This is a genomic window from Ruegeria sp. AG1 (genome assembly GCF_056541705.1).
In genome coordinates this window covers 1-57671 of the sequence record NZ_JBQFYU010000009.1, presented here as the reverse complement: position 1 = coordinate 57671, position 57671 = coordinate 1, and the positions used below count along the sequence as shown (strand labels likewise).

At 55.3% G+C, this 57671-nt stretch carries 57 protein-coding genes and 2 pseudogenes (1 of these 59 running past the window's edge); 41 read left to right on the top strand and 18 right to left on the bottom strand.

Annotation, left to right across the window (positions count from 1 at the left end; all coding sequences use genetic code 11):
• From ACR0B5_RS14790 to ACR0B5_RS14765, 6 genes are all read left to right on the top strand, one after another.
• Window positions 1-277, top strand: partial view of an RraA family protein gene (locus ACR0B5_RS14790; RefSeq protein WP_425085520.1) — the 3' portion only. It extends 374 nt beyond the left edge of the window; the window shows 277 of its 651 coding nt (coding positions 375-651); the start codon falls outside the window, past its left edge; it ends in the stop codon at window positions 275-277.
• Window positions 278-347: 70 nt separating this feature from the next.
• Window positions 348-1538: an L-dopachrome tautomerase-related protein gene (locus tag ACR0B5_RS14785; protein ID WP_480541389.1), complete on the top strand. Its 1191-nt coding sequence runs from the start codon at window positions 348-350 to the stop codon at window positions 1536-1538.
• Between the two features lie 62 nt (window positions 1539-1600).
• A complete protein-coding gene (locus ACR0B5_RS14780) occupies window positions 1601-2518 on the top strand; it encodes a sugar kinase (RefSeq protein WP_480541387.1) in 918 nt (305 codons plus the stop codon).
• A 3-nt stretch (window positions 2519-2521) separates the two neighbouring features.
• Window positions 2522-3226: an SDR family NAD(P)-dependent oxidoreductase gene (locus tag ACR0B5_RS14775; RefSeq protein WP_480541385.1), complete on the top strand. Its 705-nt coding sequence runs from the start codon at window positions 2522-2524 to the stop codon at window positions 3224-3226.
• Window positions 3227-3238: 12 nt separating this feature from the next.
• The gene (locus ACR0B5_RS14770; RefSeq protein ID WP_480541383.1) at window positions 3239-3766 is read left to right on the top strand and encodes a 2,4'-dihydroxyacetophenone dioxygenase family protein; all 528 of its coding nucleotides are present in this window, start codon (window positions 3239-3241) and stop codon (window positions 3764-3766) included.
• Entirely contained in the window at window positions 3744-4145 is a 402-nt protein-coding gene (locus tag ACR0B5_RS14765) for a methylglyoxal synthase (protein WP_480541381.1), read from the top strand. The genes ACR0B5_RS14770 and ACR0B5_RS14765 overlap by 23 nt, the downstream gene beginning before the upstream one ends.
• A gap of 192 nt (window positions 4146-4337) precedes the next feature.
• On the opposite strand, the gene ACR0B5_RS14760 is transcribed toward ACR0B5_RS14765, so the two are convergent.
• Complete coding sequence (locus ACR0B5_RS14760) at window positions 4338-5285, bottom strand: LysR family transcriptional regulator (RefSeq protein WP_480541379.1); 948 nt, start codon at window positions 5283-5285, stop codon at window positions 4338-4340.
• A 237-nt stretch (window positions 5286-5522) separates the two neighbouring features.
• Between ACR0B5_RS14760 and ACR0B5_RS14755 the strand changes: the two genes are divergently transcribed.
• Together ACR0B5_RS14755 and ACR0B5_RS14750 are read left to right on the top strand one after the other, a co-directional pair.
• The gene (locus tag ACR0B5_RS14755) at window positions 5523-6263 is read left to right on the top strand and encodes an SDR family oxidoreductase (RefSeq protein WP_480541378.1); all 741 of its coding nucleotides are present in this window, start codon (window positions 5523-5525) and stop codon (window positions 6261-6263) included.
• A 1086-nt stretch (window positions 6264-7349) separates the two neighbouring features.
• Entirely contained in the window at window positions 7350-7637 is a 288-nt protein-coding gene (locus ACR0B5_RS14750) for a hypothetical protein (protein ID WP_480541376.1), read from the top strand.
• A 44-nt stretch (window positions 7638-7681) separates the two neighbouring features.
• On the opposite strand, the gene ACR0B5_RS14745 is transcribed toward ACR0B5_RS14750, so the two are convergent.
• On the bottom strand, window positions 7682-8377 hold the full coding sequence (locus tag ACR0B5_RS14745; protein ID WP_480541579.1) for a substrate binding domain-containing protein: 696 nt from the start codon (window positions 8375-8377) through the stop codon (window positions 7682-7684).
• A gap of 42 nt (window positions 8378-8419) precedes the next feature.
• Window positions 8420-8593 (bottom strand): annotated as a pseudogene (locus tag ACR0B5_RS14740) (helix-turn-helix domain-containing protein); the annotation flags it as partial.
• A gap of 113 nt (window positions 8594-8706) precedes the next feature.
• Here ACR0B5_RS14740 and ACR0B5_RS14735 point away from each other — a divergent pair.
• Together ACR0B5_RS14735 and ACR0B5_RS14730 are read left to right on the top strand one after the other, a co-directional pair.
• A complete protein-coding gene (locus tag ACR0B5_RS14735; RefSeq protein WP_480541374.1) occupies window positions 8707-9642 on the top strand; it encodes a VOC family protein in 936 nt (311 codons plus the stop codon).
• Between the two features lie 14 nt (window positions 9643-9656).
• Window positions 9657-10277: an alpha/beta hydrolase gene (locus ACR0B5_RS14730; protein WP_480541372.1), complete on the top strand. Its 621-nt coding sequence runs from the start codon at window positions 9657-9659 to the stop codon at window positions 10275-10277.
• Here ACR0B5_RS14730 and ACR0B5_RS14725 read toward each other — a convergent pair.
• Window positions 10239-11213, bottom strand: coding sequence for a LysR family transcriptional regulator (locus ACR0B5_RS14725; RefSeq protein ID WP_170559777.1), 975 nt, complete (start codon window positions 11211-11213; stop codon window positions 10239-10241). The genes ACR0B5_RS14730 and ACR0B5_RS14725 overlap by 39 nt on opposite strands.
• A gap of 113 nt (window positions 11214-11326) precedes the next feature.
• Between ACR0B5_RS14725 and ACR0B5_RS14720 the strand changes: the two genes are divergently transcribed.
• The 10 genes and pseudogenes from ACR0B5_RS14720 to ACR0B5_RS14675 all read left to right on the top strand — a co-directional run bounded on the left by ACR0B5_RS14720 (window position 11327) and on the right by ACR0B5_RS14675 (window position 21517).
• Window positions 11327-12088 carry a pirin family protein gene (locus ACR0B5_RS14720; RefSeq protein WP_480541370.1) on the top strand — a complete coding sequence of 254 codons (762 nt, stop codon included), beginning with the start codon at window positions 11327-11329 and terminating at the stop codon, window positions 12086-12088.
• Window positions 12085-12339, top strand: a complete 255-nt coding sequence (locus tag ACR0B5_RS14715) for a DUF1427 family protein (RefSeq protein WP_170660612.1) — start codon at window positions 12085-12087, stop codon at window positions 12337-12339. The genes ACR0B5_RS14720 and ACR0B5_RS14715 overlap by 4 nt, the downstream gene beginning before the upstream one ends.
• A gap of 30 nt (window positions 12340-12369) precedes the next feature.
• On the top strand, window positions 12370-13074 hold the full coding sequence (locus tag ACR0B5_RS14710) for a hydrolase (RefSeq protein ID WP_170660611.1): 705 nt from the start codon (window positions 12370-12372) through the stop codon (window positions 13072-13074).
• A gap of 132 nt (window positions 13075-13206) precedes the next feature.
• Window positions 13207-14940, top strand: a complete 1734-nt coding sequence (locus ACR0B5_RS14705) for an amidohydrolase (RefSeq protein WP_480541368.1) — start codon at window positions 13207-13209, stop codon at window positions 14938-14940.
• 24 nt (window positions 14941-14964) lie between these two features.
• On the top strand, window positions 14965-15273 hold the full coding sequence (locus ACR0B5_RS14700) for a GNAT family N-acetyltransferase (RefSeq protein WP_170644293.1): 309 nt from the start codon (window positions 14965-14967) through the stop codon (window positions 15271-15273).
• A complete protein-coding gene (locus tag ACR0B5_RS14695; protein ID WP_480541366.1) occupies window positions 15257-16867 on the top strand; it encodes an MFS transporter in 1611 nt (536 codons plus the stop codon). Before ACR0B5_RS14700 ends, ACR0B5_RS14695 begins: the two co-directional genes overlap by 17 nt.
• Window positions 16864-17766, top strand: coding sequence for an efflux RND transporter periplasmic adaptor subunit (locus tag ACR0B5_RS14690; protein WP_480541364.1), 903 nt, complete (start codon window positions 16864-16866; stop codon window positions 17764-17766). The genes ACR0B5_RS14695 and ACR0B5_RS14690 overlap by 4 nt, the downstream gene beginning before the upstream one ends.
• A 55-nt stretch (window positions 17767-17821) precedes the next feature.
• On the top strand, window positions 17822-18274 hold the full coding sequence (locus ACR0B5_RS14685; protein ID WP_039531882.1) for a (2Fe-2S)-binding protein: 453 nt from the start codon (window positions 17822-17824) through the stop codon (window positions 18272-18274).
• A 1-nt stretch (window position 18275) separates the two neighbouring features.
• Window positions 18276-20456, top strand: a complete 2181-nt coding sequence (locus ACR0B5_RS14680) for a xanthine dehydrogenase family protein molybdopterin-binding subunit (RefSeq protein WP_480541362.1) — start codon at window positions 18276-18278, stop codon at window positions 20454-20456.
• 83 nt (window positions 20457-20539) lie between these two features.
• A pseudogene (locus tag ACR0B5_RS14675) lies at window positions 20540-21517 on the top strand (pirin family protein).
• Between the two features lie 46 nt (window positions 21518-21563).
• Here ACR0B5_RS14675 and ACR0B5_RS14670 read toward each other — a convergent pair.
• The 10 genes from ACR0B5_RS14670 to ACR0B5_RS14625 are packed head-to-tail and all read right to left on the bottom strand — an operon-like array spanning window position 21564 to window position 31449.
• Entirely contained in the window at window positions 21564-22385 is an 822-nt protein-coding gene (locus tag ACR0B5_RS14670; protein ID WP_480541360.1) for a 3-oxoadipate:acetyl-CoA acetyltransferase, read from the bottom strand.
• A 1-nt stretch (window position 22386) separates the two neighbouring features.
• Window positions 22387-23271, bottom strand: coding sequence for an intradiol ring-cleavage dioxygenase (locus ACR0B5_RS14665; RefSeq protein ID WP_480541358.1), 885 nt, complete (start codon window positions 23269-23271; stop codon window positions 22387-22389).
• A 39-nt stretch (window positions 23272-23310) separates the two neighbouring features.
• Complete coding sequence (locus ACR0B5_RS14660) at window positions 23311-25068, bottom strand: FAD-dependent oxidoreductase (RefSeq protein ID WP_480541356.1); 1758 nt, start codon at window positions 25066-25068, stop codon at window positions 23311-23313.
• Window positions 25069-25096: 28 nt separating this feature from the next.
• Window positions 25097-25678: a VOC family protein gene (locus ACR0B5_RS14655; protein ID WP_170377154.1), complete on the bottom strand. Its 582-nt coding sequence runs from the start codon at window positions 25676-25678 to the stop codon at window positions 25097-25099.
• 3 nt (window positions 25679-25681) lie between these two features.
• A complete protein-coding gene (locus ACR0B5_RS14650; protein WP_480541354.1) occupies window positions 25682-26749 on the bottom strand; it encodes a branched-chain amino acid ABC transporter permease in 1068 nt (355 codons plus the stop codon).
• Window positions 26749-27612, bottom strand: coding sequence for a branched-chain amino acid ABC transporter permease (locus tag ACR0B5_RS14645; RefSeq protein WP_170377152.1), 864 nt, complete (start codon window positions 27610-27612; stop codon window positions 26749-26751). Before ACR0B5_RS14645 ends, ACR0B5_RS14650 begins: the two co-directional genes overlap by 1 nt.
• Entirely contained in the window at window positions 27609-28319 is a 711-nt protein-coding gene (locus tag ACR0B5_RS14640) for a branched-chain amino acid ABC transporter ATP-binding protein (RefSeq protein ID WP_170377150.1), read from the bottom strand. The genes ACR0B5_RS14645 and ACR0B5_RS14640 overlap by 4 nt, the downstream gene beginning before the upstream one ends.
• Window positions 28319-29038, bottom strand: a complete 720-nt coding sequence (locus ACR0B5_RS14635) for an ABC transporter ATP-binding protein (protein WP_480541351.1) — start codon at window positions 29036-29038, stop codon at window positions 28319-28321. The genes ACR0B5_RS14640 and ACR0B5_RS14635 overlap by 1 nt, the downstream gene beginning before the upstream one ends.
• 49 nt (window positions 29039-29087) lie before the next feature.
• Entirely contained in the window at window positions 29088-30362 is a 1275-nt protein-coding gene (locus ACR0B5_RS14630; RefSeq protein ID WP_480541349.1) for an ABC transporter substrate-binding protein, read from the bottom strand.
• 25 nt (window positions 30363-30387) lie between these two features.
• On the bottom strand, window positions 30388-31449 hold the full coding sequence (locus ACR0B5_RS14625; protein WP_480541347.1) for a maleylacetate reductase: 1062 nt from the start codon (window positions 31447-31449) through the stop codon (window positions 30388-30390).
• 105 nt (window positions 31450-31554) lie between these two features.
• Between ACR0B5_RS14625 and ACR0B5_RS14620 the strand changes: the two genes are divergently transcribed.
• Together ACR0B5_RS14620 and ACR0B5_RS14615 are read left to right on the top strand one after the other, a co-directional pair.
• Window positions 31555-32484, top strand: coding sequence for a LysR family transcriptional regulator (locus ACR0B5_RS14620; RefSeq protein ID WP_480541345.1), 930 nt, complete (start codon window positions 31555-31557; stop codon window positions 32482-32484).
• A 702-nt stretch (window positions 32485-33186) separates the two neighbouring features.
• Complete coding sequence (locus ACR0B5_RS14615) at window positions 33187-33549, top strand: DDE-type integrase/transposase/recombinase (RefSeq protein WP_480541343.1); 363 nt, start codon at window positions 33187-33189, stop codon at window positions 33547-33549.
• 165 nt (window positions 33550-33714) lie between these two features.
• Here ACR0B5_RS14615 and ACR0B5_RS14610 read toward each other — a convergent pair whose 3' ends face one another.
• Window positions 33715-34812, bottom strand: a complete 1098-nt coding sequence (locus ACR0B5_RS14610; RefSeq protein ID WP_480541341.1) for a Gfo/Idh/MocA family protein — start codon at window positions 34810-34812, stop codon at window positions 33715-33717.
• Between the two features lie 12 nt (window positions 34813-34824).
• The gene (locus ACR0B5_RS14605) at window positions 34825-35535 is read right to left on the bottom strand and encodes a GntR family transcriptional regulator (RefSeq protein ID WP_480541339.1); all 711 of its coding nucleotides are present in this window, start codon (window positions 35533-35535) and stop codon (window positions 34825-34827) included.
• A gap of 105 nt (window positions 35536-35640) precedes the next feature.
• Between ACR0B5_RS14605 and ACR0B5_RS14600 the strand changes: the two genes are divergently transcribed.
• The 6 genes from ACR0B5_RS14600 to ACR0B5_RS14575 are packed head-to-tail and all read left to right on the top strand — an operon-like array spanning window position 35641 to window position 41217.
• Window positions 35641-36795 (top strand): LLM class flavin-dependent oxidoreductase, encoded by a 1155-nt coding sequence (locus ACR0B5_RS14600; protein WP_480541337.1) that lies wholly within the window; start codon window positions 35641-35643, stop codon window positions 36793-36795.
• Window positions 36795-37685, top strand: coding sequence for an aldo/keto reductase (locus ACR0B5_RS14595; RefSeq protein ID WP_480541335.1), 891 nt, complete (start codon window positions 36795-36797; stop codon window positions 37683-37685). Before ACR0B5_RS14600 ends, ACR0B5_RS14595 begins: the two co-directional genes overlap by 1 nt.
• Window positions 37685-38200, top strand: coding sequence for a flavin reductase family protein (locus ACR0B5_RS14590; RefSeq protein ID WP_170691360.1), 516 nt, complete (start codon window positions 37685-37687; stop codon window positions 38198-38200). Before ACR0B5_RS14595 ends, ACR0B5_RS14590 begins: the two co-directional genes overlap by 1 nt.
• A 53-nt stretch (window positions 38201-38253) precedes the next feature.
• Window positions 38254-38841 carry a TRAP transporter small permease subunit gene (locus tag ACR0B5_RS14585; RefSeq protein ID WP_170691358.1) on the top strand — a complete coding sequence of 196 codons (588 nt, stop codon included), beginning with the start codon at window positions 38254-38256 and terminating at the stop codon, window positions 38839-38841.
• Window positions 38842-40131: a TRAP transporter large permease gene (locus ACR0B5_RS14580; protein WP_170378746.1), complete on the top strand. Its 1290-nt coding sequence runs from the start codon at window positions 38842-38844 to the stop codon at window positions 40129-40131.
• A gap of 24 nt (window positions 40132-40155) precedes the next feature.
• Entirely contained in the window at window positions 40156-41217 is a 1062-nt protein-coding gene (locus tag ACR0B5_RS14575) for a TRAP transporter substrate-binding protein (RefSeq protein ID WP_170378744.1), read from the top strand.
• Window positions 41218-41247: 30 nt separating this feature from the next.
• Here ACR0B5_RS14575 and ACR0B5_RS14570 read toward each other — a convergent pair whose 3' ends face one another.
• Window positions 41248-41718 (bottom strand): tetratricopeptide repeat protein, encoded by a 471-nt coding sequence (locus ACR0B5_RS14570; protein ID WP_170666899.1) that lies wholly within the window; start codon window positions 41716-41718, stop codon window positions 41248-41250.
• 45 nt (window positions 41719-41763) lie between these two features.
• On the opposite strand from ACR0B5_RS14570, the gene ACR0B5_RS14565 reads away from it, so the two are divergent.
• The 5 genes from ACR0B5_RS14565 to ACR0B5_RS14545 all read left to right on the top strand — a co-directional run bounded on the left by ACR0B5_RS14565 (window position 41764) and on the right by ACR0B5_RS14545 (window position 47843).
• Window positions 41764-43005 (top strand): cytochrome-c peroxidase, encoded by a 1242-nt coding sequence (locus ACR0B5_RS14565; protein WP_480541332.1) that lies wholly within the window; start codon window positions 41764-41766, stop codon window positions 43003-43005.
• Between the two features lie 901 nt (window positions 43006-43906).
• Window positions 43907-45325, top strand: a complete 1419-nt coding sequence (locus ACR0B5_RS14560; RefSeq protein WP_170638005.1) for a circularly permuted type 2 ATP-grasp protein — start codon at window positions 43907-43909, stop codon at window positions 45323-45325.
• A 2-nt stretch (window positions 45326-45327) separates the two neighbouring features.
• Complete coding sequence (locus tag ACR0B5_RS14555) at window positions 45328-46269, top strand: alpha-E domain-containing protein (RefSeq protein WP_425083685.1); 942 nt, start codon at window positions 45328-45330, stop codon at window positions 46267-46269.
• Window positions 46270-46272: 3 nt separating this feature from the next.
• On the top strand, window positions 46273-47070 hold the full coding sequence (locus tag ACR0B5_RS14550; protein WP_480541329.1) for a transglutaminase family protein: 798 nt from the start codon (window positions 46273-46275) through the stop codon (window positions 47068-47070).
• Between the two features lie 11 nt (window positions 47071-47081).
• On the top strand, window positions 47082-47843 hold the full coding sequence (locus tag ACR0B5_RS14545) for a proteasome-type protease (protein ID WP_170642554.1): 762 nt from the start codon (window positions 47082-47084) through the stop codon (window positions 47841-47843).
• A 112-nt stretch (window positions 47844-47955) separates the two neighbouring features.
• Here the strand turns inward: ACR0B5_RS14545 and ACR0B5_RS14540 are convergent, their stop codons facing one another.
• Window positions 47956-48306 (bottom strand): hypothetical protein, encoded by a 351-nt coding sequence (locus tag ACR0B5_RS14540; protein ID WP_480541577.1) that lies wholly within the window; start codon window positions 48304-48306, stop codon window positions 47956-47958.
• A 299-nt stretch (window positions 48307-48605) separates the two neighbouring features.
• On the opposite strand from ACR0B5_RS14540, the gene ACR0B5_RS14535 reads away from it, so the two are divergent.
• From ACR0B5_RS14535 to ACR0B5_RS14500, 8 genes are all read left to right on the top strand, one after another.
• Complete coding sequence (locus tag ACR0B5_RS14535) at window positions 48606-48923, top strand: DDE-type integrase/transposase/recombinase (protein ID WP_480541575.1); 318 nt, start codon at window positions 48606-48608, stop codon at window positions 48921-48923.
• Between the two features lie 518 nt (window positions 48924-49441).
• The gene (locus tag ACR0B5_RS14530; RefSeq protein ID WP_480541327.1) at window positions 49442-50038 is read left to right on the top strand and encodes a polysaccharide biosynthesis/export family protein; all 597 of its coding nucleotides are present in this window, start codon (window positions 49442-49444) and stop codon (window positions 50036-50038) included.
• A 20-nt stretch (window positions 50039-50058) separates the two neighbouring features.
• Window positions 50059-51471, top strand: coding sequence for a hypothetical protein (locus tag ACR0B5_RS14525; RefSeq protein ID WP_480541325.1), 1413 nt, complete (start codon window positions 50059-50061; stop codon window positions 51469-51471).
• 565 nt (window positions 51472-52036) lie between these two features.
• Window positions 52037-53086: a glycosyltransferase gene (locus ACR0B5_RS14520; RefSeq protein WP_480541323.1), complete on the top strand. Its 1050-nt coding sequence runs from the start codon at window positions 52037-52039 to the stop codon at window positions 53084-53086.
• A gap of 398 nt (window positions 53087-53484) precedes the next feature.
• Entirely contained in the window at window positions 53485-54432 is a 948-nt protein-coding gene (locus ACR0B5_RS14515; RefSeq protein WP_480541321.1) for an NAD-dependent epimerase/dehydratase family protein, read from the top strand.
• A complete protein-coding gene (locus ACR0B5_RS14510; protein WP_480541319.1) occupies window positions 54422-55972 on the top strand; it encodes a hypothetical protein in 1551 nt (516 codons plus the stop codon). Before ACR0B5_RS14515 ends, ACR0B5_RS14510 begins: the two co-directional genes overlap by 11 nt.
• Window positions 55969-56343, top strand: a complete 375-nt coding sequence (locus ACR0B5_RS14505; RefSeq protein ID WP_480541317.1) for a GtrA family protein — start codon at window positions 55969-55971, stop codon at window positions 56341-56343. Before ACR0B5_RS14510 ends, ACR0B5_RS14505 begins: the two co-directional genes overlap by 4 nt.
• Before the next feature lie 518 nt (window positions 56344-56861).
• Window positions 56862-57671: PA14 domain-containing protein (locus tag ACR0B5_RS14500; RefSeq protein ID WP_480541315.1), on the top strand; the 810-nt coding region annotated here is incomplete at its 3' end.

Below are 57671 nucleotides of genomic sequence, written 5' to 3'. Positions count from 1 at the left end.
CTTCCCGGTCTATTCCCGCTGCGTTAACCCGGGCACCACTCTGGGCCGCGTTCGTACGCTGGCTTCGAATGTAGAAGTCGACATGGGCGGTGTGATTGTACACCCCGGCGACATCATCGTTGCAGATATCGACGGTGCGGTTGTGGTCCCCCGTGAACACGCCGAAGCGATCTTGGACATGGCACGCGAAATTGATGAGCGCGAAGCCGAACAGGCGCGTCTGATCATTGAAAGCGGCTCGCTGCGCGAAGGTCTGGCGAAATACGGCCGTATCTAAAACAACAAACCGTCCCGCAGGTTGCTCGCAACAACCTGCGGGACACCAGAACACAACAAGGGAGGAATACATGCTGAAACGAATGCTCAACACGGTGGCCCTTACCGCCGTCCTGGCTACCCCGGCGCTCTCGAACGGGCCCGAGGTGGTCGCGGAATGGAACACTCTGCCCTATGCCGTCAAGGACGCGGCGACAAAATCCGCTTGGGAAGGGAGCGAGATTTACGGCAAAGCGTTGGTTCAAGGCGCCAAGGTCGACAGCCAGGGCAACATCTATGTGTCCACCGCGCGTTGGGGTGGGGCCGAGATCCCCTCAACCGTCTCCAAGCTGGTCAAGAACGGCGACACTTGGGAACTCGAGGCGTTTCCGTCTGAAGACATGAACAGCATGTCGAACCCCGATGGCCTGAAAGCCGTGCTGGGTTTTGAAATCGACCGCAATGACGTGATGTGGATTCTCGATCAGGGCCATGTTGCAGGCCCTCCGTTCAAGGATGGCGACGCGAAGCTGGTTCTGTGGGATCTGAAAGAGAACAAGGAAATTCAGCGTTATGTTTTCACCGCGGAAGAGGCGGATCGCCAGTGCTCTTTCCTGAACGATCTGGCTGTCGATAACGACACCGGCTTTGCCTATATCGCCGACAGCGGCATATTCTGTGACCCGCTGCATGGTGGCTTGATTGTTTATGACAGTAAAACCAATTCGGTGCGCCGCATTCTGGACCAGCACCGGTTCACCAATGACGAGCCGAATTTCTTTTTCAACATTGACGACCGTCCGGTACTGAAGAATGGCGGTATGCGCACCGGTGCCGACGGTATCGCGTTGTCAGGCGACAAGGAAACGCTCTACTGGACCAACCTGACGGGCAATCACCTGTATAGCCTGCCGACCGAAATCCTGCGGGACTTCGAGACCAATGAGACAGTCATCGAAAACGCGGTTGAGGTTGCTGCGGTGCTGCCTTCCAACACCGACGGGTTGACGGCGGACAACGAAGGCAACATCTACATGACCGCGCTGTCGCTGGACGGGATCATGAAGTTCGATGAATCCACCCGTCAGGTCAGCCGTTTTGTCCACCACCCGGAAATGAATTGGCCGGATACGCTGGCCTGGGGTCCAAATGGCGAGATGTATGTGGTCTCGAACCACCTGCATATCTGGGTCGATGGTGACATGAATTTTGAAGACCCCGAGATCCCGAACTTCCGTATCTGGAAGATTCCGGGTGTCGGCCAAAGCTATACGGCCGAATAATCCTCCCAAACCCCTTGGTCAGCCCACCGGGGCTGGCCCTTTTTTGCAAAGATGAGATGACCATGACCCCCGATATTTTGTGCCTTGGCGAACCGATGCTGGAGTTCAACCAGCAGCCTGACGGGAACTACCTGCCAGGACATGGCGGTGACACCTCGAACTGCGCAATCGCCGCCGCGCGGCAGGGTGCGTCCGTTGGCTACGTGACGCATGTCGGCGCGGATACGTTCGGCAATTCCTTCATGGACCTGTGGAAGGCCGAGGGGATCGACACCTCGACTGTGCGTCAGGTCGCGGATGCTCATACCGGGGTCTATTTTGTGACGCATGGCGTGAACGGGCATGAGTTTAGCTATTTCCGCGCAGGCTCGGCCAGTAGTCGGATGGAGCCATACGATCTGCCGGTGGCGGCGTTGCAATCGGCCAAGATCCTGCACGTTTCGGGGATCAGTCAGGCGATTTCGGATGTTGCCGCCGATACTGTGTTTCGGGCCATTGAGATTGTAAAGGACGGCGGAGGCCTCGTGTCCTACGACACCAATCTGCGCCTGAAGCTCTGGCCGATCGAACGCGCCCGTGCTGTGACGCACGCCGCAATGTCAAAATGCGATATTGCCCTTCCTGGTTTGGATGATGCCGAGCAACTGACTGGCCTGTCCGATCCCGATGACATCGCAGATTTCTACCTAAACCTCGGTGCAAAAATTGTCGCCCTGACGCTGGGGGCCGAAGGGACTCTGGTTGCGACACCAGACAAGCGCGAACGTGTCAAAGGCCGCCGGGTCCAAGCGGTGGATGCCACAGCCGCAGGCGACACATTTGACGGTGCTTTCCTGTCTCGTATTGTTGCGGGCGACGACCCATTTCAGGCCGCACGCTATTCCAACGCCGCTGCTGCGCTTTCGACCCAAGGGTACGGTGCGGTTGCCCCGATGCCTCGCAGCGACGCGGTCGAGGCGTTTCTTGCGGAAGGAGACTGATTCATGAAATACGCCGTTGTAATTGGCGGCACCCGCGGAATAGGCGCTGGTATCGCGGGGGAACTTCGCCGAAAGGGATGGCGCATCACTGCGACAGGTGTCGGAGCTGAAGAGGTTGCGGAATATGCCGCGCAGCACCCTGACGACTTCTGTGCGCAGTTGGATGTGCGGGATACTCAGGCTGTAACCGCGTTCTTCGGTGGGATTAAGAAGCTTGACGGGCTGGTCAATTGCGCAGGTATTCTGGCACGTGGCGCGGAGTATGAGATCGACGTTTTTGAGACAGTGATCGATATCAACCTGACCGGTACCATGCGCTGTTGTCTGGCCGCGCAACCCTTGTTGGCCGAGTCAGGTGGCGCCATCGTGAACACCGCGTCGATGCTCAGTTACTTTGGTGGGCCACTTGTTCCTGCTTATTCTGCCAGCAAAGGCGGCGTGGCGCAGTTGACTAAGGCTTTGGCCGGGAAATGGGCTGAAGATGGTGTGCGCGTCAATGCAGTTGCACCCGGATGGATCGAAACCGAAATGACAGAAGCTCTGCGCGCCGATCCGGCTCGCAACCAGCCCATTCTGGGTCGGACGCCGCTGGACCGTTGGGGCAAACCATCCGAGGTTGGCGCACTGGCCGCTTGGCTGTTGTCGGATGAGGCTGCTTTTGTGACCGGCGCTGTCTATCCTGTGGATGGCGGCTATTCTGCAATGTGAGGAGGGCAACCGATGCCAGTACAAGGAAACGACGACGATCCCAGGATGCCTTATCAACTGCCCTTCCCCAAGGATGCGCAGGATGAGATCGTCATCCCTGAAGCCGTCGCCAAAGACGAGAGGGTCTGGGTGCCGCAAACCGAAAACGTCTCGTTCCGACCGCTATGCTTGAACCGGTCCCAAGGGTACTGGATGAACCTGTTGCGGGTGCGGAAATCCGGGGTTCTGTCGAGGCATCGGCATCCGCAGCCCGTTCATGGTTTTGTTCTGAAAGGTCGATGGCACTATCTGGAACATGACTGGGTCGCGGAGGAAGGCGGCTATGTATTCGAACCGCCGGGCGAAACCCACACTCTGATTGTACCCGATGATGTCGACGAAATGATCACCTATTTCCAGGTCAACGGCGTGATGCTTTACGTTGACCCATGGGGCAAAACCATGGGGTATGAGGACGTCTTCACTAAAATCGAGATGTGCCGTAAGCACTATGAGGAAGTTGGATTAGGGGCGGACTATGTCGAGCAATTCATCAGGTAGACCGCTGAAACTGGCCCTGGTTGCCCATGACGCCAAGAAAGATCTGATGGTCGAATGGGCCCATTCCCATGCTGACATCCTAAGTCAGGCGGAATTGTTCGCCACCGGAACCACCGGTGGCCGCCTCAGGGCCGCGTTGCCTGAGCTTAATGTCACCGCGTTGCATAGTGGACCACTAGGCGGCGACCAGCAACTTGGGGCAATGATCTGCGAAGGCCGGCTGGACGGTTTGTTCTTTTTTATCGACCCAATGTCGCCGATGCCGCACGACGTGGATGTCAAAGCCCTGAGCCGTCTAGCGATTGTTTATGATCTACCCTTCGCAAGCAGCCCAAGCACAGCGGATTTCGTTCTGAAAGGGCTGACCGGACCAAAGTAGCTTTAAGGCTTTGGATGATGCTACGTTCAGTCCGACCCGTAAGGTCAGGATGTATTGATTTTCGTTGCGCTGCAGGATTCACGGCCTGGAATTTGGAGCGGTGGCTTTAGCGGTTTTTTTCTGACTGAGCGTCGAGCAGATGGCGTAGCGTCCCCCTTTTTCTCTAGCGTTAGCGCGGCAGGCCACAGTCATCTATTTGTTATGAATACTGACCCCAGGAAACGCGTTTCCCAGATCGAGTTCCGTCGAACGGCTTATTTCAGTGAATGAGTCTACAACGAAGCGCCCCAAGGGTTCATGTGCTGTTTTCTGGGTCCAAACCATTTCGCTTTCCCATTTCGGCAAATCCAGCGGCGTTGGAAAGACGTCACACCCGGCGCGCCGCGCAACCGGTGTCAACGACGTTGGCACAGTTGCAATCAAGTCGGATTGAGCGACGATATCGGGTAGCAGAGCAAATTGGGTGCAGGTCAAAACCACTTGCCGTGCTTTTCCAAGTTTCTTCAGTGCCTTATCTACCAAGCCGATTTTGTCATTGTTCAGTGTCATCAATGCATGACGAGCCTCTAGGAACGACTCAAGTGTCAAACCATCTCCGGTCAAAGGGTGATCGCGACGGGCGATACATACAAAACTATCCGGCATAATCGTCCGTCGATGAAACCGCGCAGGAAGATGTCCAAATGTACCAATGGCCAACGTCACTGTTTCGGCATCCAATTGATGAATCAGATCCGTTTTGTTCATCGGTACGAAGATCAGGCTAAGATTTGGTGCGTGTTCTGCAAAGTAAGTGACCATCGCAGGCGCCAAGCGAAGAATTGCTAAATCCGAAGCTGCAACGGTGATTTGGCCTTGGGCGTGTTTGGGATCAAACTCGGTTTGCTCCAGCATTTCGGAAACGATCGACAGCGCGCTTTTCACTTTTGGTGCCAATTCTTCCGCGCGGCTGGTTGGCACCATTCCGCCCGGCCCCCTTTGAAAGAGTGGATCTTCGAACCTGGCGCGAAGCCGGTTCAGCGCGTTGCTCATGGAGGGCTGAGCAAGACCTATAGACGCCCCAGCGCGGCCGACATGTCGTTCCCGGTACATCGCATCGAAGGCTTTGAGGAGGTTAAGGTCGAGAGAATTGATATTCATAGGATAAATTTATTGCATTCTATTTATCCATTTCAACAACTTCGTGCTGCGCATTAGATATCCGATCAGAAACAACAAACGCTCAGATTGCGGCGGGTCGATAGCTTCAAGGGACACAATGGTTGCCTGGAGCATCTAACACCGGAGTTGGGCTTGGAAGAGTGATCCTCAACCAGCAGAACCAACCCCGAGCTGCGATCCGGTGCGAACGCCACTGAAAGAAAGAGGAGTTGAACTGTGACAAACGTTATTGAAGCCGCACTAAAAGGCAAACATGTCGTCATCGTTGGCGGCGCTAGCGGTATGGGCAAGGCAACAGCTGAACTTGCAGCCAGTTTGGGCGCCAAGGTTACAATCGCAAGCCGCAACGAAGAGAAACTGTCGGCCGTTGCGTCTGAAATTGAAGGCGACATTTCGGTCGCTTCCGTCGACACCACTGACGAAGCAGCTGTCAAAGCATGGGCTGCCAGCCTCGGCGAGGTCGATCATCTCGTCATCTCGGCATCCAGCGCTGCGCACGGCGCGTTTGCTGAACTGCCAACTGACGACCTGCGCGGCATGATTGAGGCCAAATTCATTGGCCCCTACGTGACCGCTCGCGAGGTGCTGCCGTATCTGGCCGACGGCGCATCAATCACGCTGTTTTCCGGCGTGCTGAGCCGCCGCCCATCGGCCGGCGCGACCGGTCTAGGAGCGGTGAACGCGGCTGTTGAGGCTTTGACCATGGGGCTCGCGCAAGAACTGGCGGGTAAGTCCCGCGTCAACTGCGTCAGCCCCGGGATGGTTGCGACCGAAGCCTATGCAGGCATGCCAGAAGAGGCACGTGAAGGCATGTACGCACAGGTTGGTGGATCGCTCCCTGTTGGCCGCGTCGGCAGGGCCAGCGAAATCGCTCAAGCTGTCATCATGGCAATGACCAACGGTTTCCTGACAGGTTCTGTGCTGGATATCGATGGCGGGCATCTGATCAAGGCCTGAAAATCCCTGCGTGGGGGGCCTAGCTGGCCCCCTCTTATTGCGGAGCTACAAATGCCAAACTCCCCGTAATTCGACGCAATTGATCTGAGCAAGCTGGTCATCTTTTCCAGAAAGCCCACCACTTTGGATGATTTCGTCGATCAGCTAGAGGCTGATGCAATTCTGGCTGCGTCAAAATCCCTGCAAGCTGGACCGTGTTGTGTTCAACACCTTCGACGACGAATCCACTTTTGTCTATGTGGACATTCTCCAAAAAAGAGACCCTGACATGGCACTAAACTTTGGACAGGCAGCGAGGCGATCGAACGGCGCGTGTATGACGCCCGGCGTGTTAAATCCCACGCCGATTTTTAGCACGACTAGCTTTTCACCGGATTTCCGGTCTAGCCAGTTGTTCAGCCTGCCCAGTTGATCCTTATAGGGATCGTCGATGTAAAACATGCTACTGTGCACGTTCATATAGACTTCACCACCACAATCCGGGCAGACCGATACGCATTGTCCGATCTGAGATATAGCGTATCGGGGTCGATATGTTTATCGGCTTCGGCCAGAATCTCCAACCCATCTCTAACATTGCGGGTCCATGGGGTTATGCACTGTAATCTGTAACTGTTGCCCTGAGGCGTATAAACACTGCCTTTGTCAAAGCCGTTTTTATGGAACGGCTGATTAAAAACTCGAGGACTTCACGAAGACGCCCTTCGAGAACACAAGCTGTATAAATGCCTGATAGTTTGGGTCGATACCAGGGCGTGCGCTTTTCATAAGACTGGCAGTCAGATAACCACAGCGCGGACGAATGTCGCGATAGGGATAACCTATCAGCTGATTGCCATACTGCATCATTGCGAGAAAATTCCGCGCAGAGGCTTCTTGGTCTTTGAAGTCTATGCCTTCTGGCTCCGGCTCCGATCAGCACGGTTCCTGCTGCATTCAGCACCTTCGCCGTTCAGATTTCGGATTGGACCCTTGTCTGCATCAATCCCTCCGAAGCTTTCGGACCACCCGGCACGATCTCGATCGAGGCAGGTGCCACGGAAGACATCGAAAAACTATGTGAACTGACCAAAAACGGAGGAACTTATGTCTGAAGCACTTGCAGACAACCTTCCCTTTGGCGCGGAAAAATTGCCGGAAGGACGAATCCCTTCCCTCACGAACTATCGCATGCTGGGCAAAACCGGCCTTCGCATTTTCCCTTTGGCCTATAGTGTCGGTACTTTTAGCGGCGCTGTACCGCAGACGTTGACAGACAAGAAGGCAAATCCAAACGCAAATCGTCCAATTTTAGCGAAAGCTGACCGCCACATTGAGCGCTTTATCATAGGCACCCCCATTTCGTTTTCCCGTAAACAGTGTCGTTCAATCTGACTTGCCCTCTAGAGAACCAGAGCTGATTTACAGCCCAAATGGCTTCAAATTTGTGTCTCCAGGTGCGGGTGGTCTTGAACAAATTTCTCAAAGTACTCTGCAAACGTTCCAACGATCGGTGGGAGTTGTTCGTATGGGGGGTAGTACAGCGTCAACCATAACGACGCGATAGACCAGTTTGGCATCACCTGCACAACTTGCCCGCCAGCCAACCCCTTGTCAGCAATGAAATCCGGTAGAACACATATGCCCTCTCCCGCGACCGCAAGAGCGTAGAGGAAGTCTCCATTGTTGGAGATTACCTTTCCTCCTGCTTGAATTGAAACGTTGCCACCTGCATTTGAGAAATCCCAAGTTTCCGAGCGGCCTTGCGCGCTGTAAGACATCAGAAAGTCTGGGTTCAGATCGCGCGGATGATCAGGTCTGGGGATGCGTTCAAACAGAGACGGCGCAGCAATCATATGCCGCGGAACTTCGCACAGTTTGCGCCAAATTGTCGATTTGTCGGTCGGCGGGCCCGATACACGCACAGCGAGGTCGCAGTTTTCTTCGATCACATCAAGCAGGGTATCGGTGAAGTTGATCTCGACTGAAATATTCGGATAGGCGCGACGAAACCCCGAGATCACTTGCGGCAGCAACGTGACGCCTAGTGATACCGGTGCGGTCAGACGCAGATGGCCCTTGTCAGGTTGATTGGCCCTTTGAAGATTTCGTGTGACCTTTTCAAACCCCTCCAAAAGCGGTCTGTACTGCGCAAGGACAGTCGCTCCGGCGCTGGTTAGTGAAACTTGCCTAGTCGTACGCAACAGAAGCTGTGTGCCCAGGTCTCTCTCAAGCTGCGCTATGATGCGTGTTGCTGATGCCGGCGCGATGCCCAGTTCGCGCGCTGCTAGGGAAAAGCTTTTCAGGTCTGATACGGCGCGCAGAACGCGGATGGGCTTGAGCTCGATCATGTCAGCTTAATAATTCCGTTTTCGACAATAATAAAGCCACATACTTATCTATTAACTTTAATAATAGATGCGCCATCTTTGATGCAAGTTGAACACTCGCCCAGGAGCGGAACATGATCAAAGATATCAAAGGGCTGCACCACGTCACATCGATGGCCGCAGACGCCAGCGCCAACAACGCTTTTTTCACCAACACACTTGGCATGCGCCGGGTGAAAAAGACGGTCAATTTCGATGCGCCTGAGGTGTATCACCTCTATTACGGGGATGAGGTTGGAACACCGGGCTCGGTTATGACCTACTTTCCTTTTGGTCAGATGCCAAAAGGGCGCAGAGGTGCCGGCGAGGTAGGTGTGACCGAGTTTGCCATCCCTACAGGCGGTGTCGAATTCTGGAAACAACGTCTTGCATCTGAGGGCGTGACTGGGCTGGCCGATGGCACGGTCTTCGGAGAAAAGCGTCTGTCTTTTGACGGCCCCGATGGCGATAGCTTTGCATTGGTCGAGTCTGATGCGCGAGGCCGGACAGCCTGGACCCAGGGCGGTGTTCCCGATGAGGTCGCGATTCTTGGGTTCCGAGGCGCTCGGTTCGCTCTGAAGGATGTCCATGCGACGGGTGAACTGCTGACCTTCATGGGATACCAGAAAGCTGAAACCGAAGGTGACGTCACTCGTTATGTGATCGAAGGGGGCAATGCTGCGGACACGATCGATCTGCAGCAGCTATCGTCAAGTACCCCGACCGCTGGTCAGGGCGCTGGGTCCGTTCATCATATCGCTTTTGCCGTCGAGGACCGCGCCGCGCAACTGCGAGTTCGGCAGGCCTTGATGGATACAGGCTATCAGGTCACGCCGGTCATCGACCGTGACTATTTCTGGGCGATCTATTTCCGCACGCCGGGTGGTGTGCTGTTCGAAATCGCCACAAACGAGCCCGGTTTTGACCGCGACGAAGACACGGCCCATCTGGGTGAGGCGCTTAAGTTGCCTACCCGCTACGAGCCACATCGCAGCAAGATCGAGAGTCTCCTGCCCCCACTTGCATCATGATTTCAGAGGTTCAAATGTCCAAAGATCTCTATCAGGCGCTTGTGCATGCGCCGCAGCCCGCCCGTCCGCTGGTCTTTGCCTTTCATGGCACCGGAGGGGATGAGCACCAGCTTGTTGAATTGGCTGGCACTCTTGTTGCTGGCGCCGGGATCGTATCACCGCGCGGCGATGTCTCTGAAATGGGGGCCGTGCGGTTCTTCCGCCGCACGGCCGAGGGAGTGTATGACATGGAAGACCTTGCGCGTGCGACGGACAAGATGATTGCGTTCATCGAAGCCCATCGCGCGTCTCATCCGGGTCATCCGGTCTATGGCTTCGGCTACTCGAACGGGGCAAACATCTTGGCGGCGGTCTTTCTCAAACGCCCGGACCTGTTTGAGCGGGTCGGCCTTTTGCATCCGATGGTCACGTGGGAACCGAAAGCGCATCCTAAGCTGGTGGGGCGGAAAGTTCTGGTGACCGCCGGACGACGCGACCCAATCACGCCATGGCCAATGACGGAACGCCTTATCAGTTGGCTTTCTGAACATGGTGCCGAGGTCACTTCCGACGTCCATGAAGGCGGACACGAGCTACGAAACTCTGAACTGACGGCGCTAGCCTCCCACTTCAACGGGGATGTCGGCCCCGGGTGAAGGTTCACGCATTGCATTCAACGTAGATAAGACGGCGGCTTCTTTGCGCGCCCAGGACATGAACTCATGAATATGCTCTTCACGTTCCCGGCCCGGGTGGCAACATATGAAATAGCTGAACCCGGTTTCCACCACCGGGCCGAAGGGGCAAACAAGCCGTCCGTCCGAAAGTGCGGAATAGACCAGCAGCGACCCGCAGAGCGCGACACCCGCGCCTGCGATCGCAGCGTCCACAATCTGGCCGCCCGGAGGTCTTTCGAACCGCATGGCTTTCGAAGGATCGACCGCATTCGGAAGCCCGGCGTGTTGGCTCCAAAGAACCCAACTGGGAACCGACCCGTCCAGCATTGGTGTTGTATCGTAAAGAACATGCGTGGCCTTGATGTCGGCAGGGGACTTTATGTCGAACGTGTCCAGCACGCTAGGGCTGGCGACCACCAGCATCAACTCGCGGTGAAGCAACTCCGTATAGCGGTCCTCAGGCGGTTCGCTAGTGTATCGAATTTCGATATCGGCGGTCGCGTGAGTTTTATGGTCCGAAGGGTTTTCGGATTCAATGTGGACCTGAACGTCGGGGTGGTCCTTGGTGAACTTGTGCAGCCTCGGCAAAAGCCACTTGCTGATCAGCGCATTGCTGGAACTGATGCGCAGTTTTGGCGTCTTCTTGGGTCGGACCTCGTCAACCACCTGACGGATCTGCAAGAACGCTTCGCTGATCGTTGGCTGCAAGCGCTGCCCTTCCGGTGTCAGATGAATCGCGCGGGTCTTTCGCACAAACAAAGCCACCCCAAGGTCGGCCTCCAGCGCCTTAATCTGCTGGCTCACCGCACCCGGCGTCACCGAAAGCTCATAGGCCGCTTCCTTGATCGAGCCGCGCCGCGCTGCGGCCTCAAAGGCGCGCAAACTTAGCAAGGAAGGCAATCGGGACAGCGGCATGGCAATACAGAAAAACAGTTTAGCCTAACTAATGCATACCCGCAGAACTTCTGCTTTGTCGAGTTCAAACTACGCCCCACATCGAAGAGCAACAGAACTTGGAACTGAGTGAAATGATCAAGATCCACGAAAAAGCATCGCGGGGACGTACGCAAAACGGTTGGCTGGACAGCTATCACACGTTTTCGTTCGGCCAGTTCCAAGACCCGACGCGCATGGGGTTCGCCAATCTGCGCGTGATCAACGAAGACGGCCTGATCCCAGGTGGTGGTTTTGCGGCGCATGATCATGCGGATATGGATATCATTACACTGGTTCTGGATGGGCAACTGCGCCACGAGGATGATCAGGGCAATGTCGCCAGTATAAGCGCAGGCGAAGTGCAGGGAATGTCGGCAGGCACTGGCGTGCGTCATTCCGAATACAACGGGTCCACGTCGGAGCCCGCAAAATTCCTGCAAATCTGGCTGATCCCGGATCAGGTAGGTGGTCAACCTGCATACACACAAGCCTCGGTTCCGAGCGAAGGGGATGTCCTGCTCGCTGGACCTGCCTCATTGCACCCCTTGGTCCCGTTGAGATCAGAGGCGCGACTGACGCTTCGTCGGTTCACCGAAGGACAAGAACTTGCGCTTTCTGCAAATGGCGAAAGTGACCGCTTCGTTCATCTGCTGGATGGCCTTGCCTATGCCGAGCACGAACGTCTGAGCGCGGGTGACGGACTACAAGTTCCGCGATCCGAACAGGTCACTATGCAATTGCACACTGACGGGGCTGCGCTGGTTTTCGATATGCCAAGCCCCGTGGCAAGGAAAGAACCTAAAATCCTCAAAGTCAGATCAATCGAACCAGAATTGCAAGGAGACCCGACGTGACTTGGCAACCATATCTCATATCGCTCGCAGCGGGCCTCGGGATTGGGGTCATCTATGGCCTGATCGCAGTCCGCAGTCCCGCCCCGCCAATCATCGCGCTTTTGGGCCTCTTGGGTATGCTCGCAGGAGAAGCTGCAGTGCAATGGATCCGGGGTCATTCCGACGCTGTGTCACAGGCCCTGCATCTGAAATCCTTCGCCGTCACGCAGGCGGAAGAGACGAGCCAATCAACCGAACCCAAAACCCTTTAACCCCATCCAACATGAAACAAGGAATGAAAAATGTCCAAACTTGAAGTCCTTACACCTGAGAATAGCCAGATCATCTTCATCGATCATCAGCCGCAGATGGCGTTCGGCGTACAATCGATTGATCGTCAGACGCTAAAAAACAACACCGTTGCCTTGGCCAAAGCCGCCAAGATCTTTGACGTGCCCACTATCATCACCACGGTCGAAACGGACAGCTTTTCCGGGCACACCTATCCTGAACTTCTGGATGTAAACCCACAGGCGCCTTTGCTGGAACGCACGTCCATGAACTCCTGGGACGACCAGAAAGTCCGCGATGCACTTGCACGCGGGGCAGCGGAAGGCCGCAAGAAAATCGTTGTCTCGGGTCTTTGGACCGAGGTCTGCAATATCACCTTTGCGCTGAGCTGCATGGCCGACACGGACTACGAAATTTACATGGTTGCTGACGCGTCGGGCGGTACGTCGGTTGATGCCCACAAATACGCGATGGATCGGATGGTTCAAGCTGGAGTTGTCCCGGTGACCTGGCAGCAGGTACTTCTGGAATGGCAGCGAGATTGGGCACGGCGCGACACCTATGATGCTGTCATGGACTTGGTGCGTGAACACTCCGGTGCCTACGGCATGGGCGTCGATTACGCATACACGATGGTCCACAAGGCACCCTCGCGCACCCGCCACGCTGGACCAACGCTGGAAGCGGTGCCCGCCGGAAAAGTCGCTGCAGAGTAGTCTGCAGCGCCACGCCCGCTCGGTTCCTTCATCCCTCCCCATGAAACCGAGCGGGAGAATTTCCAAACCTCTCTCAATCTGTGCCCCAGCAGTGGGCACCGACCACTCCCGCTTTGCCAAAGGATGCGCACCATGGCCGCCCCAGACACGATACTCTTCAACGGCAAGATCACGACGATGGATCCCGACAGGCCCGAAGCAAGCGCTGTGGCCGTTTCAGGGGATCAGATCACCGCCGTTGGAACAGACAAGGACATGCTTGGGCTTGCGGGTCCGGAAACTGAGACCATTGATCTGGGCGGTCAGCGTGTAATTCCCGGTCTAATCGACAGCCATACGCATATCATCCGACAAGGCAACAACTTCGCGATGGAGCTGCGCTGGGACCACGTTCCGTCGCTTGCCGACGGTCTCCGCATGCTGAAGGCTCAGGCAGAGCGCACTCCTGCCGGGCAATGGATCCGCGTGGTTGGTGGTTGGTCCGTCGATCAATTCGCCGAAAAGCGGTTGCCGACCATTGATGAGATCAATGCAGTTGCGCCTGATGTGCCTGTCTACGTGTTGCATCTCTATGATCGGGCCTGGTTGAACAAAGCCGCCCTGCGTGCAATCGGCATCGACAAACATTTCTACGAGCCGTTTGTCTCAGGGCGTCTGGAGCGGGATGATCAGGGCAACCCGACTGGTCTCGCGATGGCGCGCCCCAACGCGCAACCGCTTTACGCGTTGTTGGATATGGCCCCCAAGCTGGATTTCGAACAGCAGGTCACCTCGACCAAGCACTACTTCAAGGCGCTGAATGGTCTTGGATTGACCTCGGCTTTGGATTGCGCGGGTGGGTTCCTGAACTATCCAGATGACTACGGCGTCATCACCGAGTTGAACAAACGCGGCGAGCAAACCGTACGCATCGGCTATCAGCTATTTGCTCAGCGTCCGATGTTTGAGTTGGACGATTTCAAACGCTGGAATGACATCGTCAAGCCAGACGAAGGAAACGACTACCTGAAATGCGTGGGCGCGGGCGAAATGCTGGTCGCATCGGCCTATGATTTCGAAGATTTCAGCTACCCGCGCCCCGATCTACCCAAGCGGATGGAAGGGGACCTCAGGCCGGTACTCGAGTTCCTGTTCGAGAACCGCTGGCCGATCCGGTTCCACTGCACTTACGAGGAAAGCGCCCACCGGTTGCTGAGCCTTATTGAAGAGGTCGGCCGTGACAAAGGGCTGGAGGAGCTGAATTGGATTTTCGATCACGGTGAGACGATCTCAGAATCTACAATGGAGTGGGTTGCCCGTCTGGGCGGCGGTATCAGCTATCAAAACCGCATCGCCTTTCAAACCACAGCCTATCGCGACCGTTACGGCGAAGATGCCCTGCGCGAGGTCATGCCGGTCAAGAAGATGATGGCCTCGGGTGTGCCTCTGGCTGCTGGCACGGATGCGACGCGGGTGTCGTCCTATAATCCGTGGTTGGCCATTCACTGGGCCGTTTCTGGCAAAGGTCGTGGCGGAGACGTCATCTGGAGTGCAGCGAACCGCTTGGATCGGCACGACGCGCTGCGTCATTGGACCGCCGCCGGGGCTTGGTTCAGCCGAGAAGCGGGAAAGAAAGGTCAGATCAAGGCGGGTCAATGGGCGGATATCGCCGTGCTCGACCGGGACTATTTCTCGATCGCCGAGGATGAGATCACCGAAATCGAGGCCGACCTGACACTGACGGGCGGCAAGATCGTGCATGCCAAGGCTCGATTTGCGGCGCATGCGCCTGCCCCACTGCCAGAGCTTCCGGATTGGTCACCCGTTCCAATTTTCGGCGCTCCCGGCACTTCGACGCAAAGCCAAGGCAGCCTTGCCGCTGAATAGCGGCAAGACCTCAGGAGATTTCCCATGTTGGACGATCAAAAGCTAAAAATCACTTACAGCGAAAGCGATACAAAAGCACGGTACGGCGCCTCAGTTTCCGGGATCGTGAGCGAGGCGGAACTGACGCTGTCAAAAGTCACGCCCAGCCTCGTTATCGCCGACCACACGTTTGTTCCGGAAGAGTTGCGTGGTCGCGGCTTGGCTCGGACGTTGGCCGCGCAACTTGTGGCGGACGCGCGCGACAAGGGTCTCCGCATTGTACCTCTTTGCCCGTTTGTGCGGTCCTACGCCGAAAGAAACCGCGAGGAGTTGGCAGATGTCATCCAGTGGTAGCATCGCAAAACCTGCACCTGCGGCATCAAACTCGGCTTGGGCCCCGTTCAAACATCGGGCGTTTGCGCTCCTTTGGATTGCGACCCTGATCTCCAACGTTGGCACGTGGATGCATGATGTGGGCGCTGGGTGGTTGATGACGACGCTCAATTCATCTCCGGCGGTCGTCTCATTGGTGCAGGCGGCAACAACCTTGCCTGTGTTCATCTTCGCTTTATACGCCGGTACTCTGGCGGATCGGTTGGACAAACGCAAGCTGTTGATCACAGTGAACGTGGTGCTTCTGGTGCTGGTTTCGGTGCTCACCGTGCTGGTTCAGCTTGAACTGGTAACACCGACGCTGCTGATCCTGTTCACGTTGGCCATCGGAACTGGCACCGCCTTCATGGCTCCGGCCTGGCAAGCGATCGTGCCAACTCTGGTGCCGCGTGATGCGTTGCAGCCAGCCATTGCCTTGAATTCAATGGGCATCAACATCAGCCGCGCGATCGGCCCTGCCTTGGCGGGCGTTTTGATTGCATCGGTCAGTTTGGCGGCGCCTTTTGCGGTCAACGCAGTCAGCTATCTCGTGATCATTGGCGCTCTGTTATTGTGGAAGCATGACGGCAGTGTATCGAAGACATCTCAGCCTGTTATCAACGCGATGATGACTGGCATGCGGCACGTCGCACATAACGGCCCGCTCAAGGCCACGTTGATCCGATCCTTTGCCTTCTTCATCTTTGCCTCAGCCTATTGGGCTCTGCTGCCGCTGGTCGTCCGAACGATCGAAGGTGGCGGGGCGACGCTGTATGGTTTGTTGCTGACTTTGATCGGTGCAGGCGCTGTTGCGGGTGCTTTGACACTTCCGCAGTTCCGAGCGAAGCTTGATGCAAGCACGACAGCTGCAGGCGGCACCATCGGCACCGCCGTTGCCATGGCAATTCTCGCAACGGCGACAACCCCTCCTCTGGCCTATATCGCCGCACTATTGGGTGGCTTTAGCTGGATTGCCGTTCTCACCACGTTCAATGTGTCGGCGCAGACCGCGCTGCCCAACTGGGTCAGGGCCCGAGGATTGTCTGTGAATCTGATGGTGTTCTTCGGGTCCATGGCGTTTGGATCAGCATTCTGGGGTCAGGTGGCCACGGCAACATCTGTTTCGATCACCTTGCTGATCGCAGCAGGCGGTTTGATCGTCGGCTTGATTCTGACGCGCAAATTCCAGCTTGGTCAGGGCGAAGATCTGGACCTGACGCCCTCTATGCATTGGCCTGCACCACAGGTTGCCCTTGAAGAGGACGGCTTGGCATCGCGCGGTCCTGTAATGGTAGAAGTCGAGTATCGCATCCGACCCGAGGACGAAGCTGTGTTCCTGTCCGCACTTCAGGACTGGTCGGGCGAGCGCTGGCGCGACGGAGCCTATGATTGGCGCGTTTTCCAAAGTGCAGAAGAGCCTGAGCTATGGGTCGAAGCCTTCATGGTTTCTTCTTGGGAGGAACATCTGGCCCAGCATGAGCGTGTGTCACATCAGGATCGGGACATTCAACAGACTGTCGCAGCCTTCGATACCCGTGAAAGCGGACCCGTCGTTCGTCATCTGATCGCACCATGATGAGAGTGTTTGCGATGCAATGGAAACTGGTCACCCAAAGGCCCGTTCTTTCGGCCACAGTCCTCGCGGCTTTGTTCTGGGCCCATGCGCCTGACCTGGCATCCGCGGGTGGTGCGGAGTTTGAAGGTCGTATCGAAGCAATCGAACGGTCGGACGTCTATAGCCGGGCGGAGGGCATTGTCGAAGAAGTTCTGGTTGAGCAAGGCGACTATGTCGAAGCGGGCACGCCATTGCTGCAGCTTCGAAACGATCTGGAGAAACTGGCAGTCGATGCCGCGCGTGCAGAGTTGGCTAAGGCCGATGCTCTATTGCTTCAAGCCCGAGATAAGCTGGAACGCGCAGCCCAGCTCTCAACGCGAGGAGCAGCAACAGAGGTCGCCTTGTTGGACGCTAAAACCAATCTGGCTTTGGCTGAGGCCGAAAGGGCCTTGGCGGAAACCGAGTTGGAGATCGCGCAAACCAACTACGACGACACGCTCGTAAGTGCGCCGATCTCAGGACATGTTGAAGACCCGCGTGTTGGACCCGGTTCGCTAGTCGAGTTCAATTCGGGCGACCCGCCTCTGTTTCAACTCGTAAATCTGAACAGCCTGCGCGTTGTTTTCGAGCTTCCCTATGCCCATTGGGTTTCTGGGTTGAACACGAGCAACACGCGCTCAGAGGAGTTATCAGATTCTGGCCGGTTTCGTGTTGAAACGGAGGTCGGTCGGGTTCTGGCTATTGCAATTCCGCTCACCGGATCGGCGGTCTGGTTCGATGAAAACAGCGGAAAAATTCGCGTGTGGGCAGATCTGGAAAACCCCGATCAAACGTTGCGACCGGGAATGAAAGTTCGTGTCACGCCCATGGTCCACCCAGTCACCGGCGCCGAGCAAGACCACTCCATGGTCAGGCCATGACGAAATCCACTCCACAAGACCCCCGCAACATCAGGCATCACAAGGACTGTTCCAAATGATCAAATTCGAATTGAACGGCCGACCCGTAGAGGTTGATAACCCCCCTGACGAAATGTTGCTGCTGGTCCTTCGAGATACGCTCAAACTCAAGGGTACGAAATACGGATGCGGTGCAGCCATGTGTGGAGCCTGCACGGTGCATGTGGATGGTGTGGCGAGCTTCGCGTGTCAGATGTCGGTTAGCGACGTGGAGGATGCGCAAGTCACGACGATCGAAGGATTGTCCGAAGACGGCTCGCATCCTGTTCAGAGGGCCTGGATCGAAGAGCAGGTCGCACAATGCGGCTATTGCCAGTCGGGTCAGATCATGCGCGCGGCGGCACTTCTGGCGGACAATCCATCCCCGACACGACAGGAAATTGTCGATGAGATGAGCGCGAACCTCTGTCGCTGCGGGACGTATAACCGCATTTTCAAAGCCATCGAACGCGCAGCCAAGGAGGTTTGAGATGAATATGACCATGAACCGCCGCGGGTTTCTACAAGGCGCTGCTGGACTGACATTTTTCATCGGTGCGGGAGGGATCTCGTCTGTCCGAGCAGAGGCAGCTGCTGGCACTCTGGATGTCAATCACTGGTTGACGATCCGGGCCGATGGAAGCATCCGGATCGTCTTCCCTTCGACCGAAATGGGGCAAAGCAGCTACTCCACGTTACCGCAAATCCTTGCTGAAGAACTTGATGCAGCTTGGGACGACGTTGAGATCGAACAGCTAAACGCTGATGATCGACGCTTTGGGAATCAGCTGTTTGGCGGTGTTCTATATACGGCTGGCAGCACCGGAACGCAGTTCTATTTTGACCCGATGCGCAAGGCGGGCGCGCAGGCGCGCGACGTTTTGCTGCAAATCGCAGCACGTGAATGGGCTGTGGACAAAGCCAGCCTTAGGACCGAACCAAGTGTTGTTTTGGGTCCCGATGGCCAACTGGCCAGCTATGGTGAACTGGCGGCGCTCGGTTTGACAGATGTGACGGTGCCAGATGCTGAGAACGTGCCGCTGAAAGACCCATCCGCGTTTCGGATCATCGGGCAAGACCTGCCGCGTCGCGACGTTCCGGCCAAAAGCACAGGTCAGGCTGAATATGCCATTGATGTGGAAGTGCCCAATATGGCCTATGCGGCGGTCCTACGCGCACCAGTCGAGGACGAAGTACCGCTTTCCATCAACGACGTTACCGCACGCGAGGTACCGGGCGTCATCGTCATCGTGACTGTACCGGACGGTGTCGCCGTCGTCGCTGAAAGCCTGTGGTCTGCCTTGGGGGCACGGGGTTTGCTTGAGGTCGAATGGTCCACCACCTCACCCTTCCGAACCTCAAACAGCGAAGAGACGCTGGCCGAATACGCCGCTGCTGTTAGCGCCCCGGACGCGTCGGGTGCAACCTGGGCTGAAAAAGGCGACGCCCCTGCAGCTATTGGCAACGCTGACCGTCAGTTTTCGCAGCTTTATTTGTCGGACTATGCCTACCATGCTCAGATTGAGCCGATGGCGGCTGTCGCCGATGTCGATGCGGATGGGCAAGGTGCCGAGGTTTGGGCGGGCACGCAAACGCAGTCGTGGACTGTGCGGACTGTGTCCGAGGTGCTGGGTATCTCCGTCGAAAACGTTCGACTGAACATGATGACGATGGGCGGAGGCTTTGGTCGACGCACAGCCCTGATGCAAAACTATGTGCGCGATGCGGTGCTGTGCTCAAAGGCCGTTGGACGCCCTGTCAAAGTGATCTGGCCGCGTGAAGACGACGTGAAGCAGGGGACTTTCCGCCCCGCTGCGGCCCAAAAGCTTGAGGCCGGGCTGACAGCGGACGGAAAACTGGACGGGTGGTATCACAAGGTCGCCACACCAACCGTGATCGGATTTTTCAATCCCGTACGTTGGGATGCGGTGAACCCGAACGATGTGATCTCAATGCGGGGTGCCGAGAGCAAGTTCTATGGGATCAAGGATTTCCGCGCCGATCACCTCATTATGGACCGGCACGCCCGCCTTGCCCCCTATCGCGGTATTGGCGCGTCCTATACGGCCTTTGCGGCAGAATGTTTTATGGATGAATTGGCAGAACAGGCCGGGCGGGATCCATTGGATTTCCGGTTAGACCTTGTATCAGAAAACCCGCGTGGGCGGCACCTGCTTGAGAAGGTGGCCGAGATGTCTGATTGGCAAAATCGGGGCGATCGAAACCTAGGGCTTTCTTTTGCTGGCTACAGCTCGTCCATGGCCGCAGGTGTGGCGGAAGTTGAAGTCGACGCGGACAGTGGAGAGATCCAGATCACCAACTTCTGGGCCGCGATAGATGCGGGCCTGATTGTCACGCCGGACAACGCCCTCAATCAGATCGAAGGTGGCATCGCGTTCGGTATCTCGATGGCTCTTTCCGAAAAGATCGACATCGAAAAAGGTGAGGTGGTGCAGAGCAATTTCTGGGACTACGAGATCACACGCGCGTCACAGATGCCGGATATCGAGATCTACGTCGCAGAGGTCGATGCGCCGCCAGTTGGTGTTGGCGAGGTTGGCACTCCGATGGTGCCCGCAGCCATTGCCAACGCGTTCTATGCCGCCCAAGGCAAGCGCCTGCGCCACATGCCCTTTACTCCTGATCGCGTCACCGCCACGCTGGAAACGTAACGGGCTGAAAAGATGCTGCCGGTCATTTCCTTTGACCGGCGGCGCATTTGCCAAGACCCAACTACAGACAAAGGACCCAATGTATGAGTTGGAACCCCACGCATAACCCTGAGTGCCCAAATGCTTCGGCAGACAGTGTTGAAACTCTGATTATTCCGCGCGCCCGTGATCTTGGTGGGTTTGACGTCAGGCGTGCATTGCCCGCGCCCGAACGCTAGATGGTTGGACCGTTCATCTTTTTCGACCAGATGGGCCCGGCCGAGTTCGTCACGGAAGGCGGTATAGACGTTCGCCCTCATCCGCATATCGGTCTTGGAACCGTAACCTATTTGTATGATGGCGAGTTTGAGCATCGCGACAGCCTGGGTACTCATCAGATGATCTATCCGGCCGAAGTGAACTGGATGGTCGCGGGCAAGGGCGTCACACATTCGGAACGCACCAGCGCGGAAACACGGGCCAAGCGCAATAGGTTGTTCGGGATTCAGACCTGGATCGCGTTGCCAAAAGACCGGGAAGACATGACGCCAGACTTTGAACACCATAAGAACGCGGCGCTACCGGAGCTTCAAGATACGGGCATACAAGCAAAACTCATACTCGGATCGGCCTATGGCAAATCCAGCCCCGTGACGATGCAGTCCGAGACGTTTTACGTCGACGTCATTCTTTCGCCGGGTGCGCATTTTCCATTGCCGGACGATCAGGAAGACCGTGGAATCTACGTCACTGAAGGGTCAGTTGAGGTTGCTGGCGACGTCTTCCACGCCGGTCAAATGATGGTCTTTCGGCCCGGTGATAAAATCAGCGTTCGGGCTGGTGAAAAGGGTACGCGTCTCATGGCGCTGGGCGGGGCAACCCTGAGCGAGGAGCGTTACATCTGGTGGAACTTCGTTTCATCATCCCGAGACAGGATCGAGGAAGCCAAAGAGGCATGGAAGGCGGCGGATTGGGCCAATGGCCCCTTCAAACTGCCACCGGGTGACGACACCGAGCATATCCCGATTACGCCAGAACTAGAGCAAACCTTGCCCGATAGAAAAACCGAGCCTTCGGCCTGACTGTTAGACCGGGTTTGTCGGATTTCTAAATTGCGCAAAACTCGGTCTAGAGGCCCAAAATATTTCGTGCCTGTTCCGCTGTTGCAACCGGACGGTTGTATTTGGCACAGATCTCAGCAGTGCGCTTTACAAGCGCTGCATTTGATGGTGCCAGCGTATTGCGATCTAGGCGTACGTTGTCTTCGAGGCCGGTTCGCCCGTGGCCACCTGACGAAATCGCCCAGTGGTTAAGAACCTCCTGCTGGGCACCAATGCCTGCAGCGCACCAAGGGGCACCCGGAAACAGCCGGTCAACTGTTTTCACATAGAAATCGAATACGTCCCGATCCGCAGGCATCGCGTTTTTTACACCCATGACAAATTGCACATAAGGCGTGTCTTTGATTTGACCTTTCTTGTGCATCTCGGCCGCCTTCAGGATATGGCTCAGATCGAAGGCTTCGATCTCTGGTTTGACATCATAAGTCATCATCTCGGCCGCCAGCCAATCGACGAGATCGGGTGGATTTTCGTAGACGCGCGTGGGGAAGTTGTTCGATCCAACCGACAACGACGCCATATCCGGCCGCAATGGCAACATGCCGCCGCGCGTCTTACCCGCCCCCGATCGCCCTCCTGTCGAAAACTGGATGATCATGCCAGGGCAGTGTTTCTCAAGCCCCTCTTTCAACCTCGCGAACTTTTCCGGGTCGCTCGATGGCGTCTCGTCATCATTTCGAACATGGGCATGGCAGATGGATGCCCCTGCCTCAAAAGCGGCCTGTGTGCTTTCGACTTGTTCCTCGACTGTTATGGGCACAGCCGGGTTATTGGCCTTGGTTGGCAAGGACCCGGTTATTGCAACGCAGATGATGCAGGGGTCTGACATCTCAGGCCTCTTTCGGTGCGAGGACAAAGTCGAATTCGACATCCCAATAGGGACCTTCAAAGCCAACTTCCGCAGATCGCGCCGGATCATCGACCCGGTTGAATTCGGCGATCAGGCTTTCTTTGACCCCAAATACCGCATCCGAGTTGATGTACTGATCATCGGGGTCAAAGATATGAGTGGTCAGGTCGTCGTAGCCGCCTTTTGAAACGATGTAGTGTAGGTGTGCTGGTCGGTACGGGTGTCGACCAAGACGCTTCAACAGATCGCCAACCGGCCCGTCATCTGGGATTGGATAGTTCTTTGGCCGCACCGCACGGAACCAATAGGTTCCATCAGCACCGGTCGTGAAGACGCCGCGCAGGTTGAAATCAGGCTGAATGCCTTTCTGTTGTACGTCGTAAAACCCGTCATCATTGGCTTGCCAGACATCAATCTTTACGCCTTCCAACGGGTTGCCATCCACATCGGTGACACGGCCCCGCACGACCATGTCCTCGCCCTTTTGGTCGAGACAAATATTGTGTCCCATCTCGTATTCCGGGGCACCTCCTACATGGAAAGGGCCCAGTACAGTATTCTCGGAGGCCCCGGTGGGGCGGCGTGAGTTCACGGCATCCACCAGCATCGACACGCCCAGAACATCGGACAGAAGAATGTACTCCTGCCGCCAGTCATCGCACATGTGCCCAACTTTGGTCAGGAACATGATCGCCTCGAACCATTCCTGTTGCGTCGGTTCAATCTCCTTCACGGCTTCATGGAGCTTTCGCGTGATGACCTCCATCACCTGCTTCAGCCGTTCGCTTTCTGCGTTTTTGTTGCGTGCCGTGACGACCTCGGCCGAGTTTTCCTCGGTGAAGTATCCCATCTCATGCGAGTCCATTTTGGCCTCCTGACTTGTGTAAGTTTGCTCCAGATTGGCTCATCGCGAAAGCACCGTGGTCAGCGCGCGCCGCAGTTCGGCTTCGGCATCCGCGGCCATATCGGCTGAGCGCCACGCAATATGTTGATCAGGACGGACCAACAAACAGCCCGTATCCGAAATCTCCGACGCGCGTGCCCAATCCCCAGTGTGGTCGACATAAGTCTGGCGCGGGCCGATAACGTGACAGCGAATGGGCATGCCAAGTTCTCTCGAAACGGTCTCGGCCGCCGTTACCCAAGCCTCTCCACCAATCCCGGTCAGCACGGTGAAATCTCCGCGACCGCACAAATCCAGAGTTGAATGCTTGTTCCCTGTATCATGATCAAACACCCAGACATGTGGAATGCGCGCACCGGGCCAAGTCGTCGGCTGGTAGTGCAGCTCAGCATCCTGATCAAAACCGGGATTGGCTTGACCATCCGGTTCAATCGCACAGGAGTCGTAGCGCTGGTTCATTTCAACGCCATGCGCATCGAACTCATATTTCTTAAAGGCAATCGCCTCGCGAATGGCCTGTCTTTGCGCCGCAGCTTCAGGCGTTGATCCTGTGCGAGCCTCTAGATTGCTTTGCATGACCTCTGGATCGACGCCTTCGGCCATTCCGAGCGATTCAAAGATGGGACCGAATTCACCGATGGATTGGTTGGCCCGTGTGACGATCTGTTTTGCTACCGGAGCGCGCTCTTCGCTGTAGCTGTCCAGCAGGTCCACTCCGGCATGGCCTTTCAGGACGGCGGCCAGTTTCCAGGCGAGGTTGAAACTGTCCTGAATTGAGGTGTTCGACCCCAGCCCGTTTGACGGAGGGTGTCGGTGCGCCGCGTCACCCATTATGAACACGCGATCCTTTTGCATATGGGTCGCGTACATATTGTTGACGGTCCAGGTGTTGGCGCTGATCAGTTCGATCTCAAGCTCGGGGTCGCCAACCAGTTGCCGTGCAACCTGAGTGGCCATGGCCTCGTCCACCTCTGGGGCGGGTTGGTTGATGTCATAGCCCCAAACGATGAGCCATTCGTTCCATGGGCGGACCATGCGGACCAAACCCATACCGATGCCACCGACATTCGCACCCGGTTGCATCACCCAATAGAGGACCGATGGCCGATGCGCCACGTATTTGCTGAGATCGGCCCGGAACAGGATATTCATCGATCCGCCAACGCCCATCTGACCTTCGAAAGGCAGACCGGCATGTTCGGCGACCAGAGAATTGCCCCCGTCGGCACCGACAAGGTATTTTGAACGGATCGTGATTTCTTCGCCCGACAAACGATCCAAACACGTCGTCGTCACGCCTTCTGCGTCCTGCTCATGGCGCAAGTATTCGGTGCTCATGCGCGCTTGAGTGCCACGGCGACACGCGGTGCCAAACAGGATCGGTTCCATGAATGTTTGCGGTAGGTCGTTCATCATGGTCGGGCTGGACAACAGGTGTTCAGCCTTGGACAGAGGATGATTGCCCCAACTTTTCATCCGCCCGATTTCCTCACCGGCGAGGCTTTCGCAGAACACGTTTTCGCCCATCAGATCCTGATGCGCGGCGTGCATATAGGCTTCGGCCTCGACCTCATGACCAAGGTCGCGCAGCACCTCCATCGTGCGCTGATTGGTGATATGTGCCCGCGGCGTATTGGCCAGCCAGCGATAGCGGTTGATGACCATGTTCTCGACGCCATAGCTCGACAGCAAAGCCGCCGTTGCGGAACCCGCTGGTCCGGTCCCGATGATCAGGACATCCGTTGTGATGGTGGCCATAAGCTCTCTCCCTTGTTCTTTGACTTTCTCAGGACCGCGGATCCCAGAGGCGGCCGTCATATTCGGCCTCATAGGCTTTGCCGTCCGGGTAGCTGACCAATTCCAGCTGCATGCCCCAGGGGGCGAGGAAATAGACCCAGGTTTCGCCAGCGCTTGGCCCGTCGGTCATGGTTGTCGGGTTGCCTAGGACCTCAATGCCCTTATCCTGCAAATAGCTGACGGCACCTTCCATATCGGCGGTATAAAACGCGATATGATGCCCGCCGATATCTGAGTTTCGCGGCAGTTTCGTATCCTGATCCGGCGCGGTATATTCGAAGATCTCGAAATTTGCGCCATTGCCGCAGCGTACCAGCCGCATCGTCGGGATCTCGGCCTTGGCGTCCACGTTTAGATGGTCCGCCATCCAAGTGCTGTCACCGCCCGAGAACGGTCCCAACGGGTAGAACACATTGCAACCGATGACGTCCTGAAAGAAGGTGACGGCCTCATCGACACTCGGGACTGTAAATCCCACGTGGTCTGTGCCCGTCATTCCCGGCAGGGAGCTGCCCGCAAATGCGCCAGTTCCCAATGCTGTGACTGCGACCGTCAATGCGAGTGTTTTCATGGATCAATCCTCCTTGTTCGACTGAGCGCCAATCACCAGACGACGGCGCACGGGGAATATTTGAAGCCCGGTTTTCTCAGAGATCAGCCCCCAGATGCCGCGCGGTGCGAAGAGCATGACGGCGATCCCGATCAGCCCGAGCACCATGAGATACCAGGAACCGTAGTCAGCGAGCAGGCTTTGCAAGATGAAGAAGATCAGCACGCCCAGAATCGGGCCTTCGATGGTGCCGATGCCTCCGATCACGACGATGAAAATCACGTAAGCCGTCCAGTCGGTGACCGAGAACGCCGCATCCGGTGAAATCCGCAGTTTCTGAACGTAAATCAGAGCGCCCGTTAGTCCCGTTCCAGCGGCTGAGACCAGGTAGACCAGCCATTTCATCCGCACTGCATCGACGCCGACGGATTTCGCTGCTTCGACGTTGTCCCGCACCGCCGCCAGCGCCAGCCCACGCTTTGTTCTGAGCAGCCAGTAGATGCCCGCAATCGTTGCGATCACCAGCGCCAAGGCCAACCAATACGTCAGGATATCCCGCGCTGCCGCGCCGCGAACGTCAAACGTGTTTTGGATCCACTCGGTGGCCCACATCTCACGCGTTGCGGTGCGCGGCAGAGAGGTTCCAGTACCGCCGCCGAGCACTTTCCATTGTGCCACCAGCAGGCGCATGACCTCGGCGATGACCCACGTTCCGATGGCGAAATAGGCACCTTGCAAGCGGAAGGCGAAGAAGGCTGTGGGTATGGCTACGATCAGGGCCGCAACGCCGCCCAGCAGGATTGCCGGAACCGGGTCCATACCCCAAAGGATGACGCCGCCGAACATGGCGTAGGCCCCCATGCCCACGAAGGCTTGCTGGCCGACGGACACAAGGCCACCATACCCCGCCAGCAGGTTCCAGAACTGCGCCAGAACCAACATGGTGAAGATGAAGAATAGGTCTTGAATCAACCCCCTGCTGGCAAATGTCGGCAGCAGGATGAACAGGATGATCAGGGCGACGCAGACGGCACCGGCACTGTAGGACGCGCGGGTCTGCGTTTGGACGCGGTACATCGAAGTATCAGTCATCAGTCCACCGCCCTTGGAAACAGGCCTCTGGGTTTGATCAGAAGCACGATGAGAAACGCCAGGTGGCCAGCCAGGATTTGCCATTCGGGGTTGATTGCTGCGCCGACAGTCTGGGCGACGCCGATAATGATGCCTCCAATCAGAGTGCCCCACAGGCTGCCGAGGCCACCAATAATCACGGCCTCAAAGGCGTAGATTAGGCGCGCTGGGCCGATATTGGGGTCAAAGTTTGCCCGCATTCCCAGATAAAGCGCGGCCAAGGTCACCACGAGCATTGCGATCGCGGTCGCAGTGGCGAAGATACGTTCTGGCCGGATTCCCATTAGACCCGCTGTCACCGCATCATCCGAAGTCGCGCGGAACGCCCGCCCCAATTCCGTTCGATAGAAAAGCTGGTTCAGGCCGACGATGACAAGGATTGCCGAGGCAAAGGTCAGCAGCGGCAGTACGCCGAGGTTCAGCCCGCCCATCTGAACGGAAGCCGTTGCAATCTCACCCGCAGGCAAACGTTGGCTATCGGCTGAAAACCCTTCGAGCAGAGCGTTTTGCAAGACGACCGACAGACCGAATGTCACAAGCAAAGGCGGCAGGATATCAGGCCCCAGCACGCGATTCAGCACATGTCTCTGCAAAGCCCAACCCACGCCAAACATGATTGGTGCGGCAACGATCGCTGCCAGAAACGGTGAAAGCCCAAGCAAAGAGACCAGCAGAAGGATCAGATAGGCGGCAAAGACGATGAGATCGCCATGGGCCAGATTGACCAAACGCATTATCCCGAACACAAGGCTCAGGCCTGCCGCGAACAGCGCATAGAGACCGCCTAAAAGAACGCCCTGAATGATGGTGTCGATCCAGATCATGCGGCGGCTCCTCCGAAATAGGCGTCGTGAATGGCCTCGCGGCTGAGCGTGTCTGCGGTGCCTTCCAGCGTGACGCGACCCTCCATCATGCAGTAGACGCGGTCTGCGACGTTCATCGCCTGGCCGATGTCCTGCTCTACCACGATCAGGCTGGCTCCGGCCTCCTGAATGCGGGGGACGGCATCGTAGATGTCTTTGATGACCACCGGCGCGAGGCCAAGGCTGATCTCGTCACAGAGCAGAACACGGGGATTGCTCATCAGCGCGCGACCGATTGCAACCATCTGCTGTTGCCCGCCAGACAGGGCTGTGCCGGGATGGTTTCGGCGCTCTTCCAGGATCGGGAACAGGTCGTAGATTGTTTGCAAAGACCAATGGCCAGATACCTTGCGGCCATAGGTTCCGATCAGCAAGTTTTCCTCGACACTTAGGGAAGGAAACAGCCGACGCCCTTCGGGCACCATGGCCACCCCACGCGCCATAATTTCGTCGGCGGCCAAGCTTCCTATGGGTTGCCCATCAAATCGCACTTGGTCGGACCCGTTGGTCAGAACGCCAGAGATTGATCGCATGAGGGTCGATTTCCCGGCCCCGTTTGCCCCGATGATGGCAACGGTTTCACCTTCGTCCAGATGGACATCCACGCCGAACAGGGCTTGGAAATCGCCATAGTGGGCGGTCAGCGCGTGGGTCTCTAACAGGCTCATCAGACTTCGATCCCCAGATAGATTTCTTTAACTTCCCGGCTGTTCATGATCTCATCCGGCTCGCCGAGGCCGATGACCTTGCCGAAATCCAGAACCAGCAGCCGTTCGACGACCGAGGTGAGCGCATGCAGAACGTGTTCAATCCAGATGATCGTGACGCCACTGCTGTGCAGTCCTTTGATCGTATTGATCAGTGCTGTGCATTCCGCGTCGGTCAGCCCCCCGGCAATCTCGTCCAGCAGCAATAGCTTTGGATTGGTTGCCATCGCGCGGGCCAACTCCAACCGCTTGCGTTGCAACAGCCGCAATCCACCGGCCGTGTCATTGGCCACATCCAACAACTCCGTTTGCTCTAGAATACGGGCGCAGTCCTGTTCGACCTCGTGTTCGGATTTGCTCTGCCCATGCGTCGCGGCCACCAGCAGGTTTTCGAACACCGTCAGATGATCAAACGGCTGAGGGATCTGGAACGAGCGCCCAATACCCGACAAGCAGCGCTGCATCGGCGGCACACGCGTCACGTCAGCCCCGTCGAAATGGATTGATCCAGCATCAGAGGTCAGATTGCCCGTTATCAGATTGAACAGCGTCGACTTACCCGCCCCATTCGGACCAATGATCCCAAGGGCCTGCCCCTGCTCGACATCAAAACTGACATCGTCAGTGACGGTGAGCGCACCGAAGCTTTTTGAGACGTTTTTGAGCGAAAGAATGGTCATACCGGTCTTCCTGCCCCGGACAGGGTCCGAGGCGCTGGTTTCATTGCGATCAAGAGATTTCTTCCATCACGCCCGCTGTCGGAATTTCGGGTGCAGCGGAGTTGTCGACGATCACGAGGTCATAGCTGCCATTGTCGAGCAGCCTCCACTGCCCTCCGACCAAGGGCGTTTTCGCAACGTTCTGCGCAGCGAAGGGAGGCAGGCCCGCGCCATCAAAGGCGATCCGGCCAACGATCGAGTCCAGCTGCGTAGCTGCGATAGCCTCGGCTACGGCATCGCCATCACCCGCGTCATCAACACGTCCCATGACGTTCGCAGCCATTTCGAACAACGCGTGTACAAATCCGATAGGCTGGGTCCACTGGCGGCTTGTGGCGGCCATGTAACCCTGAGCCAGTTCAGCTGAACTCGCACCGGTGAGCGATGACGAGAACGGATGCGTAGGCGACCACCACACCTCGGAACTCAGGTTGTTGCCTGAGTTGCCCAGGGCCTCAACCGCCTGCGGGAACAGGATGGCTTTGCCGATGCTCGCCGCCTTGGGGGTAAAACCTTGCTGCTTGGCCTGGCTCCAGAAGGTGGTGAAGTCAGGCGGGATCGGGACGCCAGTTACGATTTCGACATTTGCTTGGCGGAACGCGTTAATCTGGGCCGAGAAATCGTCGGTCAGGTTCTGGTACCGTCCGGGATCTGTCAGGCTATATCCCAACTCGGATAGAACCGGCGGGAAACCTACATTCGGATCGCCCCAGGCATTGCCATCGCCGTCATTCGGGAACAACGCACCGACCTGCTTGTTGGTCTCCAATTGGCCCCACATCGCCGTAAAGACCGAGATCACATCCTCAAGGCCCCAGAAGAAGTGATAGGCGTAGTAGAACGGCTCCCAACTGGCTGGATCGCCGGGATTGCCCTGTTGGCCGATGAACCACGGCTGCCATGGGGCAACAGTGGAAATACACGGAACTTCCTCGGCCTCACATGTCGAGGCAACCGGGTTGGTCGTTTCGGGAGTCGAGGCGACCAGCATCAGGTCGATCTCATCATCCACGATCAACTCGCCCGCCACGTCTGCTGCACGGTTCGGGTTCGACTGGCTGTCTTTGACGATGACTTCGAAATTCGCACCGGCCTCAGATGCGGCGAAATTGTCGAGAATAAACTTGTCGGCCTCAGAGAAGGCGGCCAGAGGACCTGATTGCGGGCTGACATAGCCCAGCTTGATCTTGGCGCCCTGAGCGATAGCGGGCGCGGCGAGCGTGCCGGCGGCTAGCCCGAGACCGGTTGCAGCGCTGGATTGCAGCAATTTGCGTCGTGTGATCATGTGTCCCTCCCTTGACACGGTGAAGTCAAACGCTTGGGGCGTTTCCCGCCCACGCGTTTTGAAGAAGCGCCCGCAGCCCATCAGCAGTGACCGGCTGCGGGTTCCAATACGGGTTCTTGAGTGCGATTTCGGTGGCGCGATCCAGATCGGCCTCAGACAGGCCAAAGTCTCTAAGAGCCATTGGTGCGCCCATGGATTTGGAAAAATCCCAAAGCGCCTGACCTGGCTCAGAACCGCCTAGGATGTCCGACACGGGTGCCAGCAGCTTCGGCACACCCATCGCATTGTAGGCGATGGCGTGGGGCAGAACGATCGCGTGGGTTTCCGCGTGCGGCAGATTGAAGGACCCACCCAGCGTATGGCAAAGCTTGTGATGCAACGCCATTCCAACCAGACCAAGCACTGTGCCGCAGGCCCATGCACCACGCTGCGTTTCTTCTCTTGCTTTCAGGTCGCCGGGGTTTGCCACAACGGTCGGCAGGCCTTCTGCAAACGCCTTCAGGCCGTCGATCGCCAATTCCGTGGTCTGATCCGTACGATCCTTGGCATAAAGCGCTTCGGCTGCATGAGCCATTGCGTTCAAGGCGCTGGTCACGGTCATCGCGGACGGCAATGACGCCACAAGTTCGGGATCGTACAGGATGACGCGGGGCAGAACCTTTGGGTCTGTAAGGGTGGTTTTTATGCCGTCCTCAGTCTGACCGAGGATCGGAGTTGCCTCGCTGCCGGCATATGTTGTCGGGATGGCGATTTGTGGCAAAGAGGTCCGAAGGGCAATCGCCTTGCCTAAGCCAATCGTCGAACCTCCACCGATAGAGACAATGCTATCGGCGTTGACAGACAACGCGTGTTCAACTGCTTCTTCGGTCACGCCGACCGGGGTGTGCATTGTTGCTCGAGTGAACACGCCTGCAGCACGATCCCCAACAGTTGTCGCAAGCTCCATTGCCATATCGACTTGCTGAGGCGTCGACAGGATCAGCGCCTTATTCGATCCCAGCTCCGCCAACTCCGCGCAGATGTCGTTGCGCAAACCTGCGCCGAACCGGACTTTCTGGCCATTGATGCTGTTGGTGCTGAGAGCCATTGGGCGGGTTCCTGACAAGCGATGGATTGCGGGTCTGGAGGGAAGGCTAGCAGGCAAAGACAGAACTCTTGATCGAATTATCGACCATCAATATAACTTTGCGTTATGAAGCTTGATCCAAGACATCTCGAGATTCTTGCCGCTATTGTCGAGGCCGGAGGGTTGACCGAAGGCGCTGCTTTACTTGGGAAATCTCAACCCAGTGTCTCCAGAAGCGTCGCTCTTTTGGAGGACAGGGTGGGAGAGCCCCTATTCCTGCCGACCCGAAGACCTTTGCAACCCACTGAACTTGGTCTGGCGCTTGCTCAGGAAGGTCAAAGAATCTTAGGCGCGGGTCGCCATGCAAGCCGCGTTGTGGACGAGTACCGTCAGGGCATTGCCGGTGCAGTGCGGGTTGCGGGTACGCCGATCTTCATGGATGGTGTTATCTCGAACGTGATTGCAGAGTTTCAGGCCGAGTATCCCAATATTCGGATCGACCAATCCTACGGATACCCCACTGAACTTTTGTCCCAGTTGTCCGCTGAAACTCTGGACTTGGCCATTCTTCCTATGCGCCCGGCAGATGTGTCTGATGAGTACGAGTTTCGTCAAATCCTGCCTGGCCGAAACGTCATTGCGTGCCGTGTTGGGCACCCATTGGCGCGCAAGAAAGAGGTGAAGCTGGAAGATATCACCGAGTTTTCCTGGATCGCGCCACCTGCGAACAGCCCGCTGTTTCGTGATTTGCGAAACACGCTGGACGGTATTGGTATGCGAGATCTCAAAATCAGTTTCACAGGCGGGTCTTTGAGTGCGGTTGTGAACGTTCTGACGGGCTCAGACTCCCTAACCGTTTTGCCTTTTTCGGTGGTCTTCATGATGCAACGGCAAAAAACTTTGGCAGCGCTTCCGATAAAAATCGGTGATCCTGACCGACACTTGGGTTGCGTAACGTTAAGCGCCCGAAGCATGCCAGCTTCGTCAAACCGCGTGCTTGAGTTCATAAAGCAGAAGTTCGAAATGCTTGATCGGTTGATTTGTAGCGCGGGATGATCTCTCTGACCGGTCTCGCCTGATAAAACACGAGAGATTGAGTTGCTTTGTGAAGCCCGCGCAAAGTTTTAGACGGATGTTGTTCAATGCGTGCAGCCTTGGGGATCCTATTGGGTTTAGTGGACCTCTGTATATTCTTAGGTCAGGGATGTTTGACGTTTGGGTAAGGAATGAATGACGAGATTCACCGATTTCCTGAGGTTTTGAATTTCAATTTAAGGCAGTAGTCAGTGACGTTATACATTTCTTGTTAGACGTCAGACGAATTTGACCTTTGCGTCATAAATGGATCCAAAACCACCCTTTTGTACTCCATTGGACAGTTTCGTTCGATCTGACTTCCCTTCCGGAAATCAGGTCTGATTTGTAGATCAGACAGCGAAGCCGCCAGTTCCAACCAATCTGCCACGTGGCGAATGCGTGAGACGGCATGCTAATGCTATTCGACAGGAGTGGTGCAACCCTCAGACGCCGTAGAAACGACGACCTTGTCAAATAGAGTTGCCCGAGGGTGACTGTGGTGTGCGAGTTAAACACGCCACATTGAATAGGTGTGTTGTGAAATACTCACCAATGCCCGCAGCTCATGCGCAATAATTGAAGCGTCCAACTCAGAATTGCTGGCGCATGAACGAAACTTAAACACATATGCGCGGTAAGTGGATGTATCTAGTTGACCAGTCGGAAAAGTGGGAAATATAATTGATTTCAAGCCGCCCGAGCGACGAGATCGTCATACAGCGATTAAGTTGTTTGGCAAAACCCCGTCGTCAAAACGGGATCCCAAACAAAATCGTCATAGACAAGCGTGGCGGCAATGCAGCGGGCATTCGAGAAGTAAACAGAATCCCGAAGCATTTCGGTTGTGCGGCTAAAATACGGACGATCAGGCGCAAAGGCTTGAAGAAAATTAAAGAGAAGGATCACTGTTTCATAAGCCGATGCGTTCGGGACATGTGTGGGCTCCAGTCCTTCAGAACGACTTCTGCCACACTGGATGGCATTGAGGTTGCCGATATGATCCGAAAAAACGATGCAAACTTTGGCTGTGGGACTTTTGCTTAGATTGCAGAAAAACTGCGCCTAGCGCAATGTTGGCTCCGGTATTGTAAAACGATTGCAACAGAACCCAGTCAGGTACTGTTGCAAACTTCGCCGCATGTATTAAGTCGCAAGCAGTTTTGGAGGCGTTCGTTCGAATATGATAGGAGAAGAACGTGACTATCCCGTTCAATCGACCATGTACACCGTTTCGCCCGTGTCTATCGCCCGTTGCGCCGCTTGCCCCATCCTGACCGCCCAGAGGCCGTCGTTCAAACTTACGTCCGGCTTAGCTTTTTCGCCACGAAGCAAGGCGAAGAAACCTTTGTGCTGATAGTAGGTCGACCCATTATGATCCCCAGCCGCCAAAATGTTTGGGTCCACCGGAACGTCCATTGATACAGGGCCTTTGGGATTGCGCGGACTCACGATTACGCGCGGAGGCGGAGGGGCGCCCAAGTGATCCTGCCAAAAGCGCACCGGTCCTGGAACCAGCGCTTCGATTTTAGCGTCTGGTCCGACGGCTGATATCTCTTCCTGATAGCGTGAGCCTTCGGCGAACATGCAAAGTTCCAACATCGCGCGCGCACCCGAGGCAAAATCGACAAGAACATAGCCGTGATCCAGAATATCTGGGGTTTGACCATCATAGCTCTCGTCCAAATGGTTCACCGCCTGCCCGCCACTTGCGGTTATGCGTATCGGGTCGGATTGCAATATCAGCCGCATGAGATCGAAGAAGTGGCAGCATTTTTCGACAAAAGTGCCGCCAGTATTGCGGTTGAATCGGTTCCAGTGGCCGACCTTGTCCAGGAACGGAAAACGATGCTCGCGGATCGACAACATTTTTATACCACCTGTCACCTGAGCCTTCTCGATCAGAGCAGCAACTGGTGGCATGTACCGGTATTCCATCGCAACCCAAATCGGGCAGGGGTAGTCGCGCTGCAACTGCTCGAGTCGGGCCACGTCTTTCGGGTCGGTGAACAATGGCTTTTCTACCAAAAGCGGAAGCGGACGTGTTTCCGCAATTTCGCAAATCTGGTCCACATGAAGATGGTTTGGGCTAACAATGACGACGCAGTCCAGTTCTTCAATCGCCAGAAGCTCTTGTACGGAACCCACCATGGCCGCATTTGGCGCAATTGCCTTGGCGGCATTTGCCATCTCTGAATTGGGCTCAAAGATCGCTGCTACATTGGTGCCTTCCAGCAATCCGATGTTGTGCAGGTGCTCTTGCCCCATCATGCCGCATCCAATCAGCCCGTAATTGATGGTCCGGGTCATGTGCGATTCCTTTTACTTCAAGCGTTGTACGTAGTTGGCCCGATCTGGGTCGAACCATGTTTTTGAGAATTCAACGGGTTCGGCGTTTTCCGACCAGCTGAACCGCTCGATGTAGCCTACCGATTGGCCCGCTGGTTTGGTGAAGTCAGGAGGTGTCCAGTCCGGTAGCGGTTGGACCGAGACTCTGTCTTCGGCTCTTGCGATCCAAAAGCCCAATTGGCGCTGATAGTAGCGATAGAGTGAGTCGGACAGCAGGCTCTGGTTGATCAGGCCTGCTGATTCGTCGAGCCAAATTTCCTCGACTGCGATGATTGTATCATTCAGGTAGCGCATCCGCCGGACACGCGAACCAGCATCAGAAGCCCCGAATTTCGGCAGATTGGCCGGCTTCTTCAGATGGTCAACTGACAGGACATCCGCACGTGGCAGGCCGCCCCCTTCCGGTAGCTCCAGCCTGAACATTGCATAAACGCTATTTTGTGTGCCGGTTTCGCGGATGTAATTGCCTGAGCCCTGGATACGCTCCAACATCCCCTTTTTTTCTAGCTCCGAGAGCGATTTTCGGAGAGTTCCAACCGAGACATTCAACTCCGCCGCCATCTCACGCTCGGGTGGCAAACGCTCGCCATCGATTAGGCGACCAGCCGCGACGTCGCGGATCAGGAGTTCCGCGATCTGAATATATACCGGCAGGGCATTTGGGTTTCGGTTGGAGGCAGACACGGTCGACGCTTCACTCGGTCGCAGGAAAAATTGATACACTATTGATCTACATCAAAGCGATTGCTACGCAAGAGGAAAGTCAAAGATGTACGGAGCGTGAATCAAATGAGCATCGTCCCCATCACATCCCCCGATCTGGATGCGGCCGAAGTTTCGTGGTTTGCCGCGCTGTGTTCCGATGATTACCAGTTCCTTGGCGTACCCGATGGCGACCTGCGGTCAAGCTGGGAGCATTGTTCCGGCATCGTGAAAGAGGCCGAAGCGCAAGGCTTCCGCAACATCCTATGCCCGTCCTCCTATCAGGTCGGTCAGGACACGCTGAGTTTTGTCGCGGGCTGCGCCCCAATCACCGACCGGATCAACCTGCTGGCTGCTGTACGCTGTGGCGAGATGCAACCGATCATGCTGGCCCGCACCATTGCGACGCTGGATCACATGCTGAAGGGGCGGTTTACGGTCAACATCATCTCCTCCGATTTTCCCGGTGAGAAAGCCGATAGCGCCTTCCGCTATCAGCGCTCGCGCGAAGTGGTAGAGATTCTGAAGCAAGCCTGGACGCAGGACGAGATCAATCATGCAGGCGAGGTCTATAACTTCTCAGGCCTGACCACTGACCCGGCCAAGCCATACCAGGTTGGAGGGCCGCTGCTCTATTTCGGTGGTTATTCTCCTTCTGCGCTGGACCTCTGTGGCGAACATTGTGACGTCTACCTGATGTGGCCCGAAACCAAGGACCAACTTGCCGAGCGGATGAAGGCCGTTCATGCGGTCGCCGAGAACTACAACCGCACGCTGGACTACGGTTTGCGTGTCCACATGATCGTTCGGGATACCGAGGCAGAGGCGCAGGAATATGCGGATTACATCGTTTCGAAACTGGATGACGAATATGGTCGTGCAATCCGGGAGCGGGCGCTTGACTCGACCTCTCTCGGCGTTGCGCATCAGGCCAAGAACCGCGATCTGGCGGATGCATATGGTTATGTTGAACCGGGTCTATGGACCGGCGTTGGCCGTGCGCGTTCGGGCTGCGGAGCCGCTTTGGTCGGTTCGACCGATCAGGTTATGTCCAAGATCGAAGAATATCAGAAGATGGGCATCCGGGCCTTCATTTTCTCAGGCTACCCTCACATAGACGAAGCCCGCCATTTCGGCAGCCGTGTTCTGCCCAACCTGAAAACCTGTTCGCTGCCCGAAGCTTATGGGCGCGTGCCTGCAACTACCCCGGCGACCCCGCTGGGCAACGGAGTTCGTCGCTGATGCAACGTGTGAAACTTTCTGACTCGCTGGAAATGAGCCGCCTTGTCTATGGCATGTGGCGCTTGGGCGACGACGCAGACACATCGGCGGCACATGTCGAAGCCAAGATTCAGGCCTGTCTGGATCAGGGTATCACCACCTTCGATCAGGCCGATATCTATGGCGACTATGGGGCCGAGGCGGTTCTGGGCAATGCCCTGCGCGCCAATCCCGGTTTGCGCCAGCGGATGGAGATCGTTACTAAATGCGACATCGTCGCGCCCTGTGGCCGCTATGCGAACGCCAAGGTAAAACACTATGACACCTCACGCGCGCATATCGTGAAATCGGTGGACACGTCGCTGTCTGAAATGGCGATTGACCATATCGATCTGCTTCTGATTCACCGCCCTGATCCCATGATGGACCACCATGAGACCGGAGCGGCTCTGGACGAGGTCGTCGCGAGCGGCAAGGTCGGCGCGGTCGGCGTGTCGAACTTCCGGCCTTGGGATTGGTCCCTGCTACAATCGGCGATGAAAACCCAACTGGTCACCAACCAGATCGAGGTGTCTCTGGGTGAGATCAGCCCCTTCACCAATGGTGACCTGGCATTTCACCAGCAGCATGGTCATCCAGTGATGGCGTGGTCGCCGCTGGGGGGTGGGTTGTTGATGGCTGGAAACCCGCCTGTGGGCGTTGTCGCGGATGAAATCGCAGCCGAGTTCGGCGTGGATCGCGCCGCCGTCGCCGTGGCCTTCCTGCTAGCCCATCCGGCCAACATCCTGCCGGTTCTGGGCACCAATAATCTGGATCGGATCAAACGCGCTTCGGACGCGTTGAAAGTCAAACTGGATCGCGAAAGCTGGTACCGCCTTTACGAGGCGGCGCTGGGGCATGAGGTACCATGATGAATGCAATCTCAAAGGACATGACCCACACCTTCGTGCCGCACAAGGACGATACCCGGACTCTGCGCGACGCCTTCGGGCGCTTTGCGACCGGTGTCACCATCGTCACCTGCGCCAGCGCCGATGGCCCGGTCTGCATTACAGCCAACAGCTTTTCGTCGCTTTCATTGGACCCGCCCTTGATAATGTGGGCGGGCGACCGCAACTCGCGCCGCTTCCCGTATTTCCACAAAGCTCGCCACTTCAGCGTGCATGTACTGTCCTCGGAACAGGCCGAGCTGTGCTTTGGCTGCTCGAAAGACGCCTTTGCGCTGCGCGACATCGAGCATGAGCGCTGTGAGAACGGAACGCCGATCCTGCCGGACTGCTTGGCGCGGTTCGAATGTGAACAACACGCGTATCACGATGCGGGCGATCACGTTATTGTGGTGGGAAAGGTTCTTAAGGCCAGCATGGCGGATGGAGACGCGCTGACCTTTTACGCCGGGAAACTCGGCCAATTCGCGCAGCACTAAGCGCGATTTGACGACCGCGGGACATACCCGCGGCTGAACAAGGGAGGATCCGCATGAGCGGACTGGCGTCGGTGCTTGCGCCGATTGCATTCGTGAACGAAACCGTGCTGCGTCTGGGCCGCGCGGTTGGTGTCGTTGCGATTGCACTCATGGTGATCGCAATCCTAATCCAAGTTTTCTTCCGGTATGTGCTGGGCAATGCTCTGCCCTGGCCGGATGAGGCCGCGCGGTTTTGCATGCTCTGGATGACCGGGCTTATGGCCCCCACCGCGTTCCGGCGAGGCGGCTTTGTGGCCATCGACATGCTGGAACGTTTTCTGCCGCGCGTAATCGGCCAATCACTGAACCTGTTCCTGCTGCTGATTTCGCTCGCCGTCTTGCTGGTTGCCGTCAATATCGGCTGGTCCGAGGTCACTGGCTTTGGCGGCAAGTTCGCCACCGCCGCGTTATACCTTCCTACCTCACTCGGGTTCGACGAATGGTACCGCATTCCGCGCAGCTGGATGATGGCCTCGTTGCTAGTGGGGATCATTCTGCTGATATCGGTGAATATCGAGCTGATTCTGCGATCCTTTATCACTCTGCTGGGCGGGGGCCACCTGTTGCCCGAAATTCCTGACGCGGCAGTGGGGGCCGAATAAATGCTGATCTGGTTCCTGCCCACCTTCCTGATTTTCCTGCTGATCGGCCTGCCGGTCTTTTTCGCCCTTTTGGCCGCGCCCGGCATCCTGCTGTGGCTGAACGGACAGACCAACGACATCACGTTGCTCTATCGGAATGTCTATAACGGGATGGACAGCTTCCCGCTGATGGCGATCCCCTTCTTCATGCTCGCAGGAGAGCTGATGAACCGCGGCGGCATCACCATCCGCTTGGTCGAGTTCAGCCAGGCCCTGATGGGCCACCTGCGCGGCGGTCTGGCGCATGTGAACGTGCTGAGTTCGATCCTCTTCGCGGGCCTCTCGGGGTCTGCCGTGGCGGACACTTCGGCGCTTGGGTCGATGCTGATCCCGGCGATGGAGAAACAAGGCTACACCCGCAAATTCGCCGCCGCGATCACGGCGGCGAGTTCTGTGATCGGACCGATTATCCCACCTTCGGGCATCATGATCATCTACGCCTACGTCATGGGTGAAAGCGTCGCCGCCCTGTTCCTAGCGGGCATCGTGCCGGGTGTGATGGTTGGCGTTGGCCTGATGCTGATGATCAAACTCATGGCCGACCGCTACGACTTCCCCGTTGCCAGTCGTAAATACACTTGGCCCGAACGGCGTCAGGCCAGCCTGAAAGCCTTTTTCCCGCTGATGACCCCGGTGATCATTCTGGGTGGTATTCTGGGTGGTATCTTCACACCAACCGAGGCTGCCGCCGTCGCCGTGGGCTACGCCTTCATCATCGGCTTCTTCGTCCTGCGCACGCTGACGTGGAAAGAAGTGCCCGAGGTTCTCAGCAACGCAGGCATGACTTCCGCCGTCGTCCTTCTGCTGGTAGGCGCGGCGATGGCGTTCAAGACGGTTGTCAGCCTCAGCCATGCGCCGGAACAACTGGCCTCGCTGATCCTGAGCCTGTCGGAAAACCCGCTGATCCTGCTGTTTCTGATCAACCTGCTACTGTTCATCGTCGGCATGTTTCTGGATGCCGGCCCCGCGATCATTATCCTTGGTCCGATCCTTGGCCCGATCTTCACCAGCCTCGGCGTCGACCCGATCCACTTCGCCATCATCATGAGCGTCAACCTGACCGTCGGCCTCGCCACACCGCCAATGGGCTTGGTCCTGTTCGTGGCCGCCGCCGTATCGCGCGAGCGGGTCGAAACCATCGCCAAGGCGATCCTGCCGTTCCTGGCCGTTGAAATCATAGTGATCTTCCTGATCACCTATATCCCCGCACTATCCATGACGATCCCGAGGATAACGGGATTTGCCAACTAACTGAGTTCCATAGGGAGGAAACGCATGCTCAGAGATTTCATCAAAACCGCAGCGGTGGCCACATCGCTCGTGGCCGCGTCCGCTATGGCCGCCACAGCCGCCGACTACACGCTGCGCGCCACCGCAAACTCGAACGAAAATGACGAAGACTATGATGGTCTGATTGTCTTCAAGAACTATGTCGAGGCCGCCTCGAACGGCGCGATTGAGGTCGAGCTGTTCATCGGCACCCAACTTTGTTCGAACGGCGCGGAATGCCTGCAAGGCGTGGCCGATGGCACGATTGATATCTACATCTCCACCTCGGGCGGGGCCTCGGGCATCTTTCCTTACGTGCAGGTTCTGGACCTGCCTTACCTGATGGCCGATGACCGCATTGCGGAGCATGTTCTGTCAGGCGATTTCACCCGCACCATGCGCAATATGGCACTGGAGGACTCGGGCGGCGCGATCCGTCTGATGACTATCGGCAACACCGGCGGATGGCGCAACTTCGCCAACACCCAGCGCCGCATTGCTGAGCCTGCCGATATGGAAGGCCTGAAAATCCGCACAGTGGTCGCCGACCTGCCGCAGGAACTGGTTAAAGCTCTGGGCGCGTCGCCGACTCCGATCCCGTGGCCGGAACTGTTCACAAGCTTTCAGACCGGCGTGGTCGAAGGCTCCAAGAACGGCATCACCGACATCATGGGCATGAAATTCCCCGACGCGGGTCTGCAATATGTCACGCTGGACGGCCACGCCTATATGGGCGCACTGTGGTGGATGAATAACGCCAAGTTCCAAGAGATGCCTGAGGATATGCGCCGCGTCGTGGTCGACGGTTTCTATGCGCTGCAACAGGCCACCTTTGCTTCGCCGAAGCGCAAGTCGATCCAGGCTTATGAGGATTTTGTAGCCGGTGGCGGAGACCTCTACGTGCTGACGCCCGATCAGAAGGCCGCGTTCAAAGAGGCCGCAACCCCGGTGTATGACTGGTTTCAGTCCAATGTCGCCCGTGGGGATGAGATCTTTGGCGCGCTGACCGAAGCGGTAGCTGCGGCTGAGGCCGATGTAAACGCCTCACGCGATGCGGATCTGAACTAAGTACATAGGCCGGGCTTTGCGGCCCGGCCCCTACCGAAACGGGTACATCCACCCTTTGTAGTCGTTGACCAGCACATGCGCCCTTTCGATCTGCTCTGGCGACATTTTCTTGACCACTTCTTCAAGGCTGATCGCCGCATCGGGGTCGCCTCCAATGGCGCTGAGCGTGTACCACATGTACGCGCGCACCAGATCGGGCGCAGGCATGCCCAGACCCAATTCATAGTACCAGCCAACGCCCGACTGAGCCCCCGGATGCCCCTTCATCGAGGCGCGCAGATACCATTCAAAGGCCCGCTCGTAGTCCTGCTCGACCCCGAGGCCCAGACCGTACATCACGCCGATCAACTCCTCAGCCTCGGCGTTGCCCGAGCGCGCGGCTGGAAGAAGCTCCTGTCGCGCGGCTTCAAACTGTCCGGCTTCCATCATATCGCGCGCTTGCTCCAGTTCCGCCAGAGCCGGAGACGCAAATATGCAAAGGGCGAAAACAAGCTGACGCATGGGTTGGTTGCTCTCTTCTGGGTTGGGGCCGCTGCGGCACAGGATTTGCCGCGACCGCTAACCGATGATGACTTTATCCCATTTGATATGGAACACGCCGCCGTTGGTCATCAACTGTTTTACGACCCGATCCTGTCGGGCAACCAGAACATCAGCTGCGCCCATTGCCACCACCCGGATTTCGGCACCTCTGACGGGTTGTCACTGGGCATAGGAGAAGGCGGGCAGGGGTTGGGACTGGACCGCACACCCGGCACCGGAGCAGACAGAATACGCAAACGCATCCCTCGCAACTCTCCGGGCCTGTGGAATCTTGGGGCGAGGGAGATTCACACAGTTTTTCACGACGGCAGGCTGAGTATTTCAGACGTCTACGGCAACGGCTTCAATTCCCCAGCGCAGGAGTGGCTGCCTGAGGGCCTGAATTCCCTGCTGGCGGCGCAGGCTCTGTTTCCCCTGACCTCACAATTCGAGATGGCGGGCAATGTGGCCGAGAATGAAGTCACTGGCGCGGTGCATGATCGGATCGATAAAGGCTGGCCTATTCTGGCGAAACGCGTCCGCACCGATCCACGCTATGGCCCGGCCATCGTCTCTGCCTTTGATGAGGTCGAGTCGACCGAAGACATCACGATTACGCAAGTCGCCAACGCTCTGGCCGCTTTCATGGCGATCGAGTGGCGGAGCACCGACAGCCCGTTTGATCACTACCTCGCGGGTGACACGAATGCCCTTTCACCGGCCCAATTGGATGGGATGAAGCTTTTCTACGGCAAAGCCCGCTGCTCCAGCTGCCATGCCGGACCGCTGATGTCAAATCAGAAGTTCTATGCCTTGGGTTTGCCGCCCTTTGGACCGGGCCGCACCCGGCAGTGGGATCCCTTCGTCCGAGATGTCGGCCGCATGGGTGAAAGCAACCGTCTAGAGGATGCTTATAGGTTCCGCACCCCTATGTTGCGCAACGTTGCCCTGACCGCGCCCTACGGTCACAATGGAGCTTTCCCCGATCTTGAAAGCATCATTCGCCATCACTTGAACCCACAGGCAAGCCTAGACAGTTGGAGGCCTGAAATGGCTGCTTTGCCCGAGGTGCCATGGTTGCAAAAAACCGATTTCATAGTGTGGGAGGACGACTATGAAATGGAGCGTCAACGCAATAAAAGCGACATTGTTCCAATCCAACTCACGGAGGTGGAAATTCAAAACCTGATTGCTTTTCTGCATTCGTTGACAGGTACCAGCGTAGATTCATTGAAGTTCGGAGTGCCGAAAGGATTTATGCCTTAGCCATACCTCACATCGGCAAGGTGTCGTCAGACAAATCGTCTCCTCCAGTCCTTTTGGGTTGTCCCTTTTGAGGAGATCTTGGGACGAAATGATCTGTAGAGAAAAAGACTGTGTTGAGTGGCGGGATACCAAATACAGGCAATGAATCAGTATCAACCCAATTCAATCTGACAAGATTGGTATTTGGATCACCGTTTTTGAGTGTGGTATGTCTACGGTACCAGATGACTCCTATCTCGACCGCGCGTCATTTTCGCCACCCCCGGATACGATAAAGCCACCAGCAAAGCCCCTATGCGCGCTTGCTAATGTATCGGGTCTCGCTCAGGAAGACTTTCTGGCGGGATGCTCTTGTCGCACTTCGCCCAAATCACAATCTTGTACATCTTTTGCAGCGCGGCAAGTCTTGCCTACTGGCTGCCGTGGGAACAACGTATCGGGATGGGCGGTCGTATCCAAATGGACCTCTTGAGCGTGGAATTTCACCTTGCTGAGCGCAGGTAAAAATGTCCGTGGTGCCCGTGGACTTTTAGTTCGTCATGTTTCTGATTTCGCGCCAGCAACGGATGGCAGCTTCGAAAGCTCACACCCCAGCGGTGAAGTCCCGCGGTCAACGTCGGTAGTGCGACGTCAGCGAGAATGTGGACGGATCCCGCTGGTCCAATTCTGGCCTGCATCTGAGGTCAGGAAAGAACCCAAAACCAGAAGTGCTTCCGTTCTCAACCACTGAGACAATCACTTTACATTTTACGTCATTTGTATCTAAACCGAAAACATCAGCAGGATTGTGCAGCTTATTGGATGTAACAATTAGCTCGAAAAAAAGGCGTTTCCTTCCGAAGCGCTCATCAAAAAGGATCGAATAACTTGAAAACCCCGAATTGATCGTCAAACTTCTCGCATGAGTGAGTATTTTGATGAAATGTTCAACAGTGATGGATCGCTTAGAGGTCCATACGAAGAGATCGGTCGTTGGTTTGATGCGGAAGATGTATCACGGCTAAGAGCCAAACAGCGCGAAGCTGAAGAAGTCTTCAGGCTGACGGGTATTACCTTTAACGTTTATGGCAAAGCCGAAGCAGAGGAACGGTTGATACCGTTTGATATCGTGCCGCGCGTCATTTCCGCACGAGAGTGGCAGCGGCTCGAACGCGGCATCGAACAAAGGGTGCGGGCAATCAATGCCTTTCTTCACGACATCTATCACCGCCAAGAAATCGTAAGGGCCGGACGTGTACCGGCCGAGATGATCGCCGGAAACGAAGCGTTCCTGCCGCAGATGCTCGGTGTCTCGCCGCCCGGTCAGGTTTATACGCATATCGTCGGTGTTGACCTGGTGCGAACCGGACCAGATGAGTTCTTTGTGCTTGAGGACAACGCGCGCACGCCATCCGGCGTCAGCTATATGCTGGAGAACCGGGAAACGATGCTAAAGATGTTCCCCGAGCTCTTCAGTGCCACAAATGTTCGAAATGTTTCCGACTACCCGCGAAATTTGAGGCGATCTCTTGCAGCCTGCGCACCGGCCTGTGCAGAGGGAGAACCCACGGTCGCGGTTTTGACACCCGGTATCTACAACTCAGCCTATTACGAACACGCGTTTCTTGCGGACCAGATGGCCGTGGAATTGGTCGAAGGGCACGACCTGCGGGTCGTCGACGGACGTGTTTGTATGCGTACCACCCGGGGCTACAAGCCTATCGACGTTCTGTATCGACGGGTCGATGACGATTTCTTAGATCCGCTGAATTTCAACCCTGACAGCGCCTTGGGCGTTCCCGGCATTCTGGATGTATACCGCGCAGGGGGCATCACTATTGCGAATGCTCCGGGCACAGGTATCGCGGATGACAAGGCAATTTACTCGTACATGCCTGAAATCGTTGAATTCTATACCGGTGAAAAGCCCCTGCTTCAAAATGTACCCACCTGGCGTTGCAGCGATCCAGAGTCTCTGTCCTACGTGCTGGACAACCTGTCCGACCTCGTGGTCAAGGAAGTACATGGGTCTGGCGGTTACGGTATGTTGATTGGGCCTACGGCCAGCAAGAAAGAGATTTCAGCTTTCCGTGAAAAGCTGAAGAAGAGACCCGGGAACTATATAGCTCAGCCGACTCTGTCGCTTTCAACGGTTCCAATTTTCGCGCGCTCGGGGCTCGCACCCAGGCACGTTGATCTGCGCCCCTTTGTTTTGGTGTCTCCAGATGGGGTTAATATCACACCCGGCGGTTTGACACGCGTGGCGCTGAAGAAAGGGTCGCTCGTCGTGAACTCAAGTCAGGGCGGCGGGACCAAAGACACCTGGGTTCTGGAGGACTGACCATGCTGGGAAAAACTGCTGGCGGGTTGTTCTGGATGTCCCGCTACCTCGAACGGGCGGAAAACACGGCGAGGCTGCTTGAAACAGGTCAGAGGATGGCGTTGACCCGTTCCAAGAACTCTGCCGAAGAATGGGGCTCTGTACTGAAAACGGCTGGCGTTTTGGATGGATACCACGCCAAGTACGATGACATTTCAAAAGACAACGCTGTGGATTGGGTGTTGCGCGATGCCGACAACCCATCCTCGATCAAGTCGGTCATCAAACAGGCAAGGAACAACGCACGCCTTGTTCGAACCGCACTTACCCACGATGTTTGGAGCGCGGTGAACGCAAGTTGGATGCAAATTGACGAGGCGATGAAGCGCCGTGTGAATGAGCGCGATTTGCCCGCCATGTTGGAGCTTATTCGTCACCAGGCCGCACTGGTCCGTGGCGCCACTTTGGGTACCATGCTGCGCAATGATATCTTCGATTTCACTCGCATCGGCACTTTTGTCGAACGGGCCGACAACACGGGGCGCATCTTGGACGTGAAGTACTACGTTCTATTGCCCACGGCGTTCTCAGTCGGCTCGTCCCTGGACAACATCCAGTGGGAAAGCATCCTTCGTTCCGTCGGTGCTGGTGGCGGCTATCGGATGACACACGGTCAGAAAACAAGACCGTCTGACATTGCTGAGTTTTTGATCTTGGATGAGCGGATGCCCCGCAGTCTTCACTTTTGTTGTAGAAAGATTCAAGAAAACCTGTCCTACCTGAAGAAAGACTATGGCTTTGCGGGGCCGTCATGCGCCGCATCAAATGCACTGTACGAGAAATATCTGGACCGGAAAATATCCGATATCTTTGAGTTGGGGCTGCATGAATACATTCAGGATTTTCTGAAAGATCTCGGCAGCTTAAGTCGTCAGATCGAGATTGACTACCGGTTCTATGAGTAGCCCATGAAACTCCATATTCGCCATAAGACACGATACGATTTCGACGCGCCGGTCCCCTTTGGACTGCAGCAGCTTAGGAAAACGCCAAAGTCATTTCGCAACCAGACCATTGAAAGCTGGAGCACCGAAGTCATCGGAGGGATCAAAGAGCTGAGCTTTGAAGACTACCACCGAAACACTGTGGAATTGATCAGTTTCGAAGCAAATACCCAAAGCATTTCTTTGATATCCGAAGGCGTTGTGGAGGTGGAAGACACACATGGTGTCCTGGGACGCCACGAAGGGTCGACACCGCTATGGCTTTTCAAACGGAGCACGCCTCAGACAACGCCAGGAAAAGGGGTTGCTGATGTGATCGGCGCGCTGCCCGAAGGCGAGCCGCTTCAGCAGATGCACGCCTTGTCCGAAAAAATTCGATCTCGGGTCACCTATGAAGTGGGAAGTTCGCACCCAGGTTGGAGCGCTGAAGAGGCCCTCGCAGCGGGGTGCGGCGTGTGCCAGGACCATGCGCATATTTTTATTACCTGCGCTCGGCAGATCGGAATGCCTGCGCGCTATGTTTCAGGTTACCTGATGATGAACGAAACGGAGCTACAGGACGCGACCCATGCCTGGGCCGAAGTGCATTTGGACGGGCTCGGATGGGTGGGATTTGACGTCTCCAACGGAATTTCGCCTGATCATCGTTATGTACGCGTCGCAACCGGTCTGGACTATGCCCAAGCTGCGCCGGTAATAGGGAACAGAATTGGGACAGCGGGCGAGCAATTGACAGTACAGTTGCAAGTCGCACAGCAGTAACGGAGAACTTAATGACCTATGCTGTGGGCATGCGGCTGAACCGCGGACTGGTGTTCATGTCCGATACGCGCACGAATGCCGGCGTCGACAATATTTCGACCTTCAACAAGATGTTCAATTGGACAGTGGAAGGTGAGCGGTCGATCACTCTGCTGACCGCCGGCAATCTGGCGACCACTCAGGCCACAGTAAGCCTGCTTGAGGAGCGCACAAAAGCGCCGGAAGATCGTTCTCCCTCGATCCTGGAAGCGCCGACAATGTTTCAGGTCGCGCAACTGGTCGCGGCTACGCTGAACGATGTCATCGAAGAGCATGCCCGGTCTGGGCAACAAGCTGACAGCGCCTTTCACGCAACGCTCATTCTGGGTGGGCAGATTAAGGGCGGGCCGTCTCGATTGTTCCTGATCTACCCAGAAGGCAACTTTATCGAGGCGGGCGACGACACCCCATTCTTTCAGATCGGAGAGACAAAATACGGCCGCCCAATTCTGGTGCGTGCCTACGATCCCGAAATGAGTTTTCCGGAGACCGTGAAACTCTTGCTCGTCAGTTTCGATTCAACGATCAAGGCTAACTTGTCTGTTGGGGCGCCGCTGGATCTACTGCTTTACGATGAAGACAGCCTTGAGGCTGGTACGCGGTCCAGGTTTGAGAGTGACGATCAGTACTTTCGAACGATATCTGAAGGTTGGGGCGACGCCTTGAAGTCTGCCCTGTCGAAACTTCCAGAATACAAGGCGGTGTCCGAGCGAAATAGTCGATCCTCGGCTTAGTCCGCGCCCAGGTCATTGCGTACTCACAATTGTTGACCTCGCGCCAAAGAGTCCTGTCGCAAATGTTTTAAGTGGCGGCACTAACGAGTTGGTGAGCAGTTTAGCCTGCCAGTTACGCGAACCGCTGAAACTGACGGAATTCGGCTGCAATTTGACCTTTGCAGATCATGTTGACCAATTCTATGCTTGCTAAGATTGATATGGCCGAAATGAAAGTTCTGAACCCCAGCAGGAGCCTGATCCAACTTTTGACGAAAATATGGTCCTGTTCACCAGTGCTATTTAGCCTGACCAACTCAATCGGGATCAGGCAACCAAAGCCTTTCAGCATCTTGTCTATAGCCTTGTGCCAGCAGTGTATGTCCAGCTTTTGTCGATAAAAATCTTCCGTGGTAGTCCATTTACTTCGAGCGCGCGGGTAAAAGTTCGTGGCGACACGTCTTTTCCCGTATTTCGATAGTATGAAGTCCAGGATTTTGCCGTTTTGTCGATGGCCTGCTTAGAGTAAAACTACTCACCCTTCACCGCAATGTATGCCTTGTCCATGCGCTGCTAACGATCTTCTTCACGCTTTCTATACTGCGTTACTTCAGCAATGAGGCCGGAATATCGATTTACCCAATGGTTCATCACCGAATGATCCAGGTCAACGCGGCGTTCTGCTATGATTTCTTCCAGATCTCGGTATGACACCGCTTACCAGAGATAGAAGAAAACAGCGTGTAAGATCACTTCACTGAGAAAACGCGCGCGCTACGTGCGATTTTCACAGTCCGCTCCTGTCACTTTCTGGCATGCGTTACTGGAAATGCATGCGACCTAATCGGTGGGAACGAAGATTGCGAAAGAACCTTAAGAAATCATGGCCGAGCGTGGCGTCGTGGTGGATTTCACTACGATGAACCACTGAGTTACAGAATACGCCAGCGCACCTGCGGACATAGCTCGCGCAAGGGTTCGTTTGACCGCTATTGGCGGGTCGACGACACGTGCATCAAGGTTGGAGATGTTTGGGCCTATCTTTATCGGGCGCTCGACGAACATGGCAAAACGCTCGGTTTCATGCTTTCAAAACGTTGAATCAAATCGATTGCGATTAAAGCATCTGCGAATACGGCTGGTAACAAGGCAACAAACGAGATGCTCAAAGGTTTTGGTTGCACGCTGCAGATCGAGATGTTGAAGTCGAGTTATCTAACTAACATCGCGGAACAAGATCGCATGATTTTTAAAAGATGAACCTGAACGATGCTTGGCTTAACGCTTAGAAACTGCGTCTACAACTCTTTCTGGTTTCGACGTCGCGCCCAAGATCCGCAATGGTCAATTCATGCTGGCCTTCTGACCGTTTCCAAAGCGTGCGGAACAGGCGTCCTAGTCTATTGACGCAAAAGCTGGCTTCCAAAAAAACGAAAACTTTGCAAAAGAACCATCTTTCGTCGTTACAAAAACCACACCAAGTAACGGCAAATGTGTTTTGATTTGGAAGAAATCGTGCAATTCTCATCAAAAATGGGTCAAAATGAAACGGCAACTAGGTCACTGAGTATCCGGCAGATCGTCGAGAAGAGCTCAAGGCAAAACGGAAGAGTTTGAATATGAAGTCTATTGTCGTGCTGCTCGCTGCAGTCGTGATCGGAACGCTGGCACTACCAGTCATGGCGCAAGGTTATCGCATTCAATCAGGTGATACGCTGCGTATAGAAGTGCTGGAAGATCAAAGTCTGAACCGTGAAGTTCTAGTGCGTCCGGACGGTCGCATCAACGTACCGCTAGCAGGTACGCTGCGAGCCGGGGGTCGAAGCGTAGAACAGGTTGGCGAGGAATTGGCGCGGCTGCTGGCTCCCAACTTCGCCTTCGAGCCGAATGTTTTTGTATCGCTCGACACGCTCAACGAACCGCGAGAACCGCTCCGCAGAACAATTGATGTGTTCGTAATCGGCGAAGCCGGATCACCTGGGCGACATACACCGGAACGAGGCACAACACTTTTGCAATTTTTCGGCGAGATGGGTGGGTTTTCTAGATTTGCCGCCACAAAACGGATAATGCTGCGCCGTACAGACAAATCAGGTAAAGAGACCGTGTACCAGTTCAACTATGATGCAATGTTGGACGGTACGGGTACTGGGGGGGCGACACAGCTGGCCGATGGTGACGTGATTGTAATCCCTGAACGGCGCCTGTTCGAATAACCCCGAAAAGAGGCGGGGCAGTGAAACGTAAACTCTATCTTCTAACAGCGGTTTTGGGTGTGGTTTGTCTTGCTATAAACCCTAAAAATCGTGCTGAAGCTCAAGGTGTGGATCTAGATCCAGGCGGCCCTCAAATGACACTGGGACTAGCCCAACGAATAGAAGCCGGAGAAAACCTGACTCTTGACGTTCCTGAACAGGGCAATGGAGCAATCGCTTCAACGATTTTGTCTTTTGGATTGTCCAGTGAAACCCCGATCCAAAGCCTGAGCCTAGATGCCACTACTGCTTTGCGCTGGTCTGATTTGCCGGACAGAGGCAGTGAATTCGATATCGGCGACTCTATTTTTGACTTCGGCTACAATCGTGACGGCGCCAATGCTGGTCTGGATCTGAATGCCGATTTCTCAAGTTACGATATCGGGTTTTCGCGATCTTTGCGAACTTTCATAGATGACGATGGTGTGCTCCGAATTCCGTCCGATTTTCCTGACCTTACTGGCGACGGAACGCGTAGGGAATACAATTTGGCTTTCCAAATGGACTTTGGTCGACGGGATTTGGTAGGTTATTATTTCCGCGTCGATGCAAGGGAACTCAGATATACTGATCAGACAAGCCCAACGCTTTCTGACAACAGTACCCTCAGTGCAGGTGCGGGAGCCAGTTTCATTTTATCTCCAATAACCACCGCTACCGTTGATGTTAGCGTAGAGCGGTTTGAAGAAGATGATCCGGATCAACGGCATAGGACTACCAAGGACATAACGCTTGGACTGTCACACGAACTCTCGTCACGCACCCGCTTCAATTTTGCCTTTGGGTATACCGACATTGACGATCGGCGCGATATTGAGGGTGATACGCTTACCGCCGGCCCGATTGGCAGTTTCGGTATCGAACATGATGTGTCGAACGGCTCGGCGACACTTGATTTGGCAACAGAGCTCGCAACAGCCGGACGCCTCAATACTTTGAGGATCGGCCGCAGCATGTCGGTTCTTGACGGGGACTTCTCGGCAAGCCTGGGTGTTGCGCACACAAATGATGGCAAGACTGAACCAATTGGATCGTTAAGCTATGCTCAAGTCTTTGGGGAAAACGAACTCCGGATCATTTTCGACCGAAGTGTTGTTATTACAGATGATGACGTTTTTCGGGATGAGTACATCCTGGATGTCGTCTATATTTTGGGTCTTGGCCCGTATTCCCGTCTTGGTTTTTCCGCGACCCATGTCCTGACCGATGATACGATCGTTGACCCGCGCGTTGCGCGAACAGATTTGAATGCCGTTTACAGTTATGAGCTTGAGTCCGAGTGGATCCTTAATGCCGGCTTTAACTACCGCGTTCGAGACGAAGACGGTGTCGGTCGGGCGACGAGCCCATTGGCATTTCTTTCTATTGGCAGAGAGTTCGCTTGGCGCCCCTAAAACGGTGCTGATGATTCATGGGCTGCAGTGCATTGATGGAGCGGTGCACAAAGCCAAGACGAAATGGTTTGACGGATTCAAATATTTTGGGCTCTGTTGCTAGTTTTTCTCATATCTGTCAGTTAAGGTGAAGTTCTAACAGCTCATGCGCTGACTTTGTAAGCTGCTATCTTCTGTTCTCAATGAAATTTTTCATGTCGGGATAAGGTAGGATTGATGGCAGAATCTGGTGTTGACCCTGTTCATGTGCTAGCTCATCGGTTTTTTAGCCTAACCCCTTTTAACGCCAAAAGAAATTGCGACGGAACTCTTATCCTATAAGAGAATGAACGCTTTGAATCTGCTTCTGTCAATGCGTCGGCCTGCGCGTTGAGTTGGTGATCAGTGGTCAAAACGTGAGCCTAATTAAGTGGCCCTATTCCAAGATGACAAAACGTGGCAAATTCTCAGGTGTTTTTTTTAGAACAGCTGACAGCTTGATCGCACTTGCGGGGATTGAGCGAAACAAAAACGACCGATAGTGTTAACCGTATATATAAAGTCGAAAGCTACCAGGCGTTTCAACATGACGAGCATTAGTGTTATTGTACCGGTGTATTCAGGAGAGAAATATCTCAAGAAGCTTGTCGAAGAAGTGCAGTCTCTTAGGTCCGCGTGGGAGTCGAGCGAAGCGCCTATCAATTTGGTGGAACTTATTCTTGTGGATGATGCTGCGATTGATGAATCTCCACGTTTGGCCGACTCTTTGGCAAATGAGTATGTGTGGGTTACGACTATCCACCTTTCACGAAATTTTGGACAACACGCTGCGACAATTGCAGGAATTCTTCATTCATCTGGCGATTGGGTCGTCACATTGGACGAAGACCTACAGCACCCACCAAATCGAATTGAAGAAATGCTCAGTAAAGCAGTTCGACACAATAATGACGTCGTCTATGCTAGACCAGAAAAGAAAGCCGTTCATGCCAAGGCATGGAGAGACGATTCATCACGCATCTTCAAGCGGCTCATGGAATGGCTAACAGGAACGCCTAGTCTACGCCTCGTAAACAGTTTTCGCCTCATGCGGGGCTCCATTGCCCGGGCAACCGCTAGCGTTTGCACACACAATACCTATTTCGATATTGCGTTGACATGGTTCACACAGAGTATCTCTGCTTTCGAGATGCCTATGCACGACGAACGCTTCTCGTCCACAGGGAAAAGCGGCTACAGTCTTAGCAAACTTATTAGACACGCTCAGAAAATGCTATTTTCAAGTCAATTGAGATTCTTGTCCATCGGTCTGTGGATGGGATTCATCCTATTTATGTTGTCGATCATAGCGGGCATCTATTTTATGATCGTTAGAATGATCAGTCCCGACGCTATCGGCGTGCAAGGTTGGACATCCTTGTTCGTTGCCGTATGCGCATCAGCGGGTCTAATCTCAGCCATGCTCGGAATTTGCATGCAGTATCTTTCCACGCTCGTTCTTAAAGCCCACGGTCGTCCAACCTTCTTTGTCATTGACCGCTCGTCAGATGGCGCCATCCTTGAGTGGCTCGAAAACCAGCATAGTGAATGCAGGGATCGAATCCCAAAGGCTAAGGAGTCCCGTTTCTTTGCTTAGGTAGCAAGCTTGAAATGCGAAAGATCACACGACAGGAAGCGGATGAGGTTGTAAATGGAACGAATAGAGGGGGAAGCACGCAGCATATAAATGACGCGCTTTGCGTTTTGTCCTCACCATTTGAATCCGTTGCATACCAAGGCGTTGGGAATACCGCCCGAAGACGAAGTGAATGCCACTAAGGAAATACGACCGTCTCTTGTTGTTTTCGGCGACTCAGCCACTTTTGTTGGGATTTCGCGTGATATTTGAGAAGCAATGCGGTCGTTCTTGGAGAATGCGGGACACGAGACAGTGCACGACATTGATGGTTATATGCCAATGCGGTCGCGCCCGTAAATTTCATCGAGGCGTATCAGGAACTAGAAGGAATAGGAACTTGGCAAACGGTGGCGTCAGTGCTTTTTCTTGGTTTTGAAGGTACCGCAACGACCAAGCCACAGATAGTGACGGTTTATGGGTCTGGTTTGATAGGTGCTTCCATTGTCAAAGCCCTAAGATACAGCGGCCATCCTTCGCATACGCGGTCTTTGAATTGGACTTGGCCAAACCCAACAGGCGCACAGACACGGGCGGTCGAAGCGGTTTTCAATGCCTTCATTGATCGGCAGCCACCGTCGCGCATAACTACTATTTGGGCAGCTGGTCGAAGCGGATTTGGTTCTTCCGAAGAAGACATGTCTTTAGAGTATCAGGCATTTTGTGGCGTCCGAACTCTTGCGCGAAAATTGGCACTGAACAATGAGGTCATTTCCAGCAGCTTTATTCACATCAGTTCGGCGGGTGGGCTATTTGAAGGTCAGATTGCGTGCGACAAGGATACTATTCCTGAGCCGATCAGGGCTTATGGGCATGGAAAGTTAAAACAGGAAATCGCGTTGCTTGAAGATGTGGGTTTAGGGCGTCGGCTTATTGTTCGGCCAAGCAGTGTTTTCGGCTATACGTCACATGGTCGGTTTGGGCTGGTGTCAGCTCTTATATCTGCCGCGATCCAAAATCGTGATGCCGTCATTTTTGGTGCCCTGAGCACACAGCGAGATTTCATCTTTGCTCCTGATATCGGTCGCTATGTTTCGCAAAAAGTGCTCAATGTATCATTTCAAGCCCCAAATATTGAGAAGGTAATACTTGCGTCTGGACGCCCTGCGTCAATATTCGAAATAATCAAAACAGTTGAGGAGGTTGTCGGAACTCCTATCTACCTGAAAATCGAAGCAAACCCCGACAATGCTTTGAACAATACCTTTAGAGCTTCAGTTCTGCCATCTGGCTTCATTCCAACCTCTTTGCGCCAGGGCATCGAACAAACAAAATCTGAGATGGAGAACCATAGCTTTGGAAAATGAGACACTTCAGGGTTCTCTTCAGTTTTTGAAAGCACAGGTTATATTGCCTTGGCTGGCTTTAATGCCTGTTTTGGCAATCATTTACATGACAGTGCCCCCATCACCGGATCAATCACAGTTCGATTGGATGGCCTACATCGCTACCAGGGGGCAGCCAGTTTACTCAGGAAGCTTTGATATGAATTGGCCCGGCGCGATGTGGTTGCACGAAATAGGTTTGCGGATTTTTGGCGTTCATGCGTGGACTTGGCGGCTCACAGATTTTCTACTTATGACTTTCTTCACCTTGGGCGGCGCTGTATTGCTTTCACGCTCCGATTGGCGCTTGGCGCCTACTATATTTCTATTTCTTTACCCGCCTTTATATATCAGCTCCGGCTCTTGGATGGCCGGGCAGCGTGACATTATTGCGACGGGGTTTTTGATCTTAGCCTGTGCCCTGGCCATGCCAGGACAGCGCCGGGAATGGATTGCTGTAATTTTAGCCGGTGTTTGCGTGTCTGCGGCCGTGCTGATCCGGCCGACCTTTTTAAGCTTTATCGCAGGTCTGATACTGCTGGAGGCTCTACCACTCAAAGCACATCAAAAACGGCTGTTATCCCCGGGAGTGCGGGCATTAGGATTTGGGACGGGTTGTGCATTCGGTCTGTTTACCGCCGCTTTCGTTGCGTTTCTTATGGGAAATTTAATTGATTGGTACCAACAGAGTTTCGAATTCGCACTATCGATCTATGTAGGGTCGGCACCGCAAGATTGGCGCGTTACACTGCAAACGCTTTTCCTCCGCTCTTGGCACTGGATAAGTCTTCTTGGCTTAATGGGATTCTTATTTTGGGCTTGGCGCGACCGTTTTGGCTACGCACTGATCCTTGTACTTGGGATTGCCGCGACGCTGGCCGTGTCCTTCACGGTCCAAAACAAACACTTTGGATACCATCTAGGTGGTGCTCTTACCGTCCTCACCCTGCTAGCCGCAGTAGCACTCGACAGCATCAACAACCTACGTCTGACGGGCTCGTCCGGGGTAACGCGAACAGCCTCTCTCGTGGCGCTTGTGTTATTTGGCTTGTTAGCGGTTGCCGGGACGGCCAGCAAGTTGCACAACTTCGAAAACAACATCCGTTTGCTTGTCGCAGGGGGTATATGGCCGACTGAAGGCTTCGGACTCACGGAGACTGAACGGCGAGAAATTGTTGCATTGATCTCAGAGGGCAGCACCGAGGATGAGACCGTAGCCGTCTATGGCACACAATATGAGTTACCATATCGAGCAGAACGCCTGCCCGCATATCGCTACTTCACGCCCGCAGCGGACCAGATCGACCCCAGTTTTGCACATTTCGATGCCTGGATGGCTGAGGTGGATTTCGGGCTGTTGAACAACCCGCCAGCCTTTGTGATCATGCAGAAATCATCTTTGGATGCGTCCAATTCTGATACGGATCGACCGATTCTGAATCGCCTCTCAACACATATTTCGACTGGTCATGTAGTGGTTTTCGAGAATAGCAGCTTGATTGTTTACAAGAGGCAATCGTGACCGAAACCCGGAATCAAATGCTGCGTTTTGTGCTGATTGGGCTGTTTTCAACCGGCCTTTACTTCACTCTTTTGATCATCCTTGAGCCGTTTATTCACTCAATCATGCTATTGGCGGCCGCGTGCTATGTCATCTCGATGGCCTTCAATTTTCTAGCTCAGGCACTCTTTACATTTCAAGTTCAACGCCTATCGCATCAACAATTGGCGCGATACTTAATCATGCATGGCATCGCTTTACTGGTGAACTCGATTTTGATGAGCGCCTTGGTAGATGCACTCAATTTCCAACTTGTAGTTGCGCAAGTGATTGTTACCGGCATAACAACTATAATAACCTTCGCTTTATCAAAGGCTTGGGTATATAAATAAGGCTGGATCGGACTACTCAGAAGTGGCCCAGTTTGAATGTTGGCGTAGTGTAGCTACTGAACTAAAAAGGCGACGGTTTTCGGTGCAATTGTTTTTTTGTCAATGCGCCGTGCCCGACATTACACTTAGATGGGGAGAGGCCCAAGTCTTCTCGATGAATGAGGACGGGCCAATAGGGGCGCTCCCGTCCCGGGTGGCTGTTAAATGCCTGTAGATTTGCACTGATCAGCAGAATGCTGCCTACCTAAACGCAGAACGCCTAGTCGGTGAAGAATGTTTGAATCTCACGTGCTAGGGAGATTCGTATCACCACTCACAAAGCTGGGCTCCGTCTTTGGGGCCTTTCGCAAAAAAAACACAAACAAGGCCCGAAAATGACCAACTGGTTGTAAACAAAAACCATGTTGCCGATAGGATTGTAACGAGTTTGTTCCCAACGGTTCTTACTACTTTAAATGTGCTGCCTGTAAGCAACTCGGAATCGTGCCACTCGCTCTGACATAGTCATTGGACACCATATGCCTAAATCTCTTCTTCCCCCGTTTCCGCAACTGGCAGCTTACGCTGGAATGGGCAGTTCCACCACAGCTTCGGAAACAGAAGCTTCTGAAGCCCTCGAACCTACGAACGATGGCCTCTTATCTTCCGTTTCAAATGACCCCGTTGATGCGACGCCTGGGGATCAGAGTGACAATCTGAGCGGTTTCCGTATGGCGTTTTTCGCGCTTGATTTCAATCCTTCGCGCCTGTCTGAGATCGATTTTTGGGCTGCGGCGGACGCCACGGCGCGCAGTGATGCTCTGAACTATGATGGCAGCAGACAGATCTGGGAAGGCGGCCCTGATGATGTCTTTGCGGTACGCGCCACGACGGATCTGCACATTGAGCAGGCGGGGCGCTACACATTCTACTTGCTTTCCGATGACGGCTCCCGCCTGCGGCTCAATGGCCAGGACCTGATTGACAATGACGGGCTGCACGCGACTGTGCAGCAGACCGCCACGATCGAGTTGTCGGCGGGCACCCATAGCCTTGAGGCGCTCTACTTCGAGGCCTATGGCGATGCGACCCTGATGCTCGAGTGGGCTGGCCCTGACACAGGCGGCGCACGCACCGTGTTGACCGGAGATCATGTCACCTATCCCCAGGACGGCACGTCGTCTCCGGTTGAAGACCCCGTGGCAGAGGCCCCGGTGGACGACGCTCCGGTCGAGACGCCCGTTGATGCGACGCCTGGGGATCAGAGTGACAATCTGAGCGGTTTCCGTATGGCGTTTTTCGCGCTTGATTTCAATCCTTCGCGCCTGTCTGAGATCGATTTTTGGGCT

Excerpts from the sequence above, each read along its gene's own strand:
- ACR0B5_RS14770 (WP_480541383.1), top strand. The coding sequence starts at position 3,239 with ATGCCAGTACAAGGAAACGACGACGATCCCAGGATGCCTTATCAACTG.
- ACR0B5_RS14530 (WP_480541327.1), top strand. The coding sequence starts at position 49,442 with ATGAAGTCTATTGTCGTGCTGCTCGCTGCAGTCGTGATCGGAACGCTG.
- ACR0B5_RS14695 (WP_480541366.1), top strand. The coding sequence starts at position 15,257 with ATGTCATCCAGTGGTAGCATCGCAAAACCTGCACCTGCGGCATCAAAC.
- ACR0B5_RS14705 (WP_480541368.1), top strand. The coding sequence starts at position 13,207 with ATGGCCGCCCCAGACACGATACTCTTCAACGGCAAGATCACGACGATG.
- ACR0B5_RS14585 (WP_170691358.1), top strand. The coding sequence starts at position 38,254 with ATGAGCGGACTGGCGTCGGTGCTTGCGCCGATTGCATTCGTGAACGAA.
- ACR0B5_RS14645 (WP_170377152.1), bottom strand. The coding sequence starts at position 27,612 with ATGATCTGGATCGACACCATCATTCAGGGCGTTCTTTTAGGCGGTCTC.
- ACR0B5_RS14765 (WP_480541381.1), top strand. The coding sequence starts at position 3,744 with ATGTCGAGCAATTCATCAGGTAGACCGCTGAAACTGGCCCTGGTTGCC.
- ACR0B5_RS14760 (WP_480541379.1), bottom strand. The coding sequence starts at position 5,285 with ATGAATATCAATTCTCTCGACCTTAACCTCCTCAAAGCCTTCGATGCG.
- ACR0B5_RS14590 (WP_170691360.1), top strand. The coding sequence starts at position 37,685 with ATGAATGCAATCTCAAAGGACATGACCCACACCTTCGTGCCGCACAAG.
- ACR0B5_RS14650 (WP_480541354.1), bottom strand. The coding sequence starts at position 26,749 with ATGACTGATACTTCGATGTACCGCGTCCAAACGCAGACCCGCGCGTCC.
- ACR0B5_RS14575 (WP_170378744.1), top strand. The coding sequence starts at position 40,156 with ATGCTCAGAGATTTCATCAAAACCGCAGCGGTGGCCACATCGCTCGTG.
- ACR0B5_RS14710 (WP_170660611.1), top strand. The coding sequence starts at position 12,370 with ATGTCCAAACTTGAAGTCCTTACACCTGAGAATAGCCAGATCATCTTC.
- ACR0B5_RS14600 (WP_480541337.1), top strand. The coding sequence starts at position 35,641 with ATGAGCATCGTCCCCATCACATCCCCCGATCTGGATGCGGCCGAAGTT.
- ACR0B5_RS14545 (WP_170642554.1), top strand. The coding sequence starts at position 47,082 with ATGACCTATGCTGTGGGCATGCGGCTGAACCGCGGACTGGTGTTCATG.
- ACR0B5_RS14720 (WP_480541370.1), top strand. The coding sequence starts at position 11,327 with ATGATCAAGATCCACGAAAAAGCATCGCGGGGACGTACGCAAAACGGT.
- ACR0B5_RS14660 (WP_480541356.1), bottom strand. The coding sequence starts at position 25,068 with ATGGCCACCATCACAACGGATGTCCTGATCATCGGGACCGGACCAGCG.
- ACR0B5_RS14680 (WP_480541362.1), top strand. The coding sequence starts at position 18,276 with ATGAATATGACCATGAACCGCCGCGGGTTTCTACAAGGCGCTGCTGGA.
- ACR0B5_RS14730 (WP_480541372.1), top strand. The coding sequence starts at position 9,657 with ATGTCCAAAGATCTCTATCAGGCGCTTGTGCATGCGCCGCAGCCCGCC.
- ACR0B5_RS14560 (WP_170638005.1), top strand. The coding sequence starts at position 43,907 with ATGAGTGAGTATTTTGATGAAATGTTCAACAGTGATGGATCGCTTAGA.
- ACR0B5_RS14550 (WP_480541329.1), top strand. The coding sequence starts at position 46,273 with ATGAAACTCCATATTCGCCATAAGACACGATACGATTTCGACGCGCCG.
- ACR0B5_RS14625 (WP_480541347.1), bottom strand. The coding sequence starts at position 31,449 with ATGGCTCTCAGCACCAACAGCATCAATGGCCAGAAAGTCCGGTTCGGC.
- ACR0B5_RS14780 (WP_480541387.1), top strand. The coding sequence starts at position 1,601 with ATGACCCCCGATATTTTGTGCCTTGGCGAACCGATGCTGGAGTTCAAC.
- ACR0B5_RS14620 (WP_480541345.1), top strand. The coding sequence starts at position 31,555 with ATGAAGCTTGATCCAAGACATCTCGAGATTCTTGCCGCTATTGTCGAG.
- ACR0B5_RS14735 (WP_480541374.1), top strand. The coding sequence starts at position 8,707 with ATGATCAAAGATATCAAAGGGCTGCACCACGTCACATCGATGGCCGCA.
- ACR0B5_RS14670 (WP_480541360.1), bottom strand. The coding sequence starts at position 22,385 with ATGTCAGACCCCTGCATCATCTGCGTTGCAATAACCGGGTCCTTGCCA.
- ACR0B5_RS14665 (WP_480541358.1), bottom strand. The coding sequence starts at position 23,271 with ATGGACTCGCATGAGATGGGATACTTCACCGAGGAAAACTCGGCCGAG.
- ACR0B5_RS14690 (WP_480541364.1), top strand. The coding sequence starts at position 16,864 with ATGATGAGAGTGTTTGCGATGCAATGGAAACTGGTCACCCAAAGGCCC.
- ACR0B5_RS14570 (WP_170666899.1), bottom strand. The coding sequence starts at position 41,718 with ATGCGTCAGCTTGTTTTCGCCCTTTGCATATTTGCGTCTCCGGCTCTG.
- ACR0B5_RS14580 (WP_170378746.1), top strand. The coding sequence starts at position 38,842 with ATGCTGATCTGGTTCCTGCCCACCTTCCTGATTTTCCTGCTGATCGGC.
- ACR0B5_RS14640 (WP_170377150.1), bottom strand. The coding sequence starts at position 28,319 with ATGAGCCTGTTAGAGACCCACGCGCTGACCGCCCACTATGGCGATTTC.
- ACR0B5_RS14655 (WP_170377154.1), bottom strand. The coding sequence starts at position 25,678 with ATGAAAACACTCGCATTGACGGTCGCAGTCACAGCATTGGGAACTGGC.
- ACR0B5_RS14785 (WP_480541389.1), top strand. The coding sequence starts at position 348 with ATGCTGAAACGAATGCTCAACACGGTGGCCCTTACCGCCGTCCTGGCT.
- ACR0B5_RS14775 (WP_480541385.1), top strand. The coding sequence starts at position 2,522 with ATGAAATACGCCGTTGTAATTGGCGGCACCCGCGGAATAGGCGCTGGT.
- ACR0B5_RS14520 (WP_480541323.1), top strand. The coding sequence starts at position 52,037 with ATGACGAGCATTAGTGTTATTGTACCGGTGTATTCAGGAGAGAAATAT.
- ACR0B5_RS14630 (WP_480541349.1), bottom strand. The coding sequence starts at position 30,362 with ATGATCACACGACGCAAATTGCTGCAATCCAGCGCTGCAACCGGTCTC.
- ACR0B5_RS14635 (WP_480541351.1), bottom strand. The coding sequence starts at position 29,038 with ATGACCATTCTTTCGCTCAAAAACGTCTCAAAAAGCTTCGGTGCGCTC.
- ACR0B5_RS14725 (WP_170559777.1), bottom strand. The coding sequence starts at position 11,213 with ATGCCGCTGTCCCGATTGCCTTCCTTGCTAAGTTTGCGCGCCTTTGAG.
- ACR0B5_RS14685 (WP_039531882.1), top strand. The coding sequence starts at position 17,822 with ATGATCAAATTCGAATTGAACGGCCGACCCGTAGAGGTTGATAACCCC.
- ACR0B5_RS14750 (WP_480541376.1), top strand. The coding sequence starts at position 7,350 with ATGTCTGAAGCACTTGCAGACAACCTTCCCTTTGGCGCGGAAAAATTG.
- ACR0B5_RS14555 (WP_425083685.1), top strand. The coding sequence starts at position 45,328 with ATGCTGGGAAAAACTGCTGGCGGGTTGTTCTGGATGTCCCGCTACCTC.
- ACR0B5_RS14595 (WP_480541335.1), top strand. The coding sequence starts at position 36,795 with ATGCAACGTGTGAAACTTTCTGACTCGCTGGAAATGAGCCGCCTTGTC.
- ACR0B5_RS14610 (WP_480541341.1), bottom strand. The coding sequence starts at position 34,812 with ATGACCCGGACCATCAATTACGGGCTGATTGGATGCGGCATGATGGGG.
- ACR0B5_RS14700 (WP_170644293.1), top strand. The coding sequence starts at position 14,965 with ATGTTGGACGATCAAAAGCTAAAAATCACTTACAGCGAAAGCGATACA.